The organism is Sphingomonas sp. TZW2008 (assembly GCF_002117915.1).
Lineage (GTDB): Bacteria > Pseudomonadota > Alphaproteobacteria > Sphingomonadales > Sphingomonadaceae > Sphingomonas.
In genome coordinates this window covers 1-56,955 of the sequence record NZ_BDJB01000015.1, presented here as the reverse complement: position 1 = coordinate 56,955, position 56,955 = coordinate 1, and the positions used below count along the sequence as shown (strand labels likewise).

Sequence of the window (56,955 nt, the reverse complement as noted above, 5' to 3'; positions counted from 1 at the left end):
GCGCACCCCGCTCGTCGTGCGGCACTTCGGCGCCAAGCCGCCGATGTTCAACAAGTATGTCTGGGGCATCGCCGGCGACACCGTCAACCGCATCGGCCGGACGTTCTACGTCAACGGGGTCAAGGTGGCGGTTGCGAAGCCTGTCTCTCGCCTTGGTGAGCCACTGGCGCTCGGGCCGGTCGGCAAGATCCCCTCGGGCTGCATGTTCGTCGGCACCCCCCACAAGGACGGTTTCGATAGCCGGTATGCGCAGATCGGGTGGGTCTGCCGTAACCGTGTCATCGGCACTGCGACCCCGGTCCTGTGACCCGCGCCGCTCGCCTCGCCCTGCTTGTGGCTGCCTGCTCAGCGGTGCCGGCGAGCGCGAAAGATTACGGCCAGCAGGGCGCCACCTTTCCCGTCATCGAAGTCGATCTGTTGCGCGTCATCGAGGCACGGCTCCGGGCTGCGCAGGCAAGTGGCCGCATCGCGGCGATGCAACAGGACATGCAGCGCAAGGCCGATCTCCGCGTCCGCCGGCCGCTGCCCGTCGCCGGGATCACGGTCGCTCGGCAGCGCCGTGCCTGGACGTTCGATCCTTCGATCACGGTGCAGCAGGACATCACCGACGGACGTGGTCGGCTCATCATCGCCAAGGGGACGCGGGTCAATCCGCTCAACACGGTGCCGATGCGAACGAGCCTCGTCTTCATCGACGGGGATGATCCAGCGCAGGTTCGCTGGGCGGTGGGCTCGACCACGGCTCTCAACGCCAAGGTCATCCTGGTGAACGGTGCGCCGCTGGCGCTGATGGATAGCACGCAGCGCCGCCTCTACTTCGACCAGGGCGGCAAACTTACGGGCAAGTTCGGGATCACACACGTGCCGGCGGTTGTCGAACCCGCTGGCAAGGTGCTGAAGGTCACGGAGCTGCCTGTACCCTCCAGTCGGGGAGCAGGGGCATGATCTCGATGTTGTCGCCCAGCGGCATCAAGGCCGCTTGGACCGCCTACCGTCCCGCACCGGAAACCGCGGAGCTGCGCAAGCTCCGCTTCCGCACGATGGCTTGGAACGGGGCGGCGGCGTTGGCCGTCGCCTGCGTCAATCTGATCGTGAGGCTCCATCCCCTGATGGTGCTGCTCGTCGCCGCGGTCGCCGTCCAGGCGATTGCGATCACCATCCGGTACTGGCGGACCAAGAACCGCATCGACATGGAGTTCCAGGCCGAAGCGGGTAGCGCTGCCGAAGCCCGGGCTTCGGCCGAAGGGGAGGGGGGTGTCGCGTGAAGCGGCTGCTCGGCTTCTTCGCAGCAATCGTGCTGGCGCTGGGGATCAGCGGCATCGCGTCAACGCCAGCGCGCGCTGCGGGAACCTGCAGCGGTCACTTCGTCAATCCGATCACTGACGTGTGCTGGAGCTGCCTGTTTCCACTGTCGGTTGGCGGGCTCCCCGTCTGGCCGGGAAGCCGTCCCGACACCAACAACCCGGATTTGCCCGTCTGCGCGTGCGGCACCCCCATCCCGCGCATCGGCATCTCGATCGGCTTTTGGGAGCCCATTCGCCTCGCCGACGTCACGATGAAGCCCTGGTGTTTCGTGAACCTCGGGGGGATCAACATCGCGCCTGCGTTGAAGATCGGGCAAAAGCAGTTCACCCATTCATCGCAGAAGGGCGGCAATAATCAGAACACCGGTGGGTGGAACATCCACTGGTACATGTACCCCCTGATCTCGTGGCTGCAGATGGTCGTCGACTTCGCGTGCCTCGAAGTCAGCAGCGGTATGGACATCGCGTACATTACTGAGCTGGATCCGCTCTGGCAGGACTCCGAGCTGACCACGATCATCAACCCGGAAGCGGCGATCTTCGCCAATCCGATTGCCGTTGCCGCCTGTGCGGCCGACTGTGCGGCGGCAACTGCGCGCCTGCCCACCGATCCGCTCTTCTGGTGCGCCGGCTGCCAGGGCACGATGTACCCGCTTAACGGCAACGTCGCGGCTCAATGGGGGCACGTCCAGGGGAGCCGTCTCGCCCTCAGCCGCTTCATGCTGAAGCTGCATCGCGAGGGCATCCTCTGGGGTAGCGTCGGCGGCAGCGGCCTCTGCGGCTACTACCCAATGCCGATCATGCGGAAGTCGCAATACCGGCTTCAGCTCACGAACCCGATCCCTGGAACCGCCGGGCTGGATGCCTGCCCGCCGATCGGCGCCGCCACGACCGTCTCACAGGTCGCGAAGGTGGTGCCCGCGATCGGCGAGGACATGGGCTATCTGGTCTGGCGCAAGCGGAATTGCTGCGCGCTATGAAACTCTCCCGCCGCTCCATCCTCGCAGCCAGCGGGCTCACTGTCGCCGCAGCGGCGGTTGCCGCGCTTGCCGCCCCGGGCTTCGGCCCCGACCAGACGATCGACGGCATGGACATTGCCAAGATCAGGGCACGCGCAGCCGAGCAGGAAAAGGAACAAGGCGCGTTTGCGCGCGAGATCGCGCGCCGTGGTGACGCGGTCCGCCAGGACGCCGCGCAGACACGGGATGCCGCGATGCAGAACGTGGCGCGGGTGAAACCCGACCCGCGCGGTCTGAAGGATGGCCGCAACGGGTTGAGCCTGGACCAGATGCTCGCCGACAACGACGCCGTCGCCAAGGCGAGCAAGGACGCTCAGCCGCGCTTCATAGCGTTCGCCTCGCTCTCGATGCCGCCGGCGTCGCTTCGTCAGCTCATGCGGGAGGTCGGCGGATCAGGCGGCATCGTGGTGTTCCGCGGCTTCCCGCAGAACAGCTCCAAAGCCTTTTTGGCTGGCCTCGGCAAGGCAGTGGACAAGGGGCAGCACCTCAACGGCGTCGGGATCGATCCTCGCCTATTCCGGGCCTTCAAGATCGATGCGGTGCCGACCTATGTCGTCGTTTCGACCGACTTCAAGCCGTGCGACGGCTTCAACTGCGAGACGCCGGTTCCCCCGCATGACAGGATGACGGGCAACGTGACCCCCGGCTACGCGCTGCGCACCTTCGCGCAGGGCGGTGGTCCCGGCGCAGCGATCGCGAAGGTGTATCTCGCCTCGCTCGAGAAGCTCCAGCGGCAGTGACGGTCGTGCTCGCCTTGGTCTCGCTCTGCGGGATGATCGGCAGCTCCAGCCTCGGGCTGGCCGGCGTCGCGAGCGGTTACGCTACGCGGGTGGTGGCGGCCGCCTCGGGGGCCGTGTGGCTGCCGACGTCGTTCATCGCGCTCCAACAGCACGTCGAGGTCTTCCAGCACTGGATCCGACCATGAGCGCGGCGCGGCGCTTCTTCGCCGGGGTGTGCAGCGGCCTGGCGCTATTCGGCTCCGTGGCGGTCCTGGCGCAGCAGACGCCAGAGCAGGTCAAGGCTGACGCGAAGGCGTTCGCGAAGACCCTCATCCCCGGGGTCAAGGCGACCGCCACGAACGGCCCCACCGCAGACAACCTGCCGAACTACCAGAACGGCACGCCCCCGGAGACGTCGCTCTACGACGATCCGAACAACCTTCACGCCAACGGCCAGGCCGCCGCTTCGACCAGCTCGAGCTACCAGCAGATGCAAACGAGCATGGATACGCGGGCGAAGTTCCAGAAGTCCGATCTGGATGCTGTCGTTGCGCGCTCGCTTGCGATCCAGGACGATCCCAAGTCGCTTGTCGGGAACTATACCGACGGATCGACCGGGAGCTGCAAGCCGCTGCCGCCGGGCAGTGGTGGCACGATCTACGATGAGGTGACGTGCAACACCGGCACCAAGGTCGATGAGAGCTCGCCTGTCTGCCGCGTGCCGCTGGTGGTGAACGTAACGCCGGGTACGAAGAAGTACGTCTACACGTGCGAGAACTGGTCCGTTCAGCCGCCACGCGGCGCCAACAACTCGACCCTTCGCTGTCAGCCCGCCTTCAACTCGGCGTTTGCGAGCGGTGTCTGCCGGGAGCGTTCCCGTCGTACCGTCCTCTACGACATCTGCCGCCAAGGCACGATCACGAAGTGCGTTGAGCCGGACGTCGAGGAGGGTGATGAGATCACCTACGAGTGCGACAGCGCCGCCGTGCCGAACCGCAGCTACTCGCTCGAGAGCGTCGGTGAGGTCGTCAGTGACCGAAAGGACGAAGCGAGCTGCACGGCCGCTACCGCTGACCAGACATGCTCCCTCACGTCCGAGGTCTGCGTCGACCCGGACCCGACGACCCGCACGATCAACGGCGTCGCTGTGACCCGGTCATGCTGGTCATGGCAGCGTCAGTATTCCTGCACGCGACTCTCCACCGGCAATAGCGACTGCGGCGCGCTGGATGCAAACGGCCAATGTTCGTTCGTCCGAGAAGATTGCCTCGACGATCCGCAGGACGGGCCATGCAAGGTCGCCGATCGCGTCTACAAGTGCCCGGTTCCGGACAAGCCTGGCGACGATAAGCAGTATATCTGCAACGGAGACGTGTACTGCATCAACGGCGAGTGCGAGACGATCACGCGCGAGCCGAACACAGAGTTCGGTCAGGCCGTCATGGCGCTCAACTCGGTTGCGGACGCCAGCCACTCGCTGGATCCGAATAACCTGACGATCTTCAAAGGCACCCGTAACACCTGCTCGAAGACAATCTTCGGCATCACCAACTGTTGTGCGCCTCGCGGCTTCCCCATCGTGGGCGGCGGGTGCAGCAGCGAGGACAAGGTCCTCAAGGACCAGCGCGAGAAGGGCCTGTGCCACTATGTCGGCACCTACTGCTCGTCGAGCGTGCTGGGCGTCTGCGTGAAGAAGAAGGAGTCGCACTGCTGCTACGGCAGCAAGCTGGCTCGCATCATTCAGGAGCAAGGGCGCCCGCAGCTCGGGCTCACCTTCGGCACCGCCAAAAAGTCGACCTGCGACGGATTCACGGTCGACCAGTTCGCGCACCTTGATCTCAGCCGCATCGATTTCTCGGAAGTAATGGCGGAGTTCGTCGAAGCAGCAAAGCTCCCGGACGAGCTGCAAACGGCGACCACCGTCCAACAGCGTATCAACGACTACTACAGCACACACCAATGACCGGGGGGTTCATCAACGTGGACTGCACCATCGACATGGCTAAACGCGCGTCCTTTCTGGACATGGCTGTCGCCTTTGGCCTTTTCCGCTCAGGCGGCGACTCCGTCGAGCGGACCGCCGCGGACATTTGCCGTTACTTCAGGATGACGGTCGAGGCGGCTGACATCCAGCCGACCTTCACCCGAATGCTCGAGCAGCAGCAGATCGCGCATGATCCCAAGAAGCCTGCTCATTACGTGATGACCAGCGCCGGCCAGGCCGCGTTCGAGTGCGTGTTCTTCGGCTTCATGCGCTTCGTGGACGGCGGGCAGAACCGTTTCTCGCTCGCGGCCCTCTGGCAGCTCGCCACCGCCAATCTCGATGCCATCGTCGATCCGGTCACGCGAGATCTGAAGATTGACCCTGAGCGGCTCTTCGGCCCGAAAAAGGAGACGCACTGATGCGCATGGCGGACCTTCTCGTACAGGCGCCGCTCTTTGCGGCGCTGCAGATGCTTTCTCCGGTCAACGCGACCGTCGGCTCGCCGGCAACCGGCGTCTGCCATGCCGACAGCACGGGGACGGTGTTCCGCTGTGCGCCGGCCCGAGCGAGGATCCGCCGAGGTGCCAGTCTGACGTGGTCTAACGCGACGGCCCAGATCCGTAGCGCCCGTATCGCCAGCGCTGGTGGCAAGCGGCTCGCGGCGGACAGCCCGGAAACCCTCGAAGCCATTCTCGCGGCCCGGATCGGGTCGCGAGCCACTCAGAAGAAGGAGACGAAGTGATGGTTCATCTGCGCACACGCGGCCGCGCCGCCTTCGCGATCCTGCTCACCCTGGCAACGCCGGTGGCTAGTCCAACGGCCGCGTTTGCGGCAGGCCAAAGCGACGGGCTCGCGCCTCAGGACGGCGACGATCGGTTCTACTGTCAGGAGCGGAAGCTCGGGACGTGGTTCTACTGCTCGAAGCCGAAGCCCAAGCCGAGGACGGAAGACCCGGCTGCAGCGCCGGTCCAGACGGCCGCGGAGCGGATGGACCGCATCACGGCCGAACTCCGGGAGCTGAAGGCCAAGGCGATCCTCGAACCGAGCCAGGAGAACATCACCGCTTACGTCCGCTTCCAGCGGGCGCAGCTCGACCGGTCGAGCATGTTCGCGGACATGTGGCAGCGTGCGGTGTGGCAGGATCCGAGCCTCGACTACACCCTCCAGCGGCCGGTCAACACGCTCGGAAAGCGCGAGTGGCTCGACGATCGCAAGATCGACAAGGATCGGGCGCTGGTGCGCCTCGGGCAGCGCTACGGGGTATTTTACTTCTTCGCGCAGTCGTGCGGCGCCTGCGAGATCTTCTCGCCGATCCTGAAGTCGGTCGCCGACAGCCACAACCTGAGCGTCATGGCCGTTTCCACGGACGGGGGTCCCTCGTCAGTGTTCCGGAACTACGTCGTCGACAGCGGCCAGCGCGAGCGGATGGGCCTAACCGACAAGGTGACGCCTGCTGTCGTGCTCTTCGACACGAAGACGCATCGCGTGATTCCGATCGGCTACGGCGTGATGGCCGCAGACGAGCTGATGGACCGCATCTTCACTCTCACCGAGACCCAGCCGGGTCGCGATTTCTAAAGGTCAACCGCCATGCGCCGCTTGCCCCTTCGCTCCCGCGCCCTCCAAGCTGGACGCGCGCTCGGCGCGCGTGTGGCCTCGATCCGCGGCCTTCTTCGCCGCCTGCCGGCGCTTCTGGCGCTCGTCGGCCTTCTGCTCGGCCCGACGTCACCGGCTGCGGCCGACGTGAACGGCGCCATGGAGAATTACTTCAACTCCATGGGCGCGGCGGCGAACGTCTCCGGGCCGTCTGCCTACAATGGTCAGCGTGCCGGGTACTACAGCCTCGGGAACATCTACACGCGCTTCCCGCAGAAAACGCTCAACCCCGCGAGCATTCAGCTCCCGGGTTATCGGGCAGGCTGCGGCGGCATCGATCTGTTCGCGGGCAGCTTCTCGTTCGTGAACTCGTCCGAGATCGTGGCGATGATGAAGGCGGTGGCGAACAACGCCGTCGGCTTCGCTTTTAAGCTCGCGATCGACACGCTCTGCCCCGAGTGCGGGGCAACCATGTCGGATCTGTCGCAGCGCGTTCAGCAGATGAACAATGCGGCGCTCAATAGCTGCCAGCTCGCACAGGGCCTCGTGAACACTGTCGCGGGAAAGAGCGATCTCGCCGATCGGAACTTCTGCGAGACCATCGCTCCGTTCAAGGGCGTCTTCTCCGACGCGGCAGCCTCGATGCACGGCTGCGGCAACAAGGGCGAGCGCGCGAGCGCGGCCGATGCCGCGGCGGGTGATCCGGCTCTGAAGGATGCGTCGCCGATGCTCCCGCGCAATTTCACCTGGGAGGCCCTGAAGAAGGCACCGTTGTTCAATCAGGGGGGCACGTTCGATCGACAGCTTGCCGAGTTCGCGATGACGCTCGTCGGGACGGCGATCTACATACCGGGGAAGACCAAGGACGAACCAGCCAGCTTCGACCTGGTCGCCGGCGATGCGAATGTCGGCCGGCTGCTGCTCGACGGCACCAGTGCGAGCGGCATCAAGGTCATGCGGTGTGACGACGATACCACCTGCCTGAAGTATACGATGGTGGACGCGCCCACGCTGTCCAAGCCTCTCAAGGCTCGTGTGTCGGAGCTGATCGACAAGATGATTACGTCGATCAACACCGATGCGCCGCTCACTGGCGGCGATCTTTCCGCGGCGCAGAACCTTCTGCAGGTCGCCTCGATACCGCTCTATAAGATCCTCACCGTGAACGCCGCCTACGGCAGGGGCATCTACACGGGGGACAAGGATAGCCTTGCCGAGATCACATCGGTCGATCTGCTCTTCGCCATGCTCAAGGAGTTCAGCGATGAGGTGCAGCGAGGCCGCAACAGCCTCGTTGGGGTCGAGGATACCAAGCTGACGATGTGGGCTTCCCAGCTCGATCGTTCGCGCAACATCCTCGCCGATCAGCAGCATGTGAATCAAGGGAAGGTGCAGGAGACGCTGGCGATCGTCCAGCGCACCTCCTTCATCGAGAGCATCCTTCAATCGCAGATGAGCCCGGCGCTGAATGCGTCGCTCGACTGGTCGCGGGGTGTCTCCGCGATGACGATGCGCTGAGCGCGGGGAAAGGAGAGGGACCGCGATGTTCGAGGTCATCACGATCGGAGGCGGCGACTACATCGTCAACGTCTTCAACGCCGTCGCCGCTTGGACCGGAGGCGGCGGCTACAAGAGCATGTTGCAATGTGTGCTCGTGATGGCTTTCGCCATGTCCCTCATGATCGTGGCGTTCAACCACGACTGGCGCGCCTGGATGAACTGGTTCCTCCAGGCGACGCTCATGTACATGTGCCTGATGGTGCCCCGCATGGATGTGCAGGTGGTCGATCGCATCAACCCCAGCCTGCCTGCGGCGCACGTCGCCAACGTGCCTTTGGGGCTCGCCGCGGTCGCCGGCTTCACCAGCCAGATCGGTGATTACCTTGTTCGTGCCTCCGAGGTCGTTTTCGGGATGCCGGATGACCTGAACTACAGCAAGAACGGCATGATCTATGGGTCTCGCCTCATGGAGGCGACGCAAGGCTTGTCGATCAGCGACCCCTATTTCGCGTCGAACGTCGACGAATATTACCGGCAATGTACCTTCTACGATCTCCAGCTTGGTCTCAAGAACTGGACGGATATCGCTGATGCGGACGACGTCTGGGCGGCCGTCGGGCCGGGCAGTCAAGCCCGATCGATGATGTTTGTGACCGCGACATCGGGCGGGGGCTCGACTTCCGAGATCAAGAGCTGCCGCGACGGCTACAACTCGCTGACCGCCGGCTGGGATGGCGTGATCGACGGCATGGGTACGCGCATCAGCCGGCGCTTCTATCCTGGGATGGCCGATGCAGCGGCAAAGGCGAAGCTCTTCGCTGATCTGCCGATCGCGTACAGCTATCTGACGGGGGTGTCGAAGGACGCCAGCCAGCTCATGAAGCAGACGCTCTCGATTAACGCGCTCCAGCAGTCGATCAGCACGCAGGTCGCGGCGGCTGGCGGCTCGTCGGCCGACGTTTATGCGCAGACCCGCGCGTCCATCCAGACGCGCAACACCTATCAGGCGGTTGCGCATAACGCGATGGAGTGGGTGCCGATCCTTTGCGTCGTGCTCACCGTCGTGTTCTACGCGCTGTTCCCCATCATCTTTCCGCTTTTCCTGATGCCGGGTACGGGCGTGGCCGCGCTGCGGGGCTACGTCACCGGCTTCTTCTACCTGGCGGCGTGGGGGCCACTCTACGTGATCCTCAACATGGTGGTGACGCTGCGCGAGCATACCCAGCTCGCCTCGACGGCGAAGCTGTCGATGCTTTCGTTCAATGATATGGCTGCGATCAACTCGAACACAGCGGTCCTGGCGGGCTATCTCGTCGCCTCGATCCCGTTCATCGCCGCAGGCATGGCGCGGGGTGCGATGGCGATTTCGGGCCACGCAACGAGCTTCCTGGCACCGAGCCAGAACGCGGCCGAAGAAGCTGGCCGGGAGGCGACGACGGGCAACATCGCCTTCGGGAACACGAGTCTCGACAACCTCTCGTTCAACAACCGGCAGAGCGGCGCCTGGTCGACCGCCGGCCACTACGGTGGTGGCTACGCCACCATGAGCGATACGACCCGGTTCGGCAGCACCGTCTCGAGCTATGCTGACGGGTCGTCGTCAGTTGACGTGCCCATGTCGAAGATGCCGTTTGGCGCACAGCTCACGCAGGCGGCCGACTATGCTGTCGCTGACGTGGCGTCGTCGTTCCAGACGCAGGGTCAGCGCGCATCGGAGAGCGCGCGTGAATCGACCGCAACGATGCTTCAGAACTTCCGGAACATGGAAAACCGTGTCTCGCATGGCACGAGCGATAGTCTCGGTATCGGCAGTTCTGAGATGGCGGCGCTGCGGACTGGCTTCTCCGCGCGGGATAGCCTCAGTCAGTCGCTGCAGGACAAGCACGGTCTCTCAAAGACCGAAGCCGATAACTACGCAAGCACGTCCCTTTTGGGTGTGGACGGCAGCCTTGGGCTTAGCGCGAAGTTCCTCGGCGTCGGTAAGGCTGGTCTCGGCGTAAAGGGATCTCAGAGCTGGCAGTGGCAGGATCAGACTGGGAGGACGCGCAGCACAGACGCTGCCAGCCTTCGGGACACCGCTAGTACTTGGGCGCGCGACAATCATTGGGATCGAAGCAGCGATGCGTTCCAGCGGGCGGCCACCGAAACAACGAGCAGCCAGCTTTCCTCCGCTGCTTCGGGTATCTCGGCGAGCCGCACCAAGTCGTCGGAGTTCAGTCGCGAAGCCGCGCGGTACATGGATGCGGGCAGCCGGCTGGAGCAAAGTCACTCGCTGCGCGATTCCGACGGGATCTCGACCAGCATCGCTCTTCAGGACAAGATGCGGACCTGGGCTCGGGCCGAGATGGATGCGCATCACGAGATTTACGGCCCGGCCGGTCAGCGTTTTGATCCCGACAAGCGCGACGATTGGACCACGAGTGATCCGAGGATCGCGGGTCAGCGCGAGCGCCTGATTGGTCGTTTCATCTCCTCCTATCGTGATGAACTTCGATCAGAAGGGGAGGCGTACCTCAAGGCGCCTGCGATGGACGTTCAAGGACCGTCGGTACGGTCCGCCGGTGGTGTGGAGCGGGCGGCTCGCGGGAACCTGGGCAGCGTCGGTGGTGGCTCCGGTGGACCGTCCCGTCAGACCGCGCGTGATCGCGCCGGTCACGTGTTCGAGCAGGTGGGGGCGATGCAGGCCGCCCAGGGGCCAGGCTTCGACACGGCTAACATGATTGCGGGCTCGCGTAGGCCCGGGATTGAGGGCCAGTCCGAAGATGTCGAGACGCAAGTCGATCGTGAGCTTGCGCCTCGACTGCCGCTTTCACCGCTGCGGCACCGGCCGCAGAACGAGCGCTAGAACGCCTTGGTTATGACTCCGCCTGCAATCGTTCCGAGAACGATCGCGGCGAAGCTGCCGGCGAACAGCTTCTGCGCGAGGGTCAGGCTGCCGAGAGAAGGCGCGTCGTCGGCATCGTCAAGCCAGCGGTTCCCGTCGCTCCCGGCGATGTTACCGCCAGTGTCGATGCCATTGACCATAGGCAGGCCCGTGGCGGGGTTCAAAAACCCATCGTTGAAATCGGCCATGGCACGCCTCCTCTTGGAACGTAAGTCGAACAATAACACGACTGGCGATTTCGTTCCAGAGGGGCGCGGCTGTGGCCGATTAGGTGGGCGGCGCAGGCGATGACGAAGCTGCTGTACGCCTTCCTCCTGTTCGTCACGGCTCTTTCGCCGGCAAGTTGTGCTCGAGATCGAGATGCGACACCGGCGGTCGCGCAGGCGAGCGGCTGTGTTGCCTTCTCGCCTGGCGGAGATCAGCCGAAGGTCGCGGCGCCGATGGCGGGGCGGCTGACCAGGATTTGCTACCGGAGCTACGCGGTGGGTTTCTCCGGCCTCTCGGGCACGCCGCTTTGGTCCGCTGAGCGCCTGAGGCGCGCAGGCGTTCTCGCGGCCCGACAGCTCGAGCGAACGGGCGAGTTTTTCGAGGACGGCAACGTCCCTGGGTCGGACCGTTCCCACCTTTCTGATTTCAGAGGGTCGGGTTTCGATCGCGGGCACATGGCTCCGTCGGGCGACATGCCGACGCAGGAAGCGCAGCAGGAAAGCTTTTCCCTCGCGAACATGGTTCCGCAGGATCGGGACCTGAATCGCTATCTCTGGGCGGACGTGGAAAGCGCTGTCCGGGATCTCGCGGTTCGTGAGGGTGCCATCTTCGTGGTGACGGGGCCGGTGTTCGATCAGGGCGATCGCCTCACCGCGCTCAGGGGCAGGGTGCTTGTACCCTCGGCAGTCTTCAAGGCGGTGTACGTGCCCGGAAAGGGGGCTGCGGCCTATCTGGCGGACAATGACGCGACGCCGCGCCTGCGTTTCGTGTCGATCGGTGACCTAGAAGATCGCACCGGCGTAAACGCTTTTCCGGCTTTGTCGAAAGCGGAGCGTGTAAACCGTCTGTGGTTGCCATCCGTCCGCTCGAACTCGCCGCAACCCGAGTTTGCGTCGTGAGTGGCTCGTTTCGTGCGTTCGCGGACGATCGCTCGCTCGGCGTCGGGCGGCTCACGATCGAGAACAGCTCGGACCGAGTTGCGCTCTATGGTGATATCGACTTCCAAATCGATGCTGTCGGCCTGGAGCGCGCGCGCGACCTGAAGACCGTCGTCGACTCGATCGTGCTGGCGCTCGAGCAAGCATCGACACTTCCGGAACGGGCCGCTGCGGCTCCCGTCACCGATGTTCCGAATCCGTTTCAAGGGGAGAGTTCAGGTGGGAAAGGCAACGGTTAGTCTATGCGCGGCCGCGCTCGTGGCCAGCTTGATGGCTCCTGCGACCGTGTGGGCGCAGAAGATGGGCAAGGGCGGCACCATGGTGAACGAGAACATGGAGCTGCCAAAATGCGCGGCGCCAATCGGGACTGTGGCGCTCGTGGAGTCCAAAAAGCAGGACAATGCCAGCGGGCAGTTGCCGCCCGGCATGGCGGCGTTGATGAACTTGGCTCGCGCACAGCAGGGCTACTCTACCGCAACGGCTGATCCGATCCCGCTGCTCAAGATGATTATGGCCCAGAGCGCCTGCTTCCAGGTCGTGGACAGGGGTGAGGGGTTCGACGCTCTCCAGCGGGAGCGGATGCTTGCGGCCGGTGGGCAGACCGCGGGCAGTACCGGTGGGCCGACAATTACCGCCGCAGATTATATGCTGACGGCGCAGATCGTTTATCAGGACGAAGATGCCGGCAGCCGGGGAGGGGCGTTGGGCGGGCTTGGCGGAGGCTTCGGCGGTCTAGGCGGTATCAAGCAGAAGAAGCTCGAAAGCCAGACGATGCTGACGCTGGTGTCGGTGAAGACCGGAATACAAGAAGCGGTTGCCACCGGCTCTGCGCGTAAGCGGGACCTCAAGATCTTGGCAGGCGGCCTTACGGGTCTCGGGCTCGGCTTGGTTGGAGGTGGGGACAGCACCGACATAGCCAAGGTGACATCCGCAGCTCTTCTGGACGCCTACGCCAAGCTTGTCCCTCAGGTTCGCGCTGTCCGGGACCGCCAGGTAGCTGTAACGACGGTGACCCCAGCCCAAGGCTCAAATTGATCGCATCGAACAGGTTCTGTTTTCTTTGGGGGAGGGGGGCAATGGGACTTGATGATCGGGATTACATGCGCGACCGCTACCGCGCTCGATCGGGCGCAGGGCCGACACGCTGGAATGACAAAAAGGCGCGAGTAGAGCGTGGATGGTTCGACGAGATTAATCGCGGCCATGATTATCAGCGGGGTCGCTTCCGTGGCGCCGTGCTGAAGCCCCATCCGGCGCAGGGCCTGATCCTATTGCTCTCGTTTGTGGCGATGGCGATTCCTGCCGGCTTGCAGCTTAAACGAGCGGGTTGGCTTCTTCCCGATCGAGAGCCGGAGGTTGCCTTTCCATCGAACGGCAGTGTCGCCGTTGCCGAAGACGTTGACCCGAGTTCCGCAACATCGACTCTGGGCGTTCAGGCCGGAGATGCAAACGCCGTAGTGCAGCTCCGCCGGCGATCCGATGATCGGCATGTAATTTCGATCTTTGTTCATCGGAATAGTGAGGCGTCCATTGCTGTTCCACCAGGTACATACCGCGTCGCGCTTATTGAAGGTCAGCGGTGGCATGGTCCCACCCGATATTTCGGCTCCTCAACGACTCATGAACTTGTCGCCGACGAAATGACCTTCGGCCCCCGGTCGGGTCACGTCATAACTTTAGTTCGTCGTCCCGACGGCAATTTGCCTACTCGACCGAGCCTGTCGACGCCCGAGCCGCTATAACGGTGCTCAAGCAAGTGCGGCGAAGAGATCCGGCGCTAGGTGAAGCTCGCGGACCGCACGGGATAGGGCGACGTAGAGAAGATTGACCTCCTGGTCCATCTCCTCGGTCTTGTTCGGATCTGTCTGGCGGCGCTTGACGAACTCGCTAGAGGCTGTTATGGACTTGTGAGCGAGGCAGATTCATCCGGGGTTGGATGAGCATTTGCCGTAAGCCGTACCCGTCTGACGTTGGCGACGAGGAGTGGTCGCTGGTAGTCCCGTATCTACTTTTGCAGCGTGAGGATGCCGGGCAGCGGGAGCATGACCTGCGCGAGGTGTTCAACGGCCTTCGCTACATCGTGAAGACAGGCGCGCCGTGGCGCTGGATGCCGAACGACCTGCCACCTTGGGCAGCGGTGTACCAGCAGACGCAGCGCTGGCTGGCGGCGGGCTGCTTCGAGGCGATGGTGGACGATCTGCGGAGCGTACTGCGGCTGGCGGCAGGGCGAAAGGCCGAACCCGGTGCCGCGATCATCGACAGTCGAACGCTGCGTTCCACGCCGGAGAGCGGCGAGCGTGCGGGCTATGACGGCGGCAAGCGCAAGAAGGGCTCGAAGATCCACATAGCCGTCGATACGCTGGGGCACCTGCTTGCGCTGCACGTTACGCCAGCCAGCGCTGACGATCGTGGCGAGGTTGAACGGCTTGCCCGCACCGTGCAGGCTGTCACCGAAAACCATGTCGAAGTCGCCTATGTCGATCAGGGTTATACCGGCGAACGGGCCGCCAACGCCGCGGCCGAACACGGCATCTCGCTCGAGGTCGTCAAACTGCCGGAAGCCAAGCGCGGCTTCGTCCTGCTGCCGCGGCGCTGGGTGGTGGAGCGTTCATTCGCTTGGGCCACCCGCTTCCGGCGCCTCGTCAAAGACTATGAACGTTATCCCGAAACACTCGCCGGACTTCACGTCGTCGCTTTCGCTTGTCTCATGATGAAGCAGGCTGCCACACTCGCTGCAGGTTCATAACAGCCTCTAGGGTTCTCGAAGTCGTCCAGTACATATACGACGTCCCACTCGCGCCCCTTCGAGCGGTGTGCGGTACTGACCACTAGTTCAGCTTCCGCCTCGTCGTCTTTGTGGTGTCCCTTCAAGCGCTCGAGCAGCGACGGTAGCCGATCGCCATGCTTCTGGATGATGTCGCGGAGGCGGCGAGCCTCACCGTCGCCGATCTCGGCAGCGTGATCGAGTGCCCGCCAGCTCGAGAAGCGCTGGACGCCGGGGTCGAGGACATCGCCCAATCGCCCTTTCCAGAGCGCGTATGCGGAAAGTAGCTGCCGGGTTAGGTCTGCGAGGCCGCCCACAAGGTGGAAGGCGCGATCGATGTTGACGAGGCTGTCGAACAACCGCGCGTTGGTTCGGGCGAGGATCGCGGTGCCCCGGCCAGGGCGGACCCTGCCAGTATAGCGGGAGACGGTGGTTTCGCGCGCGGGGTTGCCCTTGATCTTGGCTCTCGGCGGCCGCGAGCTGTGGCGCAGGACGTAATTAGCGATCCGGGCGATCTCTGGGCCAAAGCGCCAGCTTTGCGTAAGCGGAAGCTCAGGCGCATTGAAGGCGTCCATCGCGTCGACTGCGCCACGAAAGCGGTAGATTGATTGCCATGGGTCACCGACCACGACGGTTGGCAAGTTCGCTTTCTCGACGATCGAGATGAGCACCGGGGAAAGGTCCTGGCTCTCGTCCAGGAGGAGGTATTTGTAGGGACCTTCGATGCGATGGTAGAGCTCGAAGCGCTTCAGGTAGAGGTCGTGGGTGATAGCGTGTTGATGCTCCTCGAAGCGGAGCATTTCGCCCGTGACGGCCGCAGCCATGCGGCGGATTTCCAAACGCTGGCCTTCGGTCTTGGCCGTACAGTGCTCGGGCTTGAATACGGCGCCGGCATCCATGGCGAAGTTCTCGATCGTCCGGATCACGGCCGTCCGGACCTGACCGTCCGTCATGCCGGCGACGCCGTCCAAGTGCTGCTCATAGGGCCTGAGATGCTCCTGCCGAAGCTTCGGAACGACGTTACCGCGCCTGCGAATATCTAGCGCGCGATAGGCGAAACTGTGAGCCGTTCTCGTCTCGCAGCATGGCGGAAAGCGCCCGCGGGCCTCGTCGGCAATCGAGCGATTGAAGGCGAGATAGAGGCTCGGCATCGGCCAAGCCCGAGCATACCGCTCCAAGGTCGACGTCTTCGCGCAGCCGGCGAAGGCGCTGACTTTGATTGTCTGTGTCGGCCGTCGGGCGATGATCGCTTGCTGTTCTTCGGTGAGCTTCATTGTGCCGTCGGGCAGGTCAGTCGCCGCCTATGTCCTCGTCGATGGTGACCAGGGCGGCTTTCGCCAGAGCCACGGCATCGTGCGCTCCGTCAGCGATCTCCAGCAATACGGTCGTGCGAAGCTCGGCCGCGCCGGCTGCTGCGGCCTCGGTGTCGTGGGTGGCCAGGGTGCGAAGCCGGTCCACCTCCATTTCGACCTCTGCGACGGTCATGCTTTTCCTCTGATGTGAGCTGCTCGGAGAGTGCCACGTCGGGAGAAATCCGCATAGTCGGGAACGTGAGGTCAGACGGTCCCAACGCTGTCGAAACCGAGGGTCCTAGAACTCTGTCGATCAGGTCGGGATCGAGCATCTCTCCGGTGCGGAGCGGAAGAGCGCCTGTCGCGCAGTCGATCGCTGCCTGCAGGTGACAAGCCGTGAGGCTCTTGTCGTCGGGAAGCGCGTCCAGGATCGCCAAGGCGTCTTGCATGAGCGAAATCGCGCTCGCCTTATCGATATCGCCCATCCCGTCCCTCCGTTCTCGACCAAGGTAGTGTCGAGGGCGAGGGGCCAAAGAGCTGATGTGATCGAATTGGATCGGATCCGGTGCGATCTAGCTGGCAGAGCCGGACGCGACGGAACGATCTTAAACCGCCTTGACCGACTCCGACCTTTTACGGAACATAAAGGGAACGAGTCGAGTCTAGAGTCCCATGTTCCCCGTTTCCGATTCTCTGCCGTCCACCATAGCCCAGCTTCGCGCGGTCGCGAGCCCGCTTTCGGACTTCCGCGTCCTGCCGTTTGGCCTGGATCAGATCGATGGGCGGCTTGGGGCAGGGGGGCTGCGTGCGGGGGCGCTCCATGAAGCGGCCGCTCTGACGGCATCCCTCGTCGACGACGCGGCCACGAAGCTATTTCTCGCCGGAATTGCGGCACGGGAAGCGCAAGCGAGCGGGGGACCAGTGCTATGGGCGAGTTGCCGTACCGACCTCTATGCTCCCGGGTTGGCTCAGGCAGGTCTACCAGCGGATAGCGTCATCTATGCTCAGCCGCGGGATGACGCGGCGTTGCTCGCCGTTGTCGAGGACGCGGTCCGGGACGGCACGCCATCGGCAATCGTCGCTGAGGCATCGAAGGTCTCAATGGTTGCGACACGGCGGCTTCAGTTGGTCGCGGGCGAAGCTGACATTCCGGTGTTGCTCCTCCGGCGCCGGAAAGCGCGAGACCAAGACCCGCTGGCGGAGCCTTCGGCGGCGTGGACGCGCTGGCGGATCGGGAGCGCGCCGTCGGAGCGGCTTGCGGTGCAAGGCGTCGGCCGACCGCGCTGGAGTGTCGAGCTTGCTCGGCAGCGGGGCGGTGAATCCTTTTCTCTGATCGTGGAGGGCAGCGATGAGACGGGTCGTCTCGCTGTTCCTGCCGCACTTGGCCATCGAGCGGCTGAGACGGCTGGAACGGTCCGCCACGCGGCTGCCTGACCGGCTTCCGCTCCAGCTACCCGTCGACGACGATCCAGGTGCCTGCTCCGTTCCGCGTGGCGGCGGCTGGCGGCCAGGCGCGCGCTGGGCGCCGGATGAGCTACCATCACGGGGTGACGTCGAGGCGCAGATAGCGACCTTGCCGACGCACGCGCAGCCGCCCATGCGCGAGCTCGGCCGGCGCTCTGAGGCGGCTAGTCACCCCTACAAGGCAGCGACATCGACGCCGCGTATCAGCGCGCCCTTAGCGAAGCCGCTTGAGCACGCGCCCCTGGCGCTGATCGACAAAGTCGGCCGGCGCGAGGAGGTGGTCGCCGCGTGCGACGACGCGCGTGCGCTGGGCGTGCATCCCGGCATGGCAGCGACCCACGCACGCGCGCTTGTGTCGGATCTCGATTTCCGTCCGGCCGAACCGGAAGCCGACGCCGCGCTGCTCGACCGCCTTGCGCTCCTCGCGGTGCGCCGCTGGTCGCCGATCGCGGCCGTTTCTCCGAAGGATGGCCTCTGGATCGATCTTGCCGGTTGCGAGCACCTGCACGGCGGCGAGGAGAGGTTCTGCCGGCGTCTGATCGCCTTCTGCAGGCGGGCAGGCTTCACGGCACGCGTGGCGGTCGCGGACACGCCCGGCGCGGCGCACGCGCTCGCGCGCTACGGCCGCGGCGACCTGATCCGAGCGGCGCCGGGTGCAACCGCCAGCGCGCTTGCGCTGCTGCCGATCGCGGCACTGCGGCTCGCTCCGAGCGCGCTCAGCGCCGCACGGCGCTTCGGCTTCGAGACGATCGCGGATCTGTTGCCGGTCGCGCGCGGTCCGCTCGCGCGCCGCCTCGGCCTGCCGGCGATCACGCGGCTCGACCAGGCGCTGGGCGCGGTCGCGGAGCCGATTACGCCGCGTGAGGATGCCGAGGTGCCGCTCGTCGAGCGCCGGCTGCTCGAGCCGATCGGCACCGCCGAGGCGATCGAGCAGGTCATGGGCGACCTGCTGCGCGACCTCGCCAACGTGCTGCAGGAGCGCGGGATTGGCGCGCGCGCGCTGCGGCTTACCGGCCTGCGCGTCGATGGCACCGAGCAGGTGGTCGCCGTTGGCACGTCGCGGCCGACGCGGGAGGTGCCGCACCTGCTACGGCTGCTGAAGCTGAAGATCGAGCGAATCGACCCGGGCATGGGCCTCGAGCAGTTCTGGCTCGTCGCCCCGCATACCGAGCCGCTCGACGCGGTCGACCTCGGCGCGGTGCTCGCCGGCGAGGCGCTGGTGCGGGACCCCGCCCGGCTCGTCGACGTGATCGCCGGCAGGATTGGCCCGCGTGCCGTCTTCCGGGTGGCGCCGGTCGAGAGCCACGTGCCCGAGCGAGCCGTCACTCGCTCCGACCCGAACGAAATGCCTGGACCTTGGCCGAAGTGGCCACGACCCATCCGGCTTTTCGCGCGACCCGAGCCGCTCGCGCGCGTGATGGCGCTGATGCCCGACCAGCCACCGCGTCGCTTCGAGTGGCGCGGCAAGACGTACAAGATCGTCGCCGGCGATGGGCCCGAGCGTGTCCATGGCGAGTGGTGGCGCCGTGATGCCGAGGTGTGGGCGGTACGCGACTATTACCGCGTCGAGGACGATGCGGGCGGCCGCTTCTGGGTGTTCCGCCGTGGCGACGGCTTCGAGGACGACACCGGGGACCTTTCCTGGTGGATGCACGGGGTCTTCGGATGACCCACTATGTCGAGCTGCAGGTGCTCACCCACTTCTCGCTGCTGCGCGGCGCATCGTCGCCCGAGGAGCTGTTCGCGGCCGCGGCGCTGCTCGGCTATCCCGCGATCGGCGTCAGCGATATCGGCACGGTCGGAGGCGTCGTGCGCGCATGGGAGGCGCAGAAGGCCACCGGCGTGCGCTCGATCGCCGGCACACGCGTGGATCTCTCCTGCGGCCGGCGTCTGCTGCTCTACCCCACCGACCGCCCCGCCTGGTCGCGGATCACGCGGCTGCTCACTGTCGGCAAGAAGCGGGCAGGGAAGGGCGGATGCCTGCTCCACTGGCACGACCTCGAGCCATGGTCCGAGGGCGTCATCGCCATCCTGCTGCCGCACGAGGCAGACGATGAGAACCTGGCCGCGCTGAAGGACCTCAAGGCGGTCTACGGGCGCCGCGGCTACATGGCGCTCTACCAGCGGCGCCGGCCGGGCGACGCGGTCCGCATCGACGCACTCGCACGACAGGCGGGCGGCGCCGGCGTGCGCGCCGTCGTGACCGGCGCCGTGCTCTACCACGCGCCCGAGGCACGGCTGCTGCAGGACGTCGTCACCGCGGTGCGCGAGAAATGCACCGTCGACGAGCTCGGCTACCGCCGCGAGGTGAACGCCGATCGAGCGCTGAAATCGCCGGACGAGATGGTGCGCCGCTTCCGCGCCTATCCCGATGCGCTGCAGGCGAGCGTCGACATCGCCAAGCTCTGCGCTTTCGACCTCGGCGAGCTGGCCTACCAGTACCCACACGAGCGCCTGATCGAGGGGCTGACGGCGCAGGAGGCCTTGCAGAAGCTGGCGACCGAGGCGGTCGAGCGGATGTTCGACGGCAACGTGCCGGAGGCCTACACCACACAGATCGCGCATGAGATGCGGCTGATCGGCGAGCTGGGCTACGCGCCGTATTTCCTCACCGTCTATGCCATCGTTCGTGAGGCGCGCCGGCGCGGGATCCTGTGCCAGGGCCGTGGCTCGGCCGCGAACAGTTGCGTATGCTTCGTGCTCGGCGTGACCTCGATCGACCCGATCAAGCACGAGCTGCTGTTCGAGCGCTTCGTGTCGGGCGAGCGACGCGAGCCGCCCGACATCGACGTCGACTTCGAGCATGAGCGCCGCGAGGAGATCATTCAGTGGATCTACGAGACCTACGGGCGTGACCGCGCCGCGCTGACCGCGGTCGTGACCCGCTACCGCGCGCGCGGCGCGGTACGCGACGTCGGCAAGGCGTTGGGCTTGCCGGAGGATTTGACTTCCTCGCTGGCCGGGCTGGTCTGGGGCTGGTCGGCGGAGGGCGTCGGCGAGAAGCAGGTCGAGGAGCTGAACCTAGACATTGCCGATCGGCGGCTGCGGCTGACGCTGGACCTCGCGCGCAAGCTGATCGGCGTGCCTCGCCACATGTCACAGCACCCGGGCGGCTTCGTGCTGACCCATGATCGGCTCGACGATCTGGTGCCGATCGAGCCCGCGGCGATGGAAGACCGCCAGATCATCGAGTGGGACAAGGACGACATCGACTCCCTCAAGTTCATGAAGGTGGACGTTCTCGGCTTGGGGATGCTCGGCTGCATGAACCGGGCCTTCAACCTGCTCGAGCAGGACAAGGGCATCCGCGTCGGGCTGGCCGACCTGCAGGACGACGATCCTGACGTCTATGCCATGATCCAGAAGGCGGACACGCTCGGCACCTTCCAGATCGAGAGTCGCGCGCAGATGAGCATGCTGCCGCGGATGAAGCCGCGGCGCTTCTACGATCTCGTCATCCAGGTCGCGATCGTGCGGCCGGGTCCGATCCAGGGCGACATGGTCCACCCCTACCTGCGCCGACGCGAGGGTCTTGAGCGGCCGGAGTACCCGCGCCCCGAGCTGCGCGCGGTGCTCGAGAAGACGCTCGGCGTGCCGCTCTTCCAGGAGCAGGCCATGAAGGTGGCGATCGTCGGCGCCGGCTTCACACCTGCCGAGGCGGATCAGCTGCGCCGCGCCATGGCGACCTTCAAGTTCACCGGCGGGGTCAGCCACTTTAGCGAGAAGCTGATCGAGGGCATGGTCGCGCGCGGCTACCCGCGCGAGTTCGCCGAGCGCACCTTCCGCCAGCTCGAAGGCTTCGGCTCCTACGGCTTTCCCGAGAGCCACGCCGCCAGCTTCGCCAAGATCTCCTACGCGTCTTCGTGGATGAAGCACCACCATCCCGACGTCTTCTGCGCCGCGCTGATGAACGCGCAGCCCATGGGTTTTTACGCGCCGGCGCAGATCGTGCGCGACGCGCGCGAGCACGGCGTCGAGGTTCGTCCCCCCTGCGTCAACGCGAGCCGGTGGGATTGCACGCTCGAGCGGACAGGCGGCCGCTACCTGGCCGTGCGGCTCGGCCTCAGGCAGATCCGTGGGCTTTCGAACGCGGATGGCGCCAAGATCGTCGCGGCGCGCAGCACGACGGCCTACGAGAGCGTCGAGGACGTGTGGCGCCGCTCCGGCGCGCAGCGCGCCGCGATCGAGAAGCTGGCGGACGGCGACGCCTTCCACAGCTTCGGCGCCGATCGCCGGCAGGGGCTGTGGAAGGTGAGGGGGCTCGGCGAGGCGCCGCTGCCGCTTTTCGCCGCAGCCGATCGTGCAGCCGAGACGCAGAGCGCCGAGGGGATCGAGCCAGAGGTGCAGCTCCGCTCGCTCACCGACGGCCGAGAGGTGATCGAGGATTACCGCAACCTGCAGCTGTCGCTTCGCGCGCATCCGCTGTCGTTCGTGCGCGACGAGCTGACACGGCGCGGCGTGACGCGCTGCGCGGATCTCTCCAGCGTGCGCGACGGCCGCTACGTCGAGGTCGCCGGCATCATCCTCGTCCGCCAGAAGCCCGGCTCCGCCAAGGGCGTGCTGTTCATCACGATCGAGGATGAGACCGGGATCGCCAACGGCATCCTCTGGCCCGACCGTTTTGAGGCGCAGCGCCGCACCGTGATGTCCGCCTCCATGGTCGGCCTAAAGGGGCGGGTGCAGAAGGAAGGCGAGGTCATCCACGTCATCTGCGACCGCATCGTCGACCACGGCGACCTTCTCCACCGCGTCGGCGACATGTCGTTCCCGCACCGCACTGGCCGCGGCGATGCCGCCCAGCACCCCGGCTCGCCCGACCGTGGCGACAAGGAGTGGAGCCCGGAGCCGCGCAACTGCTACTGGCCGCCCCATGCGGAGGGCATGGATCCTGAGGACGTCGTGCGCTTCAAGTCGCACGACTTTCACTGATCCGTGTCGACGCTGCCGCGGCACCAGCGCGTCGTGATCGCGCTGTCAGTGCACATCCTGCGCGCCGGCGTGGCAAAATGCTCGGAGACAACGGTCGACGGGATCGAGGTGCGCCTGGCGCTGCGCTGCCTGCTGCCGCACTGCCCTGAGCGCTGGCCGCGCGAGCTCTACTGGGACGCCGCCTCGCAGACCAACGAGATCGGGCGCGCGCAGGGCGTGACCGCGGCCTTCAACGGCATCGTGCGGCAGCTGCGGAAAGCGGGGCGGTACGAGGACGTTTCGCCGTTGTGAGCGGATCGTTTGCCATGGGCGCCCGGCCGTCCATGTTAGTCGCCAAAACGTAGACAGGCAATGTCATCTCGAAGCTCTTCTAGGTCGTGACCTCATCACAAGCCGCTATTCATAGATTGCGTCCAGACGGAACTTTTGGCGGTCCGCTTTGAGTTGACGGCCGTTCCGTCTCATTCTGCCCTGCCGATCGCACGCGACCAAAGCTAGTCCTTGGGCCGGAGATCGCTACCATCGTGTCGGAGCCCGTCTTCATAGAGCCTGATGCCGTTTCCGTTGCGCTGCGAACCGCGATGTCGTAGATTCATGTTACGTTCCGATGGGCGGGCTTTGAATGGCAGATGGCAGTGCAATTGAATGGACCGATGCGACGTGGAACCCGGTAACGGGTTGCACGAAGACCACTGCTGGATGTGACAACTGTTATGCGGAGCGCTTCTCGGAGAGATGGCGCGGGATCCCCGGCCATCCGTTCGAGCACGGCTTCGATCTGACGCTCCGTCCGGAGCGGCTGGGTCAACCGCTTGCCTGGAAGCGGGCGCGTATGATCTTCGTGAATTCAATGAGCGATCTCTTCCACAAGGAGGTGCCGCGCGCGTTCATTGACAGAGTGTTCGACACGATGGAGCGAGCCGACTGGCACGTCTTCCAGGTTCTGACGAAGCGCAGCTCGCTGATGCGGGACTATCTGCGGCGCCGTTACCGCGACGCCGAGCCGCCCGCCCACATCTGGTTGGGCGTATCAGTTGAGGATGGACGATCGCGCGCGCGGATCGGGCACCTGCGGCAGGCGCCCGCTGGTGTCCGCTTCCTGTCGGTGGAGCCGCTGATCGGGCCAGTCGGCGAGGTCGATCTCACCGGCATCCATTGGGTCATCGCCGGCGGCGAGAGCGGTCCAGGCGCCCGCCCGATGGCGATCGAATGGGCACGCGAGATCCGCGACATGTGTGCGGCGCAAGGGGTAGCCTTCTTCTTCAAGCAATGGGGCGGCATCAGGCCCAAGACCGGCGGACGTGAGCTCGATGGTCGGGAGTGGAATGAGATGCCGAGCCAGGTGGCGGCATGATCGAAGTCGAAGTTCCCCCGCACTACGCCGGCCGCGAGCAGGCCTTCGTCAAGCACCACTTCCTGCGCAACTATCTTGAGCGTCTGGTCCACAAGATCGCCAGCGCCTATGACGAAGTCATCTACATCGATGGCTATTCAGGCCCATGGAAGAGCGGGGATGAGGCCTACGGAGACACGTCTTTCGGTATCGCCCTGCAAAGCATGACCGCGGCTCGCCAGTCGTGGCTGGAAATACCCCAGAAGCGCCGGTCGGTCAGGATGACTGCTCATCTGGTTGAGAAGCAGGCGGAGCCATTTGCGGAACTGGAGACGATCGGGACCAGTTTTCCAGACGTCACCGTCCACCCACATCACGGCGACTTCCTTGCGCTGGCTCCGAAGATTGCGACGCGCATCCCAAGCCGGGCATTTTCGTTCTCGCTGATCGATCCCAAAGGTTTCAAACTCGATCTCGAAGCGCTCCGTCCTCTGTTGGCGCGACCTCAAAGCGAGGTCGTCTTCAATTTCATGTATGACTTTGCCAACAGATTCACGTCGCTTGGCAGCCTAGGCGACACCTATGACCGCCTTCTCCCCGGTATCGACTGGCGGTCCCGTCTTGCCGCTGACGACGCTCTTGGTCCGACGGAGCGTAAGGCGGCCTTCCTTGCCTGCTTCAAGGAGGCGGTGATGTCGGTGGGTGGCTATAAGTATGTCGCCGACGTCGACATCCGCTACCCCGGCACGAACCGCACGTTCTATTTCCTGGTCTATGGCACGCGTGAGCCACCGGGCATCGCTGTGTTCCGCGACTGTCAGATCAAGGCATTGGAAACGCAGTCGTCGATTTCGGGACAGCGTTCCTTTCAGAAGCGTGAGACCGCTGGGCAGAGCTCGCTGTTCGACAGCACGTGGGAGACCGCGCCTGTATCCCATCGCCAATTTCTTGACGACCAAAGAGCGGCCGCCAGGTCATCGCTGCTCGACATCGCGGCATCTGAAACTGGAATACAGTGGGGCAAGGTCTGGCCTCGGCTGCTTGCCGATCACGCGATCCGCAAGACGGATGCCGGGACGATGGCTGCTGAGTTGAGGAAGTCTGGCGTGATCGCATTCAGAGGATGGGAACCGAATAAGCGCATTCCAGCGGACAATTACGAGCTTAGCGATGTGTGAACCGTCGCCCTGAAAGTCAGATTCCCGGAGAACAGGCTCGGTTTTCCTGAATCTTGGCTAACATCTGGAGAGCAACTTTCACTTGCTCGCCGCGCTCATTCAGGAAGAGGCGACACCCGTCGTAGGGTATGACGGATATGTGCGCCAAACGGGCACGCTGCATCTTCTGCCCTACAGCTTGGACTTCGGCGTAGGAAATTCCAAGTCGCTCTGCGATCGTGCCATACTGCCATGCTTTGCCTCTCGCGAAGAGAGCGATCACACCGCGCTCCGTTGGCGACATGGACAGAGCCAAGTCGGCAGCCTCTTCGTCCGATAGTGGCGGCGGAGCGCTCACGGCCGTTTAGACCTTTCCGCGAAAGCGGTTCTTCCTGTGCCAATCCATGCGCTCCTGGGCGGCCTCGACGAGAACCAATGGTCGGGCTTCCTCTACACGGAGTTCGGCGCGGGCGGTGCGGCTGAGCTCGCGCGCGGCGAGGATCTGGCCGGTACTGTCGAACGTGATGAGGCCGGTGTCGAACGCTGCATCCCAAAGCGAGGAGAGCAACAGGCCATTGTGGACATTTAGGCGCTCTTCGTCGTTTGGGCAGTCGGCCCAGCGAATGATATGTGAAGCCCTCAAAAGTTCGGGATCCGTGATCCCGGTCATCGGACAGGTGCCGCGCCAATAGGTCATCAAGGCGTCGCGGAAGATGTCCTGGCCCACACGCTGCCGGATTAGTGCGTCGCGTTCGGTGGCCCCGACCTTGGCCAGTTCGTCCTTGAACCGCTCGAGGGGAAGCGTGGGGAGCGACAAAGCCAACTCATAGGCCCGGCGCACACCTTCATAGAGTGCATCGCGCGTCGCGAACGCGAAACCTGCCACGTGGCCGCGGGCACAGGGCTCCGCCTTATCCGCTTCCAGCTCCCTGGCAACGCCGCTGTGCTGGACGGAAAGGAACCATGGCCCCTCGATTCCCATGCTGGCGAGCGCGATCTCGCCAGGGGCGCTGGCGGACTGCCAGAACTGCCAGCCGTTGGATTCCCCCATGGCCACGCGATAGCCCTGTCCGTTGGCAGCGCCTTGTAGCTCGCTGCTGACGGCGAACGGGACGGTGATTGCACGAAGGGCCGTCGACACGGTCACTTCTGGCGATACCCTTCCTTACGGACGCGCATGCCCTGCCGGATGAGCTCGTCATAGGCGGCAAGAACCAGGCGCCGGGTGCGGTATTCGCCATACTTGGCGGTCTCGTTCTTCTGCAGCACCCGGAAAGTCTCGCTCGGATAGTCGGTCCCCATCACTTCCTTCGGGTCGAGCACGTAACGAAGCTCGTCGCGGTCGAGACCATAGGCAAGCGAATACCAAGCATCGAGCTCGGCGCGCAGGTCGGCGCGGCGATTCTCGTCCCAGGCGAAGGGTCCGCCGTTATAGCCGAGGTCGCGAGCGAAGGGGGCCATGGCATGACTCGTGTAGGTTAGTTCCAGCACACGCGGGACGATGAAGGCCAGGTCGGCTTCGGTGTAGGCGGTGGGCGAAACGAAGGGGAGCTGTTTGGCAATGAATTGCGCCAAAGTCAGATAGGAAACCTTCGTTCGGCAGATGTAATCCAAGACAAGCGCATTTGCGTTAGCAAGTAGTGCGGCGCGATATTGCGGGTCAGTAGTCGAAAACAATAATATAGTTTTATGACCTACACCAGAGAAAGGGAAAGCTGTCATAACCATAGTTCGGGTGGTTGTGGCGGTCGTAGCCTCGCCATATCCAACTAAGTAGTTCTCACTCGCCTTTCGGGCGCGGGCTTCTTGCAGATCAACCCAATAGAATGGCTCAATCTCGTGAGAGGGATCAGCTGACTGCTCTAAAGTTAACTCGGGCAACACCCGGTTGCCCCGCTCGTCTCCTCGGCTCGAATAATCTGAATAGCGGTGGTTGAACTGATCGAACATCTTTGACTCATAGAGAGGCACGTAGCGTTCGATGCCGCGCTGCCCCGCTCCTCCACCGGTAAGTTCGAGATGATTGGCATCGCGGCCGCCGGCGAGGTCCAGCGAAGACTGACGCGGCTTACTGGTCGCCGCTGAGCCGGCCGCCTCGATCTCGCCCTTCACCCAGTCGGTCCCGTCACGGACGAATCCAGCAGCTGCCAATTGCGCGGCCGTGCGGAACAGCCCGCTGTCGCTGGTCATGTTGAAGAGACCCTGACGGAACTCGACGTTCCAGGGATTGCCGTCCTTCACTCCCTCTTCGATCAGGACGGGCACGCGGCCATAGATCGCAGCCGTCAGCTCGGCATCGCGCTGCGAGCGGAAGACGGGGGCCGTCTTGGTATTCGGGTTGATCCGCGCGATCTGCTCGGGCGACAGCTTGAAGCGGCGGCGCGCATCCTCCAGTTGCGACGGATCGGTGAGAAAGAAGGCGAAGTCGGCCTCGCGCACGCCGCTGCCGATGGTGAGCAGACAGAACTTGAAGCTCCGGTGGACGCCTGGGAACAACGGTGCGCTGTTCTCGAAGTCCGTCAGGCCGGCAAGGCGCTGCGTGCTGACCAGATGGCCGAAGAACGGCGCCGTGGTGGCATCGGTGGCGATGCCGGTGGGCACGATGACGCCAGCGCTTCCGCCCTCGCGAGTGAGATTGAGGAAGTGCTCGGCAAACAGGGCGTAGGTATTGACCTTGCCCCGTGCCGTCAGATCGAACCTGCCGCCGGCCCGCGCGAACTCGTTGGCGCTTTCGAACGCGCGCTTGTCTCGCTCATAAGCCGCAAACAGGGCAGGATCGGAGTCGGCGAGGTTCGCGATCGCCTTCTTGCGCTGCGCGCCCTTCATCGCCGCGATGTCGGGATCACGACTGGCGAAATACTCTTCCTCGCCGAGCTGCATGACCTCCCACGGCGGGTTGCCGAGAACGGCGTCGAAACCGCCGCGACCGATCATGACCTCGGGGAACGCCAGCGGCCAGTGAAGCACGGAGGCATCGTTCGCCGTCCTGACTGCGGCGTCGATCAGGTCGGCGTTCACCGGCTTGCCGGATAGGACCTGCCGCACGGTCGCGGTGGTCGGCACCAGCGGTCGTGCGAACACGCCGCCGTTATCGACCTTCGGCAGCAGGAACGCCGCCATCTGCAGATCGCACGCACGCTGTGTGGCGGCGCGCTTGGGGTCGACGACCCAGGCCGCAAACCTGGCACGCTTGGCCTCTACCTCCGCAACCGTGTCCTCGGGGAGATCGCGGAGGTGGCCGACGTCGGCGGCCATCTTCCTGGGCGGCATGACGGCTGCCCCGCCGCTCGCCCAGTCGAACGCGCCCTGTCCGTCGCGCTCGGCCTTGTTCTGCTTGCGCAGGTCGGCGGCGACCTTCTTGTCATCTCCGCTAAGCTGCTTGAACGCCTCGTCGGAAATGCCTTGCTCGATCGCCTTCAGGTCGAAGATGCCGAGAAGGCTGTCGCCACAGACGATGTTGGCGTCGAGGAACCCCAGAGGCTTGCCCGGGGTCACCGTCTCGATCCACAGCGCCACCTTGGCGAGTTCGAGCGCCATGGCGTTACGGTCGACGCCGTGGATGCAGCTGCGCACCACGTCGCGCATGGCGGCCTGATAGTCGGGTGCGTCGATGTTGCGCGCCTGCGCCACCCGGTTCGCCATGCGGCGCGCGGCGCCGAGCAGGAAGTGGCCCGAGCCGCAGGCCGGGTCGATCACCTTCAGCTTGAGGATCGCCTCCGCGCCACCATCGCGCTCGGCTCGGTCGAGCACCGGGTTGAGCGCGCTGTCGAGCAGCGTCTGCACCAGTGAGTCCGGGGTGTAGTAACTGCCGCTGGTCTTGCGCGCGTTGCCTTTGGTCTCGACGCCGCCAGCAAACACGAAGGTGCGTCCGCCATTCTCACGGAACGGCACGAGTTCGAGCAGGCTCTCGTAGACGCTGCCCAGTTCCTCGGTCGCCATGTCGCGCCAGTTGATCCGGGAGCGGCTCTTGTCGACGAACCAGGCGAGGCGGAACACGGCCTCGAGGAAGGCGCGGTTCGACAGCTTCGCCGCGTTGAGGTCCGGCGTCTGGTCGGCGCGGAATAAGCCACCGAGCGCCGGGAGACCGAGCGGCTTGGTGCCGTCCTCGAGCGCGGAGAAGACGATGTTGATCGTCTCCCAGTTGTCGAAATGGTGGTCGTAGGCGAGCTTCCGCGTCGCGCGGTCGCGCCAATGATTGAAACCGTAGTTGTCGGCATAGAGGCCGCGCACGTCCGCCTTCGTGTCGGGCGCATGGAGAAGGTTGCGGTCCTCGGCGACGGCGAGGAAGATCAGGCGATAGACGGTGCGCAGTATCTGGTTAAACCAGTCCTGCATCGAGAGGTCGCCGCTATCGAGCTTGGCGCGCAGGTTTTCGTCGGCATCGAGGAAACCCTGCGCGAGGATGCCGAGGGCCTCCTCGACGTTGCCGCGCAGGTGGGCGCGCACTTCGGTGCCAGCCTGTTCGCCGGCATCGCGCCAGCGTTCAAGCGCGCACTCCGACGGAGCGGCATCTTCGGCGCCAAAGCGTGAGGCGTGGATCAGGAGCCAGAGTGCCGTGAAGTCGGCATACATCTCGTCGCGGAATATCGCGCCGAGGTCCGCCTCGATGTAGGCCGGGCGGGTGAAGCTGGCGTTGTCGCGCATCAGGCGCACGCGGTCGCCGGCAAAGACGAGGCCCCAGTAGAAGTTGGGATTAGCGTTGAGCCAGTCCTGCAGCAGCACGGCGGGACTGCGCTTCGCGCGCGAGCCGACCGAACCGTCACCGAACTCAGGCAGCGCCTTGCCGAAGGCGTCTACCGTCTTGTCGGGCGCGGCGACCACGATCGGCACGCGGCCGCCCTTGGCCTCCCAGGCGATGCGGTAGCGATGACCGCCGTGTTCGTGATCGACGGGACCGGTCAGGCGATCGAAGCCGAAGACCTCTTCGAGCATCGAACGCGCGAACGCGGCGGTCTGCTGGACGGTCGGGCTTTCGAGCTGGTCGTATCCGCGCCAGGTTGCGCGACCGACGTTGAACAGCCCTGAGATCTTTTCGCGAAGGTCGGTGCCCTTGAGACTGCCATAGTCGATGGCGAGCTTGTCGTCGGGCGTCTGACGCGCGATGCGCAGGACTTCGGCCGGCGCGATCAGGCTGCCTTCGATATGGACGGCGGCGAGGCCGATGTCCGCAGCGCGCTTGTTGGCGACCATTACGCCATCTCCGGGATGAGGACGTAGAGCCCGATCACGTCGGCCGGGATCGCGGCCTTAACCTCGGTGGTCGCGCCGCCGCGCGCCGCGGACGTCAAGCGCTCGTGATCCTCGCTGAGAACCTCGGCGCGCTGCCGGGCGAACGTGGCGATCGCGTCGTCATAAGAGTCGAGCCGCGCCAGCGCCTGCTCGATGCGCCGCCGAATGGCGCCTTCTTCGATGTTGGAAGCGGCTTCGGCTTCGAGCAGCGCCAGTGCGTCGTGCCCGGTCAGAATCGGGGTGGTCCCGACCCCTTCAAAGACGAGGCCGGTTGCCTCCTCCGCCAGCAGCGTGCGGTTGGCGCGGCGGCTTGTGGTCATGGTGAAGCGCAGACGCAGCAGCAGGATCGTGGTCATCTGTGTGACGTCCCTGCTCTTCCAGGCGCCACACCGGCCGAGCGGTCGCCCGTCTTTCACCGACAGGGGGTCGAGAGCGCCCTCGGCGAGGCTTTCGGCGAGCGTCGCGACGAGCGGGTGCACGCGGCCGACGTGCATGACAGCGGGAGCCGGATCGTCGAGGAATCCGATCCGGCGCGATCCCGTGAGGTTTCGGGCATGCAGCTTCTCCGCCATCGCTTCGGGGAGCTGGTCGAAGACGACGGTCGGTGTCGCGGTGCGGGCAAGGTTCTGGCCAACGCGCTGCAGGGCGCGGCGGGTGAAGCGCTCGACTTCCTGTTCGCCGCCCTGAAGAGCACGCATGGCCTTCCATTCGGGAATGACGTCCGCCGGCCTGAGCGTGCCCTGCGCGTAACGGGCGCGGCTCTTGCGGGCGTTCTCCTCGGCGTCGCGCCACTGGCGGTCGACGGCGTCGGTCGAACCGAACAGGTCGAGCATGCCTTGCGCCCGGCCTCCTTTGGACCGCAGCATCATGGCGCGCATGAGCGCGGTCGAGACGCTGGTGGAATCCTCGGGGATCGGCACGGTAACGCCGGTCGCCTTGCGGATCGCTTCTGCCTTGCGGGTAATGACGTCGAGGACGGCACCGTCGATCATGCTGTTCTCGCCATACATCATGACCGTCCACACCGAGGCCGATGGCTGGCCGAAGCGGTTCACGCGGCCCTCGCGCTGCTGGTGGCGCGTCGGGTTCCAGCTAAGGTCGTAGTGAACCACGGCGTCGAACAGCGCCTGGAGGTTGATGCCTTCGGACAGACAGTCGGTGGCGACGAGGATGCGCTTCTCGTCGGGGTTCATCGCCTCGATGCGGGTGCGGCGGTCTTCCTGCGTGAGTTCGCCCGTGATGACCTCGACGCGGTGGCCCTTGAACTTGCCCGCGAGGGCGGCGCCCACCGCCTTGGCCGTGGCGATGTAGCGGCAGAAGACGATGGGCGATGCCGACTTGTCGTTGATCAGCTCGCTGAGCGTCGTCACCAGCGCCTTGTATTTCGGGTCCTGCGTGAACTTGTCCGCGAGCCGCGCCGCGGCGTCGATCAGCGCCTCAAGTTCGCGGCGTTCGTCCTCGGCAACGCCGGTGCCCGGTTCGATGTCGCTGTCGGTGAGCAGCCCGTCCTCCTCGTCGAAGACGGCAGCCTGAATCTCCTTTTCCTCACCGAGGCCGGCGAGGCGGTTGGTCAGTGCCTGGTGGGCCGCCGCCGGGGACGAGCCGATGCAGCGCATGAGCGCAAGCGTGCTCCAGAATGCCATCCGGCGCTTCTGCGCATTGTCGCCGGCGCTCTCGGTCAGGCCGACGCAATAGTCGAGAACGTCCTCCTGGAACGTCGCCCAGTCGCCGGTGAGCGTGAACGTGCGCTCGTCCTCGAAATGCTTCGGGAAGGCTTTGGCGGCCTGCCATTCGTCCTCCTCGACGTCGGCGCGGCGCCGCTGCACGAAATGCTGCTGAAGCCGATAGGCGTAGCGTTCGCGTGCGTTGCGATCACCGCCATCGGGGCCGAGCGCGAAGTCAGGGTGGATGAGGCCGAGCAGCCGGTCGTAGGCGTCCTCGTCGCCCGAGTGCGGCGTCGCCGTCAGGAACAGCATGTGCCGTTCCTCGTCGGCGGCGAGGCGCTGGAGCAGTTCGTAGCGCTGATGCTTGCTCTTGCCCTGGTCGCCGCCGACGCAGCTGTGCGCCTCGTCGACGATGACGAGAGCCGGACAGGCGCGGGCGAACTCGTCCCGCCGGTTGTCGGCCTTGATGTAGTCGAGGCTGACGATGGTATAGGGATAGGCTTCGAACAGGCTCTGCGATGCCGGCAGGCCGCGTTCGAGCGATCGCGAATTGGAGGCGGTCACCTCGACCGCATCGAGGTCGAACTTGGTCGCTAGCTCCTCGCGCCATTGCGAGACGAGGTGCGGCGGACAGATCACGGCGAAGCGGTCGATCTGCCCACGATCGAACATCTCGCGCATGATCATGCCGGCTTCGATCGTCTTGCCGATGCCGACATCGTCGGCGATCAGCAGGCGTTTGACGTCGAGCTTGAGCGCCATGAGGAGCGGCACGAGCTGATAGGCGCGGGGCTCGACGCCGAGCTGGGCCGCGCTTCGGAACGGACCGGCCCCGCGCCGCATCGCCAGGCGCACGGCGTCGGCGAGCAGTCGGGCGCCGTCCTGGTTGTCGATGGCGTCCGCGCGCGGCGGCGCAAAGGTCGACGCCCGGACCGGTGAGCGTTCCAGGGCCGGGATCAGCGAGATGACGTCCGCCTCGGCGCCGGACAGCGGGCGCAGGCGCATCGTCGAGGCCATCTGGGACGGCAGCACGACCCATTCCCGTCCCCGCGCGGTGACCAGCGTTCCCGGCCGGTAGTCTATCGCTTCCATAGTCACTTTCCGAAATATCGCGCGAGGTCGGCGGGAATGGTCGTCGGCGGATCCGTCGGCAGATCGAGCACGTCGATCCCGCGGGAGGTGCATGACGCGGTCAGGGTGGCGGGCGCGCCGCCCGGCACGGCGAGCAGCAGCTGGCCCGGCCAGTAGAGGTCGTGGCTCTGACCATCGACCATCGTCGTCGTCGGCACGGGCAACTCCCAGTCGCTCAGGCGGTTGATCCACGGTCCGTTGCTTGCAGCTGGCGCATTGGAGGAGTGAGCAGACTTTACCGTTTCGGCTCCCACCATCGACAAAAGGAACTCGATGACCTTCGGATTTGTCCTGTCCAGATCCTCGTGATCCGGCTGGTTGAAGTAGGACATCAGGCATCGGTAGCAGGCCTCGACGCACGGCTTGTCGCCTTCGACGAGCGCACCCTTGTCGTCGAACTTGTAATGCATGAGTTCGAGCGCGGTGCGTGCCAGCGACTGCCAGCGTCCGGGTGTGTTCATCAGACGGCTGAGGACGCCGGCACCGCCTTCGGTCGCTTCATAGAGCAACAGGGCACGGCGATCGTCCCTGTTGGGCATCGGCTCGCCGAGCATCTCACCCTCTTCCAGCGACTCGCTGATCTCGATCGCACGCACGAGGGCGTGCTGGAGCGTCGCCATATCGTGCAGCTCGAAACCGAGGGAACGGTCGGGGATGAGCAAAAGCGAGTTCTTGTGGTCCTCGACCACGGGCACGATGCGCTGCTGGCGAGACTTGCCCGGATCGGCACCCGTTCCGTCATCGTTGTTCTTGTCGGCAAGCCAGCGGCCCGAAAGGGGATCGATGACGAAGCCGCAGATCGCCTTTTCGGCGCGGCGCTTGAGCCCTTTGTTGAGGCGGGTGATCTTGGCGCGGCGTCCGAAGGAGAACATCGCGAGCGATGCGCCGTCATGCTCCAGCTGGATGGTCTGGACGCTGCCGGGACCGCCGGTCCAAGCGAATACGGTCTGGATCTCAAATCCACGACGCTGGCGATCCTCGTCATTGGCCGTGATGCGGGCCGTGGGATACGTCTCGACGTTCTCGATACGGAAAACGGAGTCGAGGCGCTCGGCTTCGCCCAGAGAACTTCCACAAGCCTGACAGCGCTCGGCGATCGCGGAGGTCTCGGCCGCACCGCACTGGCCGCACAGCAGAAGAGTGTCCGTGGCCAGGCTGCCGTCGTCGCTCCGGCGTCCCGCCGGCAGTTTTGCCTTGATGATGCGGAATGCGCGCCCCTCGTGATAGACGAGACTATTAGGACCGAATTCCGAGATGGCTAGAAAGCGCGGCCGCTGGAGCACCGCCGTGCCGCGCATGGCCGGAATGAAGGCGTAGAGCGGCAGCCTGGGGAAGTTGTATCCCGGAAGGAAGCCCTCGGTGGCGAGGTAGCGATAGGTGTAGAAATCGGAGCCGTTGGTTGCACGACCATGCACCAGCATCTCAAGCTCGTCGGCCGCCAGCTTGTAGCGGTTAGCGGCAGCCTTCCGCTCGCCGGGCGCGACATTGGTCTTGTTGCGGACCTGGTCGGCATCCGCCTGCTCACGCAGCGCACCGCGATACAAATCGCGCCACCGCTCGAACGTCGTGTCAAAGTCTTGGCTGGCGGTAGCGATGACCGTCTCGATCAGCGTGTCCAAATCCGCGAGATCCGGGAACGCGTCGAGTTCCACATATGGCGTGACGGTTTCAAGGATGGCCCTGAGATCACGGGGTAGCTGGGTGTCCTGCTTGACCTGCTCGAAGGCGTGCAGATGGGCTTCCGCAACCGGGAAGCCATCGGTGTTGTCCATGTCGAGGTTCTGCGGGATCGACGCGGAGAGCGGCGCCCGAGCGGTCGCCAGCCATTCCGCATGGATGTGGCTGGCGATGAGGTCGCGGTTCGCCAGATCGAGGGCGGGAGGCTTCACCTGACCCGCGACAAGCTGCTTGCGGTCGTTGAAGTAATATTGGTCGTGCGGCGACTGCGCGGCACAGTAGGTTACAACGAGCGCGGCCTGACCGCTTCTTCCCGCGCGACCCGCGCGCTGTGCGTAGTTGGCAGGCGTCGGGGGCGCGTTGCGCAGATACACGGTGCTCAGCGCGCTGATGTCGACACCCAGCTCCATCGTCGGCGAGCAGAACATCATCGGAAGGAAGCTGTCCGGCTCCTCCTTGTCCTTCATCAGCTCCTTGTTGCCGGCGATGCGTTTACGATCAGCCTCAGCGAAGCGGAAGCGGTCTTCGCGCCACTGCCTGACATCGTTCTCGACCTGGGCGGTGTGCTCGCGCGCCTCGAACGCGAACGCGAGCGCCCCTTGGTCGCCGAGGGACTTGGAGACCGACGTGTAGAGATCACGGAAGAAGGCATTGGCCTTCACATCCCCACCAGAAGGAGCCGCGATGTGTAGACGCAGCGCAGCGGGAGCGAGGCGCCAGGCGTCGCCGCCACCGATGGGGACCTTGCGCAGAATCTCATGAGCTTCGGCCGCTTTGACTAGCGTCTCGATGAAGCCGGCATAGTTCTTCCGTTTGGGGGCGCTCGCTCCCCAGAGTCGGGAATGACACAGTGCCTTGCCGATCGCCGACATGTAGCCGCCGCGGGTGATTGCATCGTTTTCGGCGTTCGAGATCGTCTCACGCTTCGGCGCATCGATCATCAGAACGCCGGCGGTCCGCAGGCGGTCTGCTTCCGAAGTTTCAATGTTCCAGGGGAAGCGAAGGCTTTGCTGCGCTTCCTGTGCGACCTGGCCGATCAGCTGCTTCTCGAGAGCCTCGGTCGATACTGCCAGCCCCTTGCGCATGGCGTCGAACAGGATTTTAAACAGCTCCTTGCGGGTCTCGACCGACGCTTTCGTGAGGAAGTCATCGCGAGCGAAAAGATCATGGTCCTTCGCAAGTTCATCGAGACCGGGGAAGCGAACCTCAATTAGCTTGAGATCTTCGAGGTTCGGATTGGTGAAGCGCCAGCCACGGCGGAGATCGCTCCACACGCGATGGGCCAGCACCTTGGTGACCGCATGCTCCGCCTGCTCGAACGCGATCAGGCCACGGGCATCCGGATTGGCCATCCATTCTGCCAGACGCTCCTTGTTGTCGCGTGAGAATCCGAGCGCCTGGCGGACGGCATCCCCGAACCGCTGATGCTCAAGTCCGCGATCGCCGGCGTCAGTGACGGCCTTTAGCAGGCCCGCGCGCAGCAGCGTGACGAAGATGAAATCGTTGAAGTGCCCAGCCTGCAGCGCCGCATCCTGACGATTGTCGGTGAAGCCGAGCAGCTTGCGCTGGTATTCGCCCAGTGAGCTATCTTCATGCATCGCCGACAGCAATGCGGCGGTGATGAGGGTCGTGGCCGAGCTACGCCCCTCGGCCGAAAGGCTGGCGAGCTTGTTTCGCTCACGCGCCTGCGACGACGGGATGTTCTTGCAGTTGGCGCAGAAGCGATGAGCGCCCGCGAAGAACCACGCCTCGATCCCCGCCTCGTCGGTCTGACCGTCGGGTCCGATCTTCAGAAGCGAGCCCTCCTGCTTGCCGCGGTAGGCGGACTTTAGGCGCGGCGACGGCGATGCAAGATCGAGCCAGTCCTCCGGATAGTCCTCTGGATCCCCCGAGAAATGAAGGCCAGCCCCTACGACAGGCACGATGTATCCATGCATAGTGCCGTCGTCCTCGATGGCGTCCTTGGGCAGGTCGTCGATGTCACGCGGCACGACCGCGCCATTTGGGAGCATGGTCACGGGATGATGCTCTTGCCCGCACTCACGGCAGAAATAGGTCGGGAACAGGCGCGCCTCGGAGTCGTCCGGATGGTATTTGTCGCCCGTGATGGACACGAGGCGCCCAGGCGCTGGACGCAGGGTTGCGTATGCCGTGCCCGCGCCTGAGATAAAGCGGTGCAGCTTAAAGGTCAGGAACGACCTATCTCCCGTGCCGCCACGCTCGTCTTCCGGCAGGCCGATGACGGCCAGCATCTTGACGAGCCTGTCCCTGCACAGTTTCTCATCCAGCTTGGTGTCCGAGGCCAGCAGCTTGGTTGCGTCCGTTACTGTGATGGGCGGACGACGGCGGCACTTCAGGCCTTCCTCCAGCCCAATGCGCGTCTCGATCCAGATCGCAAGCGGGTTATCGACCAAATTATGGTCGGTCAGATGATCCGGAACATCCTGCTGTAGAAAGCCGGCCAGCTCCGCACCGAGGCCGTCTGCGGTGCGAGCCGGATTGGTCGCACGCTCGAAGTCTTCGTTGATGATATCGTGCTCGCTGACTGGAACGCCAAACAGCCGGCTGCCGACATCGGCGACCGCGCGGTTGCGCTCGCCGTCATCATCGGCCGACGACATGGTCGCGGAAGTGCCGATGCAGATAAGGCTGCCCTCGGTGGTCAGGCGCTGGCGGACGCGGCGCACGAGCATCGCGACATCGGCACCCTGGCGACCACGATACGTATGGAGTTCGTCCAGAGCGAGGAAGCGAAGGCCCTTCGCGTTTGCCATCATGGCCTGATCGATATCGTCCTGCCTGGTCATGAGCAGTTCGAGCATCATGAAGTTGGTCAGGATGATGTCAGGATTCTCGCTGACGATCTGCTGGCGGCGAGCGTCCTTCTCCTGTCCGGTGAACCGCGCGAACGTCGGCTTCAAGTTATCGGGCAGATCGCAATCGCGGATGTAGCTCTGCAGCTCCTCGAGCTGGCTATTCGCGAGCGCGTTCATCGGGTAGATGATGATGGCCTTCGTCCCGCGCGCGGCACCCGCGCGACGACCCCGAACGATTTCGTCGATGATGGGGATGAAAAAGCACAGCGACTTCCCCGAACCCGTGCCGCTGGTCACGACATAGCTCTGGCCGGTCTTCGCTTTGGCGACGGCCTGCGCCTGGTGTCGATACAGGCGAATCGGCTCGCGCGGATCACCCTTGGCAAAAATAGTCGCGAGCGCGGGATCGAGATCGCCGCTCGCGACCAGATCGGTCACCTTCGGGCCCGAAAGATAGCGCGGATTAATGCCGAGCAGCGGCTCGGGCCAGAATACGCCATCTTCATAGATCTTTGACACCTGAGCAAGCAGATCAGGTGCACGAATATTCGCGAACGAACGAGAAAAGGATTCATAGGTTGCGATTACCTCTTTATCCAAATCGAAGACGTTCATTGCATTCCCCCAGTAATCACGCTGCAAAAGTGCGGACGATGTCGAAGCACTTCAATGGAAATGTTAAGGGTGACGGGACTCTCTGGCAGATGGACCAGTTTCGATTATGACACCGCGTCCCCTCAGGCGATCGCACGACAGGTCGCAATGCGCGAAGCAGAGAACCTGTCCCCAACGACCTACAGGAACCCGCTTCCAGCGTGATCCTTAAAGAGACTGGCGCTTCGCACGTAGTCGGATAGCACCTGGACCGACTTGTGGCGGCTGACCTCCTGCATCTTAAAGATGGTCGCGCCGCGAGCCGCGCTTTCCGTAAGAAAGCCAGCTCGAAGTGAATGCCCGGCAAACTTCCGCTCGTCCAAGCCGGTCTTGCGAGCTGCCGCCTGGACTAGTCGAGCGACCGCTCGATCGCTCATGGGATCCTCGGTAAGGGTGTCCTGTCGAGTCAATCGGCGGAACAGCGGCATCGCTGCCCATGCCTCATTGCTGCGATCGGTGCCCGCTTCCCTCACCTTCACCGCCTCAATCCAGCCAAGCAGCCGCTCCTTCGGCCGGATCCGTGAGCCCTCCGGCACAGCAATCGCCGCGCCCTCCTGAGCCTGATCGGTCTTTGACCTTCCGATCGTGATCCGCAGCCCTTCGGCAACGATCGCGATGTCGCCAAGGGTCAGCGCCACCAGCTCGGAGCGCCGCAGCGCCGCTGCCATGCCAATCGCCAATACGGCCCGATCGCGCCGCGCACGCAGCTCGTCTCCCGGGAAGGAGTCGATCATCGCCTCAAGGATTGCAGCATCGGCCGCATCCTTGCGCGCCTTGGGCTTTTTACAGGCGTTGCGGATCCCGGCCATGGTCTCGCGCAGCTTGCCAGCGCCGGATTGCTCGGTCGGACGAACGTAGTCGTGAAGCTTGTGGAAATAGCCGATCGCGGCGACGCGGCGGTTGATGGTCGCGGGGTTGCGACCGCGATCGGCGTCCCAACTCACGAACCGGCGCACGAGCTCGGCGGTCGCCGGCAGCGGACACTCTCCGCGCTCGGCGCACCAGCCGGTGAAGATCTCCCAATCGGTAACGTAGGCGCGGTGCGTGTTAGTCGAGCGTGCGGCGCGCGCGTAGCTGTCGGCGCGCTCGATCTCCTCGTCGACTATCCCGGGCAGCAGGACAGTCGCCGGGCGCAGCGCGATCTCGGCCGGCGCGATTACGCTCACTGCAAAGTCGGATGATGCCTCGTCGTCGGGTTTGAGGTTTTGCAAGATAGGTGCCGTTTGCTCTTCGGTGGTTCGCAGCACACTTTGGCGCCGAAAGTTGGCCGCGTAAAGTCTGCCCGAGAATAACAATTATCGGACAGACTAGCTGGTATGGCGCGGGTGAGGTGTCGGTTCTCCTGAAAAGGTGGACGCAGTCGGCAAATCTCGACTGAAGTCCGTCCACACCTGAAAGAGTGGACAATCTCCTCAAAAGAGCGGACGCTCGCCAAGCTGGATCAGCCGAGGCGTCGTACCATGCGAACCGCGGACCTGAAGACGGCGAGCGACGCTGACTGGGCAGAAGCGCACCGCCGCGAGAAGATCATCCGCCCACTTGCTGCGCTGGCCCGCATCCCGGGCAACGCAGCCGCCGAAGCGCTGGGTCAGCTCGGGCTGGGTCGCGCCCGTTTTCACGAGCTTCTCCAGCTTTACCGTGCGTCGCCCGTTGCCGCCTCGCTGTTGCCGCGCCCGCGGGGGCGGGAGAGGGGAGAGCGGCGGCTCTCATCGGCGGCTGAACAGTTGATCGCTCGAGGCATCGCGGATTGTTACCTCACCCTCGAGAAGCCGAGTGTGCAGGCGCTCCGCCGCTGGCTCCGACATGAGGAGCAGAAGATCGGGCTGAAAGTGCCCAGCACCAAAGCGATCCAAGCGCGATTAAGCAGATTGCCTCCCCAGACGGTCACGGCGCGCAGGCAAGGGTCCAAGGCCGCTGCTGACAAATGGGAGCCGACACGCGGTGTATTGGAGGCCAGCTATGCGCTGGAGCTCGTCCAATCGGATCACACCCTGGTCGACGTCATCGTAGTCGACGACCTGTATCGCAAGCCGATCGGGCGGCCGTGGCTCACGCTGATGGTTGATATCGCGAGCCGCACGGTGCCGGGGTTCCACCTCGATCTGCTCGCACCTTCGGCCGTGTCGGTTGGCATGTGCATGCGCCAAGCCGTCCTCCCCAAGGTCGACTGGTTGGCCGAGCGTGGCATGGAGGCACCTTGGGACAATCAGGGTCTCATGGATCGGCTACATGTAGGCGCTTGCAATCGTAGCGGCGTCTGCTCGCAAACAGCCGGTTTTTCTGCTCACGCTCTCTGCCACTGGCGGGTAGCATCCTGCTCAAATTAGCTGCCAGCGTGCTCGCCATCATCCGGGGCTGCTCGCAATCGGACATGGCTGCTCACATTATCCGCTCCGGGCGGATGTCAAAGGCGGGTTCATTTCACGGGCCGGATCGTCCCATTTCTCCGTCTCCAACCGGCCATTTCGGGAATGAGCAATCGGGAACATATTTTGGGAAAACGGCTATTTCCCTGCCGTCCGGCGCGCCTTGCGACCGTCAGCCGTCTCCCTGAACCTTCCCAATCGGGAAAGAAACTCAGATCATGTCCCGTTGAACAGCACGCTTGCGCAGTGGAAACAGCCTATTTGACCGGACCGAAGCGGTTCAAAGGCACCTTGAGGAACGCCGTTCCGCACGCATCAGCATCCGGCAACCGCCCGCCACGGATATTGACCTGAAGTGCAGCGAGCATGAGATCTGGCAACGGGAGCGAAGCGTCGCGCTTCTCGCGGGTTTCCACGAACTCCGCTTCGTCGATGCCATCGCGTACATGGATGTTGTCACGGCGCTGTTCGGCAACTGTCGAACGGCCGATCACCTCGCGACCGTCCTTGCCGTAGTCGTGTCCTACATAGGTCGCGGTTTCAGGTGAGAGGTCGAGGATTGCGCGGATCGAGCGCCAAAGTGCGTGCGCATCACCACCGGGGAAATCCGCCCGGCTCGTGCCGCTGTCGGGCACCATCAGCGTATCGTGAACGAACGCCGCGTCACCCACGACATAAGTAATCGAGGCGAGCGTGTGGCCAGGCGAGAGCATGACGCGCGCATCGAGCGAGCCGATCGTGAACTGCTCGCCATCGTTGAATAGGTGATCCCACTGGCTGCCATCGACGGGCAGGTCGGGCAGGCAGTAGATGTCCTGCCAAAGCTTCTGCACCTCCACGACCCTGGCGCCGATTGCGGTTTTGCCACCCGTCTCTTCCGCAAGGTACGGGGCGGCCGAGAAGTGATCGGCATGGGGATGGGTATCGAGCACCCATTCCACATTAAGCCCGTTCGCGCGGACATAATCGAGGATCAGATCGGCATTGTCGGTTGCGGTCGCACCGGCGCGCGGATCGAAGTCAAGGACCGGGTCGATGATCGCGGCGGTCTTTGTGGTTTCGTCGACCACGACATACTGGAAACTGCCGGTGCGCTCGTCGTGGAGCGACGCGACCGTCATGCCCTTGTGGTTATACTCGATCATGTTTCGTATCCTCTCGCATCGTCAGCTTTCTGCCCGCGCACGCGCGAACAGCCGTTCGAAGTCGGCGGTGTCGATCGCCCCCATCACCAGCAGGCGTCCGGCAAGATAACCCGGGGTGCCGGCTAGCCCGATCGAATAGGCTTCCCGTCCGTTCGCCCGCAGGCGGGCCGCGACAGCGTCAGCGTGGGCGGCAAGCCAGGTCGTCGCGCGCCGCCAGTCGCCCCCAGCGCGCTCGACGATGTCCCGCAGCATGTCGTCATCGATCGTGCGGCTGTCCGTCATCAACGCGCGATGTACGGCCGGATAAATCCCTTGTTCGGCGCAGGCGATCGCAACGCTTGCGGCACGTTCGGAGGGCGGACCGAAGATCGGCCAGTCCTTGTAGATGACCCGCACCTTGCCGTCGCGTTGCACAGCTTCTTCCAGGGCGGGAAACCCATGACGGCAGGCCGGGCAACGATAGTCGGTGAACACGGCAAGCCGGAGCGTAGCATCGGCAGGCCCGTCCTCCGGCGAGCCGTTACCGGCCAGGATCAGGTCAGCGGTCGGACCGACATCGCGACCAATCGGGGCAGTACGCCGAAGAATCTGCCCGACTGCCCAGCCACCCACGACCACCGCGCCCAGTCCGGCAAGCTGTCTCCGATTGAGCGGCCCGGGCATGGTCAGCGCGCCGCAGGCTTGTTGCGAGCTTCCGCGACGAGGCGACGCAACGTCGGCAGATCGACCGCCCCGGCGACAACCTGTGAGCCGACGATTAGCGCCGGCGTCCCGTTGAAACCGATCGCGCGGGCGATGCCATCGGTGCGCGCGAGTAGCGCGTCGATTTCGGCACCGTGCATTTTCAAATCCCGTTGCAGACGGGGCCAGTCGACCTTGGCTCTGGCAGCGGCTGCCTTGATGCCGGTGCTGTCGAGCCGCGCCGACGAGGTCAGCAGCGCCCCATGAAAGGCGGCATGCTTGCCCTGCCACTGGCTCGCAACGGCCGCGCGCGATGCCTCACGTGAGGCAGGACCGAAGATCGGCCAGTCCCGATACACGATCCGCACCTTCGGATCGGAACGAAGCAGGGCGTTCAGCACCGGCTCCATGCGACGGCAATAGGGGCAGTTGTAGTCGAAGAACTCGACCACCGTGACATCGTAGATCTTGCCTGCGCGCTTGGGAGCCACGGGATCGTCGACGACGGCCTTGCGCGAAAGATCGGGCTGCTGCGCGAAAACAGGCGTGATCGGCGCGGCGAAGACAAGCGCAGCCAACAGGCCACGCGACATCAGATTGCGACGGTTCATCGGTGTTTCCTTGCTAGATCGATTCCATCGGCGAGGGCTGCGCGTGACAGCTCGCCAAGCTGGAGCTGCACGATCGTGCCGTCTGCCGCGACGAAGGCAGTTGCGGGATAGCCGGCTACCTTCAGGGCTTGGGAAAGGCCGCGATCGGGGTCGAGCGCGACATGCCTCGCACCGATGCCTTCACGGTTGAGGAAGCCGCTGACGGTCGCTGGAGCCTCACCCTGATCGGCGAGAAGGATCGGGACCTCGCCGGTCCGCGATGCAACCGCATCGAGCATCGGCAGCTCACGCCGGCACGGACCGCACCAGGTCGCCCACAGGTTGACCACGAAAGGGCGGCCGCGGAAGCGATCGAGTGGAAGCGGAGCGCCGGACGCGGTCGTCAGATTAAGATGATAGGGAAACGGGCCGTAGGTCACGGGAGGGATCAGCGCCTGAAGCGCAAACCAGAGGCCGCCCGCTACAGCCAATGCTCCCCAGCCTGCCGCCAGCGCGCTTGAGCGGCCAAGCCGGATCGCCAGTATCGCCGCAGCGCCGAGAAGTCCTGCAACGGGGAAAAAGCCGCCCTGCCACACGGCGAGGATGGACAGCGGAGAGTCGGCGTAACTCGCCCAATGGGCAGCAACATAACCGATCCGCGCCGTGATAAGTCCTGCGACGATAGCACTGGTGGCAACTGCCGCCACGCGAGGGAAGCGGAACCGCCCAGCCAGTGTCGTCAACCCGAGAAAGACGACGATGCACAGCACGGCAAGCCCGCGATCGACGGCCAGCATCAGCGGCCCGATTGCGATTGCGCTATCCATCAGAGAAACGTGGCCGCGCTCTTCCAGAGCATGTAGGCCGCCACCACGAAGATAAGGACAGCGAAGACCGTGGTGAGCGTACCGCCTGTGCCGAGGCGCTTCGCGATGCGCGTTCCGGCCAGGCCGCCGACAACCCCACCGCCGATGAACGCGAACGCAAGCGGCCAGTCGACCAGACCAGAAAACGCGTAGTTGGCGGCCGTCGTCAGCCCGAAAGCGGTGACCGCGATCAACGACGTGCCGACAGCATTCAGGATCGGCATACCCGTCGACCCAATCAGGCCGGGGACGATCAGGAAGCCTCCGCCGATGCCGAAGAAGCCCGAGAACAGGCCGGTGCCAAGGCCGTAGCCCAGCACCTTCGGCGCCTTCTCCCGGTTGCATTCCGCGCCCGGATTGCCCGCGTCACCCCGCCCGCGCAGCATCAGTACGCCGACGACGACCATGACCAGCGCGAACAGGAAGAGGAGTTTGCCGCCATCCATGGCCTTGCCCGCTGTAGAGCCGAACAGGGCACCGACGACGCCGGCGGTCGCGTACATCCCGCCGCAGCGCCATTTGACGGTATGCGCCTTGGCATGGCCGATCAGTCCCGTGGCGGCGTTGGCCGCGACGGCGAACGCGCTCGTGCCGATGGCGAGGTGCGCATCCGGCACGCGCACCAGATAGACCATGAGCGGGACGGCGAGGATCGATCCGCCCCCGCCAACAAGCCCGAGGGTGAAGCCCACCAGGCTGCCGGACAGCGCGCCGAGCAGATACTGGATCGGTTCGAGGGTCATGCCGCCTTGCCGATCTCGTGCGGGGCCGCCATCCACTCATGGCCCTTCAGCATGCCCTGCCAATAGATCGGGGGCAGCATGCGCTCCTTCAGGAACCACGCAGTTCGCGTCGGGCGCGTTCCGTCCAGCAGCCAGGACGGGAAGCTGGGGAGCAATTTTCCGCCATAGCCGAACTCGGCAAGCACGATCTTGCCACGCTCGACGGTGAGCGGGCACGATCCATAGCCGTCATAGTCGGCGACAGGGGGCTTGCCATCGAGTGCGGCGAGCGCGTTGACCGCCACCACGGGTGCCTGCTTACGGGCTGCCGCAGCCGTCTTCGCATTGCTCGTCCCGGCGGCATCGCCCAAGGCGAAGACGTTGTCATACCGCTTGTGCCGCAGCGTCGCCTCATCGACCTCGACGAAGCCGTTTGCCGCCGCGAGCGGACTTTTGGCGACGACATCATGCGAAACCTGAGGCGGCACGACGTGGAGCATGTCGAACTCGCGCTCGATCCGCTCGCTTACGCCGTCCCGCTTGCGCTCGAATGTGGCGACACCCCGATCGGCGTCGACCGCGACAAGGTTGGACTCCAGCTTGAGGTCGATCGCGTACTTCTCGACATATTCCATCAGCGCCGGGACGTAGGTCGCGACGCCGAACAGCGCCGCGCCGGCGTTGTGAAACTCGACGTCGATCGCGGGAAGGACGCCGCTCTCGCGCCAGATGTCGCAGGAGAGATACATCGCCTTTTGCGGCGCGCCGGCGCACTTGATCGGCATCGGCGGTTGCGAGAACAGCGCACGCCCCCGCTCCAAATCCCGGACAAGCCGGTAGGTGTAGGGTGCCAGATCGTAGCGGTAGTTGGACGTGACGCCGTTGCGGCCCAACGCCTCGGGAAGTCCGGCGATCTTCTCCCACGCGAGGCGCAGACCCAAGGCGACGATCAGGACACGGTAGGCGATCGTATCCCCGTCCCCCAAGGTGATCGCCTGGCGAACGGGATCGATGTTGATTGCAGGTAGCCGTATCCATTCGACGCCCTTGGGCATCACGTCGGCTTCCGCCTTGCGGGTCTGTTCGGGGGTGAAAACGCCAGCCCCGACCAACGTCCAACCGGGCTGGTAATAGTGCTCCTGGGCGGGATCGACGACAGCGATCGATACCTTGGCGTTGCGCTTCAGGATGCTGGCGGCGGTTGAGATGCCAGCAGCCCCACCTCCGATGATGACGACGTCGTAGGTCATTTGCCGGTCCTCTCAGACCGGCGGGCAAGCGCCGGCTTCAGATCGGCGAGGTCGTATCCGGCTGCTTTCGCCTGACCGATGATCGTTGCGGGATCAGTTTGGTCCGCCTCCGCCAGCGCCCACAGGGTGGCTGCCCGCGTACCGCTTCGGCAGAAGCCGAGCGTCGGCCCCGGCAGCGTGGTCAGCGCTTCCTTCATCCGATCCGCATCGGCATCGGTCGCCTTGCCCGGCACGATCGGGACATGCGCGAAGGCAAGGCCGTGTTCTTCGGCCAAGCGGGCCATATCCTGTGCGCTTGGCTGACCCGGCTCCTCGCCGTCGGGTCGGCTCGAAACGATCGAGCGGTATCCCGCCCGTGCGGCAGCAGCGACGTCATTCCGGGTAAGCTGGGGAGCAGCCGAGAAGGACGGTGTGATCTTCTTGAAGGCCATGTGACGTCTCCTGTCCCGTTCAGGCCGAACGGCGTGGGGTGAGTGCGAAGCGGTGGATGGCAGCGCCCAGCGCCATCGCGGCGATGAAGAGCAGCGCCGGTGCAGGCTGGATCGCCAGTGCGGCGATGGCAGGGCCTGGGCAGAGCCCGACAAGGCCCCAGCCTATGCCGAACAAGGCGGCACCGCCGATGAGGCGCGTGTCGATCGGCGAGGTGGCCGGTGTATGGAATTGCTCGGCGACGATCGGCGCGGAGCGCCGACGCGCGATGAACCACGCTATCGCCATCGGCAGGATTGCCCCGCCCATGACGAAAGCGAGGGTCGGGTCCCAGGCACCGGCGACGTCGAGGAACGCCCGTACCCGCGCAGGATCGATCATGCCGGAAACGGCAAGGCCGGCGCCGAACAGCGTGCCGCTGACGAGCGAGAGGATGCCCTGGCGCATCACAGCGTCACCCCCGCCAGACGCATGAGGGTAACGGTCGCGATGCCCGTCGCCATGAAGGTGCCCGTCGCGACGATGGACCGCGGTGACAGACGCGACAGACCGCAGACGCCGTGACCGCTGGTGCATCCCGCGCCGAGCCGCGTCCCGATCCCGACGATCAGACCGGCGACGGCGATCAACCCAAGCGACGTCGGGAAGCGTGCTTCCACATCCAGATTCGCCGCAGCAAGGGCCGCGCCCAAGGGCAGCCCCGCTGTGAAAAGAAGTGCGATCGTCCACGGCGCGCCGCCTTCGGAAAGGCCGAGGACACGCGCGAACATGCCGCTGACCCCGGCTATACGACCGTTCCCCAGCAGCATGATCGCAGCAGCGATGCCGATCATCAGCCCACCGATGAAGCCGGCGAGCGGCATGGCATGAGGAAATCCGGGCATCACAGCACATCCAGTGGAATCTTGAGGTAGCGGGTGCCGTTAGCTTCCGGCTCCGGCAAATGGCCGCCGCGCATGTTCACCTGAACCGATGGCAGGATGAGCTTGGGCATCGACAGGGTGGCATCGCGACTGGTGCGCATCGCGACGAAGTCGTCTTCGTCTACCCCTTCGTGGACATGGACGTTGCCAACGCGCTGCGCGCCGACAGTCGTTTCCCAGACATACTGATCGCGACCCGCGGCCTTGTAGTCGTGGCACAGGAACAGCCGCGTCTCGTCCGGCAACTGCATCAGTCGGCGGATCGAGCGGTAGAGCTGGCGGGCGTCACCGCCGGGGAAATCTGCCCGCGCCGTGCCGTAATCCGGCATGAAGAGGGTATCGCCGGTGAAGACTGCGTCACCGATGACATAGGCCATGTCGGCCGGGGTATGCCCCGGCACATGCAGCGCGAGGGCCTCGATGTCGCCGATCGCAAAACGGTCGCCGTCGTCGAAGAGCCGATCGAACTCGGAGCCGTCGCGTTCGAAGTTGGTGCCGGCGTTGAAAATCTTGCCGAAGACGTTCTGCACGCGGATGATCTCACGGCCGATCGCGAGCTGGCCGCCAAGCGCCTTTTGCAAATAGGGTGCCGCAGACAGGTGATCGGCATGGGCGTGGGTTTCGAGCAGCCAGTCGACCGTCAGGCCGTTCTGTCGCACATAAGCGATGACCGCATCCGCCGAGGCCGTCTTGGTACGGCCTGCCGCAGCGTCGAAATCCAGGACGCTGTCGACGATCGCCGCTTTCCGCGTGGCAGGGTCCCAAACGACGTAGGTCGCGGTGTTGGTCGGCTCATCGAAGAAGGAATGAACGATCGGCGACCCCGCCGCCTTCGCTCGCTCGATTTGCGCAACTGCCTCGTTCAAAGCCGATTCCATGACCGCCTCCGTTTATCGATTTCAGACTTTATGTAGTCATGTAATTCACTTGCGTCAACGGGCTGTCCGTGCCATCTGAAAAGCATGGAAACGATGGATGCAGACGCGCCGCGCTCGTTGCGCATCGGGGACGCGGCCCCGAATTTTACCGCTCGCACGACGCAGGGCGAAATGACGCTCGATCAGTATCGTGGTCGCTGGGTCGTGTTCTTCTCGCATCCGGCCGACTTTACGCCGGTCTGCACCAGCGAGTTCGTGGCACTGGCCAAGGCTGCACCGCAGTTCGAGGAGCTGGATTGCGTCTTGCTCGGACTGTCGGTCGACAGCCTGTATTCGCATGTCGCTTGGTTGCGCGCGATCAAGGATGTCTTCGGCGTCGAGGTGCCGTTCCCGGTCGTAGAAGACCCATCGATGGCGGTGGGTTACGCCTACGGCATGCTTGACGAGCAGGCTGGCGACGCCTCGGCCGTCCGCGCGACCTATTTCATCGATCCCGAGGGCATTATCCGGGCGCTCAACTGGTATCCCATGAGCGTCGGGCGATCGGTCGACGAGATGCTGCGCACGGTCAGGGCATTGCAGCGCTCGGCCGATGGGCAAGTCTATACGCCGGCCGACTGGCAGCCGGGCGACGACGTCCTGCTGCCGCCTGCCCTGCCCGGCAGCGCTGGCGCAGACTGGTTTCATCAGTTGAAGGCAGATCGATGACGGCGATACATCAATCCCGCGCGATCGCCGATGCGGCGGTTGAGAAGCTGCGCGTGTTTGCTCAACCCCAGCGCCTTATGATCCTGTCCTATCTGCTCGGCGGTGAGCGCCAGGTCGCGGACATCGAGGCCGCTACTGGGGTGACCCAACCGGCGCTCAGCCAGCAGCTTGCTGAGCTGCGCCGCGCTGATCTGGTGAAGACGAGGCGAGAGGCCAAGCAGGTCCACTACCGTCTTGCCAATGATGCGGCTGCACTCTGCGTGCGCACGCTCGAAGCGATGTTCGGTGCCGACGATATAGCTGTGGAGCAAGCAGCGCCCGCTCCCCGGTCGGCGCGACCACGCGAAGCGATGGCTACCGCGCGGCCGCAAAACATCGGCGCGGCCGTGTTTGCGAGGATCGGGTAATCGTTTCGACCGTGGAAGGAAAAGTTAGATGCGGCTGCCTTTTATCGCGATTGCAGGATGCCTGGCCGTCATGAGCAGCGTCGTGTCAGCGGGCGTCACCACTCAACAGCCGGTGATCGCTGGATATGGTAAAATCACGCCGGTGGAAGGCGCGGCGGAGCGGCCGGACCGCTCCTTGCGATATCGCGTACTGTTCAACGTGACGAAGGCAGCGTCATCCCCCGATAAGGTCAATCCATCGCTCGAAAAGGTGGCACGCTTCCTGAATTTGCTTGGCGCCGATGGCGTGCGGCCGGCACGGGGAGATGTGGTCGTGATCGTCCACGGCCCGGCGACGCCGATCGTCGTCGAGGATGCGGCATATGCGACCAAGACCGGCGCTGCCGCGAACCCCAATCTTGCCCTGATAGCAGAGCTGAAGCGCGCAGGCGTGTCCGTTCGGGTGTGCAGCCAGGCTCTGATCGGAAACGGGATTGCCCGGACCACGGTCGATAAGACTGTCGAAGTTGACGTGTCGGCGCTTACGACGATGGCGACGTTGCAAATACGCGGTTGGGCACTGATCCCGGACTGACTGGCGCGGCACTGTCCCAAAATACCATCGTTTGCGAGACCCTTGATCGGCAGTTACGATCGCAGCGATGGTCAATGTCTGGCTGCTCTTCCCACTTAGTGCTCTCGCGATGGCCGGCTGCTCGCCCGACCCTGCTCCCCAACAAAGGGTCACGGGAAGTGACGCTGCGGTAGCTGGTTGGCCGCATCAACCGACCCATGGCCGGTTCCTTATCGAGAATTGCTGCACGCTTCGGCTCGCTGCCGATGCCCGGTTCACTCAGGGGCAGGGCATTGACTCCATCATCCACGATGTATCGGGGCCAGGTTACGTGCTGAGTATCGTCTTCGGCCCGTATGATAGCGGCAAACCCCTGCTCGGCTATCAGGTTGAGAGTAAGCGCATCATTGATGGCGTAGAACTGAGCGCCTTCCGATGGGCTGATCCAACGCGTGATCCCCCAGAGGGGAAGTTGCTTTGGCTTGCGCAGGTGGGCGGGGGAATCGTCGGCGGTGTGGAACACACGCCTTGGGGCTTAAGGATGAAGGCCGATTGCACAACTCCGACCGCTTGCGGTGACAGCGCGGCGCTGGTTGGGACGATCCGCTTCTAACCTTCCCGCTTCTTGATCCCAAACGGGACGATCGAGGCCAGCGCAGTTCGACTGGTTCGGTCATAAACGTATATCTGTGCGCGTTCTATGCGTCGTCCGCTGTTCGCGAAAACCTTCCTTTCTGACGACCTTGCCGGCGGCCCATGACCGCAACGCATTTCTGCGGCCCGCTGCTTGTCAAAACTGTTCTGAAAACCTGCTTCTCAAAAGCGGCTGCCGGCGACGGGTTTGGAGAACCCATTGGCAGGAAGCGTGAGCACGACGCCCCGTTTGCAAGCAGCGCCGGATGATGGCGAGCACATTGGCAGATAATTCGAGCAGGATGCCACCTGCCAGTGGCAGAGAGCGTGAGCAGAAAAACCGGCTGTTTGCGAGCAGACGCCGCTACGATTGCAAGCGCCTACAGCTACACCTCGACAATGCGCGCGAACACCGCTCCGACGCTCTGAAACGCGGCTGCCGTGCCCACTCGATCTCGCTAGAGTATCGTCCGGTTCGGCGCCCGCACTTCGGCGGTCATATAGAGCGCCTGATCGGGACGGTGATGGGCGCCGTCCATCTTCTGCCCGGCACGACGTTCTCAAACGTGGCGGAGCGTGGCGACTATGACTCCGAAGCCGAGGCGTGCATGACGCTGGGCGAGTTGGAGGTCTGGCTCGCCGCGCAGATCATCGGGCCGTACCATGCAGAGCGGCACCGCGGCATCGGCATCCCGCCGGCGCTCGCCTGGGCCGAAGCGATGGATCGGCGACCGGAGCTGGTGCGGCTGCCGGTCGATCGCGCCAGCTTTCTCTTCGACTTCCTGCCTTGCGAACTACGCGCGGTGACCCCGCATGGCATCAAACTGTTCCATACGCACTATTGGGATGACGCGCTGTCCTGCTGGTACACGCGACCCGGGCAGACGATGCCGATCCGATGGGATCCGCGTGACCTTTCTCGCATCTGGCTCGAGCTCCCGCATGGCGAGCACCTCGAGGTCCCCTATCGTGACCTCCGGCGGCCGGCGATCACCCGCTGGGAACAGAAGGAGGCGGTTCGCACCCTGCGCGAGCGTGGTCAGCACGCGGTTGATGAAACGCTGATCTTCCAAGCGGTGGAGACACAGCGCCTGATCGTGGCAGAAGCCGCTCACAAGACAAAGGCCGCACGGCTCGCGCTCCAGAGGACCAGGGCGGCCTTGGCCGATGCACGGCGCGCCAGAAGCAGCGGCAAGCCCACCATCGAGGACGACAGACCCACAGCTCCGCCGGGCGCCTCGAGTACGGATAAGAGCGGTGATCGGCAGGCGCTACCGTACCTCGTCGAGGAGATGCCCAGGTGAGCGATCTGTCGCATCTTGCCGAGGACTACCGCGAGCGCGCGACGTGGGCCGACGAGGAGCGGATCGCCTGGATCCGCATGGATCGTTGGCTTGGCTTCCCGAAGGCGGAGACCGTGCGCAAGACCTTGGATGCGATGCTACGCTACCCGCCGCGCACGCGCATGCCGTGCCTCCTGATCTAGGCCAGACCGGGATGGGGAAGTCCCGCATCGTCGAGCGCTTCGAGGCAGAGAACCCGCGCGGGTTCAACGACACAACGGGAACGGCGACGATCCCGGTCGTGGCCGTTCAGCTGCCGCCACAGCCGACCGATGGCGAGTTCTACGGGGAGGTTCTCGAGAAGCTCGGCGCCGGCTTTGCGGGGCGCGGCGACGTCCAGCGAGCCCGGCAGCTTACCCGCCGGATCATGGGGCAGGTGGGTGCTCGTATGCTTATCCTAGACGAGATCAACCACATGCTGGCCTGCACGCCACGGCAGCAGCGCGTCTTCCTTAACACGCTTCGGTATCTGGCCAACGACCTGCAGATCCCGCTCGTCTGCACCGGCAATCACGAGGCGCGCGCGGCGCTGCTCACGGACGCGGCGCTGGCCGAGCGGTTTGACGCGGTCGAGCTCGTCCGGTGGCAGAACGACGAGCCATTTCGGCTGCTGATGGTTACGCTCGCCGCGATCCTGCCCCTGCGCAAGCCATCTCAGCTGGAGGAGGAGCGGTGCCGGACCGCCATCCTCGACCTCTGCGATGGGAACACCGGCCGCATCTTCCGGCTCGTCGAAACGCTAGCCGTGAGAGCGATCGAGAACGGCACCGAGCGGATCGAGGTAGGAGATCTGGACGCCGATGACCTCGTGCTCCCGTCTGTCAGCATGAAGGCGTTGGCCCAGCGTCGTGGACGCGGGCGGGCGAAGGCGGCTGCTTGAGCCGTGGCTGGGGTGGCGCTGCCGATCGCGCCCCGTCCTCGTCCCGACGAGTTGCCGTCGTCCTGGCTCGGGCGGACCGCGGCCTGCTACGATGTATCGGTCGCCGAGCTCCGGCAGGTTCTATGGAAGGCTGGCCCGAGCATGAAGGGACGGCCCGATGTCCATTGGGATCTGCACGAGGCGAAAAGCGTCGTGGCCGGTCTACGGGTCGCGTCGGAGGTCGTGCTCAACCTCGGGCTTAAGTGCCGCTGGCCGGGGCTCGCGGTCGACTGGTTGCCAAGTACCGACGGCTTCGGCCGAGCGCGAGGTGAGCTCGATCTCGCCTGGTGCCGCCATTGCCTTGCCGAAGCGCACGAGGCCGGCGGGGCTTATCTCGACGCAGAGGCGGCGCTGCCGCTCGTCTTCTGTCATCGGCATGGCGCTTGGCGTCAGGACTATTGTCGGCGTTGCCGGCCGAGTCACTCGCCGCGGTTCACTTGGTCAGTCGGCATCGAGTTCGTGTGCGAAGATTGCGGCACGCCGCTCAGGACGAGCCGCTGGGCAAAGCCGACGCCAGCGGCCTATTTCGAGCCGGAGGAAACGGCCGCGGCGCTCTCAATCCTCTTCGCATTCGACGGCGAGGTCCGTAACGCGCTGCTCGGCCATCCGGCACGCTTGTTAGGGGTACAGCCGGTGCCGGCCCGTCAGTTCCTCATCGTGCTGCGCGATCTCACCCGGGCGCTGCTGGCGCCAAGCCTCTTCAGGACCAGTTACATCAATCTGTTCGACTGCCCCTTGCTGCCGATCATGCCGGAGCACAAACCGCAGACCTGGGACGAACAGCCCTACCACGAGCTGTCACCCTCCGCTCGAGCTCAGGTTCTCAGTGCGGTGGTGGCGCTCCTGGCCGACGAGCCCGTCGGCCGACTGATGTCGGGCGCGCATCTGCCGTTCCGCGAGCACCAGACACTTGAGAAGCTGCTCAATTACGTGCCTCGCTGGGTGCAAGCGATGCTGATCCGAAGCAGCGTGGCTTGGCCCGAGCCGCTGCGCGCGCGCGTCGATGCCCATCGCCGACAGACGGGTATGGACGTGGACGACGTTCTGGCGCAGTTTGATGCGTGGCGGACCGAGCGCGACCAGCGGCAGCGTGAGCGAACGTCGCTGATCGGGTGATCGCGACCGCGGCGAGGGCAGGTAAGTGCCCGCAGCGGAACAGAAATCCGCCAGTCTGATAATAATCATTATGTAAAGTCGAGGGAATTTTCCTGAGGCTTTCTTTGTTCCCGATCCCTCTGAATGAGGATGCGTTACCTCACACTCCGCTATATCCTGGCTCTGTCTGCATCGCGGACAAGAACGGATGCATCGGCGCGCGTTCACGCTTTAACTATGATTTGGTTCCGGCGCTTCCCTCAAGTTTTGGGTTCGCCTAAACTGGAAGCAGGCCGTGCAGTGGTTAGCCCGTTGAGATCACCGGACGAGCCATCCCGAATGAACGCCTCTCTCGCCATCAGCATGCCCGAGTTGAACATGGCCGAGCGCACCCGGGCGTTCGCATGGGACCGCACGCCCCTGGGTCCGCGCAGCACTTGGCCGGCGGCCCTTCGCATCTCGGTCGATGCCATGCTTGCCTCGCTCCATCCCATGTGCCTGATCTGGTCGGAGCGCATCCTGCTCTACAACGACGGTTATGCCCCCATCCTGGGCAGCCGGCACCCCGACGCGCTTGGTTACCCGACCGCGGAGGTATGGCCCGAACTATGGCCTGACCTGGAGCCGCTGATCGAGGGGGTGTTCCGGGGCGAAAGCGTCGCCTTCCGGGATCAGCCGCTCACCATGACCCGCAACGGGTTCACGGAGGAGACGTGGTACGACTTCGCCTACTCGCCCGTCTGGGACGACGAAGGCGAGGTCGCGGGCCTGATGAACATCACCTCCGACAGCACCGCGCGCGTGAAGGCGAAGCGCGAGCGCGACGCCGCGACCGCCGAGGCGCAGGAAGCGGCGGTGTTCATGCGCAGCGTGCTGGCCGCCTCGACCGACTGCATCAAGGTCGTGGAGCTGGACGGCACGCTCTCCTTCATGAGCGAAGGCGGCATGAAGACGATGGAGGTCAGCGACTTCAACGCCGTCGCCGGATGCCCCTGACCGAACTTCCTCAAGGAAGGCGGACCCGCCTACGCGAAGGAGGCGATCGAGGCAGCCAAGCGGGGCGAAACCACGCACTTCGAGGCGCCGGCCGATACCTACCTCGGCACCGCCAAGCATTGGTCCATCTCGGTATCGCCCATTCCCGGGCTGGATGGGGAGACCGCCCGCATCCTGTCGGTGTCGCGCGACCACACCGCCCTGGAGCAGGTGCGCCAGCAGCAGCAGCTCCTCAATGGCGAGCTGGCGCACCGCATCAAGAACATCCTGACAATGGTGCAGTCGATCGCCAGCCAGACGATGCGCGACGCGCCCTCGCCGGAGGAGGCATCGGCCGACTTCGCTCCCGCCTCGCCTCCTTGGGGCGTGCGACCGACGTGCTGACCGCATCGTCATGGCAGGAGGCTGGGCTGCACGAGGTGCTGGATGCCGGCCTGACGGCGGTCGCCGGGCAACGCGACCGGATAAAGATGGAAGGCCCGCGCATCCGGTTGAACTCCCAAGCCGCTCTGGCGTTGACCTTGGCCCTGCATGAATTGGCGACCAACGCCACCAAGTATGGAGCGTTGAGCAACGAGACGGGCACGGTGATGATCCAGTGGCAAGTGAGGGATGAGGAAGGTGGCCCCCACTTCTCCTTCCTCTGGCAGGAGCAGGGCGGTCCGCCGGTGTCGGCGCCGACCCGCCGGGGGTTCGGCTCCCGCATGATCGAACGCTCGCTACGTGGCTATTTCCGGGGCGATACCACGTTGAGCTACCCGGTATCTAGCGCCGAGTTCCGGATCGAAGCGCCGCTGGCAGGTGCCGGCGAGGCGATCGGCGCATGACCATCGAGCAAGCCGAGCGGGCGCGAGCCATCCTGATCATGGAGGACGAGGCGTTCATCCGCTACGACCTTGTGGACTTCTTCGAGGATCGCGGCTTCGAGGCCGAGAATGCCGACCAGGCGATTGCGCTGCTGGAAGCGAACGCCACGATCTGGATCGTGCTAACCGACGTTGCCATGCCCGGATCGATGGATGGCATGAAGCTCGGCCACTATGTCCGCGACCGCTATCCCCCGACATTGCTGGTGGTGGTGTCCGGCATCGTGAAGGTGCACCCGTCCGAGCTGCCGACGCGGGCGGCGTTCATTCCCAAGCCTTTCGATTTACGATCGATCCTACGCACGATCGACCGTTTAGCGGCGTAATGGAAAGTGAAGGGGCTTGCTGCTGCCTCCATGGCGACAGCGTCCGTGGATATTCCTGGCGCATCCATTCGGTTATGACACCAACCAAGCGGCGGTGGTTCTCCGAGAATGATGCGTTTCTGCGGCTCGTTTCCGGCGAGCAGCTTCACAGGCGTATTTTGGTAGTTTGGAGGAAATGGCGCTTGCACACCAAGCTGAACCCGCAGGTGCCTTCCTGCGCTATCGGGTCATCCCTGCTCGTTGAAAGATGCTCTCGATGCTGCGGGTCAAGGCGCCTGGCCACTGTTTGCTCGATATTGCCAACTCCACGACGATCTCCGGCCAATGTGCCAAGATTGGGGTACGCATTGGGATCGAGCGAGCCGACCGCTTCAGGCTGCCAGACAGCGATCGGCCGCGCGCTTCGTCCGCCAGCTTTGCAGCAGTTCGATCTGTCTCGTGTGCACCTCGTCGATAGATGGCGGCTCGGCCTGACAGATCGCATCGTCCGCAATGATCTGAGGTTCTGATCCGGAAGCCTCATCGCGGCTCGCGTGATCCATGAGTGCGCGCAGCATCTGCCGCCCCCTTACCACGCGGCTCTTGATTGTGCCGACAGGAACCTGCTCGATCGTGGCCGCTTCTTCGTAGCTCAAGCCCTCGATTCCAACGAATTGAATGCACCGCTGCTGCTCGGGCGTCAGGCGTGGCCACAGGCGGCGAACATCGCTCAACGTCACGACCGACTCCTGGTTTGACGCCACCGGAACGTCGTTGAGTTCGGCAGTCTCGCCCACTTGTACCGTGCGTCGACGACGTACATGCGACAGAAACGAATTGCGAAGAATACGGAAGGTCCACGCCTTCATGTTCGTACCGGCTTCAAATGATGCGCGGCTGCGCCACGCCTTCAGCACGGTTTCCTGAACAAGATCCTGTGCAGCATCAGGATTTCTGGCTAGGCTCAGGACTCGTTGATCACAGCCAGAAGATGACGGTTGCAGCGAGGGCGACGGCGG

The 56,955-nt window shown here is 64.5% G+C and carries 53 protein-coding genes and 1 pseudogene (1 of these 54 only partly in view); 35 read left to right on the top strand and 19 right to left on the bottom strand.

The genetic code is table 11. The features are described from left to right. The 12 genes from B7L05_RS15745 to B7L05_RS15690 all read left to right on the top strand — a co-directional run. A protein-coding gene (locus B7L05_RS15745) for a S26 family signal peptidase (RefSeq protein WP_085811251.1) crosses the window boundary here: on the top strand, positions 1-307 show its 3' portion. The gene continues 254 nt to the left of window position 1, outside the view; only the last 307 of its 561 coding nucleotides appear in the window; its start codon lies off the left edge, out of view; it ends in the stop codon at positions 305-307. Beyond that, on the top strand, positions 304-945 hold the full coding sequence (gene traW, locus B7L05_RS15740) for a type-F conjugative transfer system protein TraW (protein ID WP_256926801.1): 642 nt from the start codon (positions 304-306) through the stop codon (positions 943-945). The genes B7L05_RS15745 and traW overlap by 4 nt, the downstream gene beginning before the upstream one ends. Further along, positions 942-1,265, top strand: a complete 324-nt coding sequence (locus tag B7L05_RS15735; protein WP_085811250.1) for a hypothetical protein — start codon at positions 942-944, stop codon at positions 1,263-1,265. The genes traW and B7L05_RS15735 overlap by 4 nt, the downstream gene beginning before the upstream one ends. After that, positions 1,262-2,284, top strand: a complete 1,023-nt coding sequence (gene traU, locus B7L05_RS15730; RefSeq protein ID WP_375601268.1) for a conjugal transfer pilus assembly protein TraU — start codon at positions 1,262-1,264, stop codon at positions 2,282-2,284. Before B7L05_RS15735 ends, traU begins: the two co-directional genes overlap by 4 nt. Beyond that, positions 2,281-3,063: a type-F conjugative transfer system pilin assembly protein TrbC gene (trbC, locus tag B7L05_RS15725; RefSeq protein WP_085811249.1), complete on the top strand. Its 783-nt coding sequence runs from the start codon at positions 2,281-2,283 to the stop codon at positions 3,061-3,063. Before traU ends, trbC begins: the two co-directional genes overlap by 4 nt. Then, on the top strand, positions 3,060-3,248 hold the full coding sequence (locus B7L05_RS15720; protein WP_085811248.1) for a hypothetical protein: 189 nt from the start codon (positions 3,060-3,062) through the stop codon (positions 3,246-3,248). Before trbC ends, B7L05_RS15720 begins: the two co-directional genes overlap by 4 nt. Further along, positions 3,245-5,005: a conjugal transfer protein TraN gene (locus tag B7L05_RS15715; RefSeq protein WP_085811247.1), complete on the top strand. Its 1,761-nt coding sequence runs from the start codon at positions 3,245-3,247 to the stop codon at positions 5,003-5,005. Before B7L05_RS15720 ends, B7L05_RS15715 begins: the two co-directional genes overlap by 4 nt. Then, positions 5,002-5,445: a hypothetical protein gene (locus B7L05_RS15710; RefSeq protein ID WP_085811246.1), complete on the top strand. Its 444-nt coding sequence runs from the start codon at positions 5,002-5,004 to the stop codon at positions 5,443-5,445. The genes B7L05_RS15715 and B7L05_RS15710 overlap by 4 nt, the downstream gene beginning before the upstream one ends. Further along, positions 5,445-5,768 carry a hypothetical protein gene (locus tag B7L05_RS15705; protein WP_085811245.1) on the top strand — a complete coding sequence of 108 codons (324 nt, stop codon included), beginning with the start codon at positions 5,445-5,447 and terminating at the stop codon, positions 5,766-5,768. Before B7L05_RS15710 ends, B7L05_RS15705 begins: the two co-directional genes overlap by 1 nt. Continuing rightward, positions 5,768-6,604, top strand: a complete 837-nt coding sequence (traF, locus tag B7L05_RS15700; RefSeq protein ID WP_085811244.1) for a conjugal transfer protein TraF — start codon at positions 5,768-5,770, stop codon at positions 6,602-6,604. Before B7L05_RS15705 ends, traF begins: the two co-directional genes overlap by 1 nt. A 72-nt stretch (positions 6,605-6,676) precedes the next feature. Then, positions 6,677-8,140, top strand: coding sequence for a conjugal transfer protein TraH (locus B7L05_RS15695; RefSeq protein ID WP_256926800.1), 1,464 nt, complete (start codon positions 6,677-6,679; stop codon positions 8,138-8,140). A gap of 25 nt (positions 8,141-8,165) precedes the next feature. Beyond that, complete coding sequence (locus B7L05_RS15690; protein WP_085811243.1) at positions 8,166-10,967, top strand: conjugal transfer protein TraG N-terminal domain-containing protein; 2,802 nt, start codon at positions 8,166-8,168, stop codon at positions 10,965-10,967. Here the strand turns inward: B7L05_RS15690 and B7L05_RS15685 are convergent. After that, entirely contained in the window at positions 10,964-11,194 is a 231-nt protein-coding gene (locus B7L05_RS15685; RefSeq protein WP_085811242.1) for a hypothetical protein, read from the bottom strand. The two genes, B7L05_RS15690 and B7L05_RS15685, sit on opposite strands and share 4 nt — an antisense overlap. Before the next feature lie 99 nt (positions 11,195-11,293). On the opposite strand from B7L05_RS15685, the gene B7L05_RS15680 reads away from it, so the two are divergent. The 5 genes from B7L05_RS15680 (at position 11,294) to B7L05_RS15660 (ending at position 14,897) form a co-directional block, all read left to right on the top strand. Then, complete coding sequence (locus B7L05_RS15680; RefSeq protein WP_085811241.1) at positions 11,294-12,112, top strand: DNA/RNA non-specific endonuclease; 819 nt, start codon at positions 11,294-11,296, stop codon at positions 12,110-12,112. Further along, a complete protein-coding gene (locus tag B7L05_RS15675) occupies positions 12,109-12,390 on the top strand; it encodes a hypothetical protein (RefSeq protein WP_085811240.1) in 282 nt (93 codons plus the stop codon). The genes B7L05_RS15680 and B7L05_RS15675 overlap by 4 nt, the downstream gene beginning before the upstream one ends. Before the next feature lie 31 nt (positions 12,391-12,421). Continuing rightward, the gene (locus tag B7L05_RS15670; protein ID WP_179187245.1) at positions 12,422-13,186 is read left to right on the top strand and encodes a CsgG/HfaB family protein; all 765 of its coding nucleotides are present in this window, start codon (positions 12,422-12,424) and stop codon (positions 13,184-13,186) included. Between the two features lie 41 nt (positions 13,187-13,227). Next, positions 13,228-13,893, top strand: coding sequence for a hypothetical protein (locus B7L05_RS15665; protein WP_085811236.1), 666 nt, complete (start codon positions 13,228-13,230; stop codon positions 13,891-13,893). A 194-nt stretch (positions 13,894-14,087) separates the two neighbouring features. Next, on the top strand, positions 14,088-14,897 hold the full coding sequence (locus tag B7L05_RS15660; RefSeq protein WP_085811234.1) for an IS5 family transposase: 810 nt from the start codon (positions 14,088-14,090) through the stop codon (positions 14,895-14,897). On the opposite strand, the gene B7L05_RS15655 is transcribed toward B7L05_RS15660, so the two are convergent. Then, positions 14,834-16,189 carry a UvrD-helicase domain-containing protein gene (locus B7L05_RS15655; protein WP_085811232.1) on the bottom strand — a complete coding sequence of 452 codons (1,356 nt, stop codon included), beginning with the start codon at positions 16,187-16,189 and terminating at the stop codon, positions 14,834-14,836. The genes B7L05_RS15660 and B7L05_RS15655 overlap by 64 nt on opposite strands. Positions 16,190-16,205: 16 nt before the next feature. After that, positions 16,206-16,400, bottom strand: a complete 195-nt coding sequence (locus B7L05_RS15650; RefSeq protein WP_085811230.1) for a hypothetical protein — start codon at positions 16,398-16,400, stop codon at positions 16,206-16,208. Positions 16,401-16,879: 479 nt separating this feature from the next. Here B7L05_RS15650 and B7L05_RS17780 point away from each other — a divergent pair, with 479 nt between their 5' ends. The 6 genes from B7L05_RS17780 (at position 16,880) to tcmP (ending at position 25,111) form a co-directional block, all read left to right on the top strand. Next, complete coding sequence (locus tag B7L05_RS17780) at positions 16,880-17,641, top strand: ImuA family protein (RefSeq protein WP_256926799.1); 762 nt, start codon at positions 16,880-16,882, stop codon at positions 17,639-17,641. Further along, the gene (locus tag B7L05_RS15640) at positions 17,556-19,340 is read left to right on the top strand and encodes a DNA polymerase Y family protein (RefSeq protein WP_256926798.1); all 1,785 of its coding nucleotides are present in this window, start codon (positions 17,556-17,558) and stop codon (positions 19,338-19,340) included. The genes B7L05_RS17780 and B7L05_RS15640 overlap by 86 nt, the downstream gene beginning before the upstream one ends. After that, positions 19,337-22,600: an error-prone DNA polymerase gene (locus B7L05_RS15635; protein ID WP_085811228.1), complete on the top strand. Its 3,264-nt coding sequence runs from the start codon at positions 19,337-19,339 to the stop codon at positions 22,598-22,600. The genes B7L05_RS15640 and B7L05_RS15635 overlap by 4 nt, the downstream gene beginning before the upstream one ends. Before the next feature lie 3 nt (positions 22,601-22,603). Beyond that, a complete protein-coding gene (locus tag B7L05_RS15630; RefSeq protein ID WP_085811227.1) occupies positions 22,604-22,891 on the top strand; it encodes a hypothetical protein in 288 nt (95 codons plus the stop codon). 331 nt (positions 22,892-23,222) lie between these two features. Further along, on the top strand, positions 23,223-23,954 hold the full coding sequence (locus B7L05_RS15625; protein ID WP_085811225.1) for a DUF5131 family protein: 732 nt from the start codon (positions 23,223-23,225) through the stop codon (positions 23,952-23,954). Further along, on the top strand, positions 23,951-25,111 hold the full coding sequence (tcmP, locus tag B7L05_RS15620) for a three-Cys-motif partner protein TcmP (protein ID WP_085811224.1): 1,161 nt from the start codon (positions 23,951-23,953) through the stop codon (positions 25,109-25,111). Before B7L05_RS15625 ends, tcmP begins: the two co-directional genes overlap by 4 nt. Before the next feature lie 343 nt (positions 25,112-25,454). Here tcmP and B7L05_RS15610 read toward each other — a convergent pair whose 3' ends face one another. The 5 genes from B7L05_RS15610 to B7L05_RS15590 all read right to left on the bottom strand — a co-directional run bounded on the left by B7L05_RS15610 (position 25,455) and on the right by B7L05_RS15590 (position 39,556). Beyond that, positions 25,455-26,237, bottom strand: a complete 783-nt coding sequence (locus B7L05_RS15610; protein ID WP_085811221.1) for an HNH endonuclease — start codon at positions 26,235-26,237, stop codon at positions 25,455-25,457. Continuing rightward, complete coding sequence (locus B7L05_RS15605) at positions 26,234-30,280, bottom strand: N-6 DNA methylase (protein WP_085811220.1); 4,047 nt, start codon at positions 30,278-30,280, stop codon at positions 26,234-26,236. The genes B7L05_RS15610 and B7L05_RS15605 overlap by 4 nt, the downstream gene beginning before the upstream one ends. Further along, positions 30,280-33,168 (bottom strand): DEAD/DEAH box helicase, encoded by a 2,889-nt coding sequence (locus B7L05_RS15600; RefSeq protein ID WP_256926797.1) that lies wholly within the window; start codon positions 33,166-33,168, stop codon positions 30,280-30,282. Before B7L05_RS15600 ends, B7L05_RS15605 begins: the two co-directional genes overlap by 1 nt. Continuing rightward, entirely contained in the window at positions 33,078-38,222 is a 5,145-nt protein-coding gene (locus tag B7L05_RS15595) for a DEAD/DEAH box helicase (protein ID WP_085811218.1), read from the bottom strand. The genes B7L05_RS15600 and B7L05_RS15595 overlap by 91 nt, the downstream gene beginning before the upstream one ends. A 179-nt stretch (positions 38,223-38,401) precedes the next feature. After that, the gene (locus B7L05_RS15590; RefSeq protein ID WP_256926796.1) at positions 38,402-39,556 is read right to left on the bottom strand and encodes a site-specific integrase; all 1,155 of its coding nucleotides are present in this window, start codon (positions 39,554-39,556) and stop codon (positions 38,402-38,404) included. A gap of 165 nt (positions 39,557-39,721) precedes the next feature. On the opposite strand from B7L05_RS15590, the gene B7L05_RS15585 reads away from it, so the two are divergent. Then, complete coding sequence (locus B7L05_RS15585; protein WP_085811217.1) at positions 39,722-40,588, top strand: DNA-binding domain-containing protein; 867 nt, start codon at positions 39,722-39,724, stop codon at positions 40,586-40,588. A gap of 296 nt (positions 40,589-40,884) precedes the next feature. Here B7L05_RS15585 and B7L05_RS15580 read toward each other — a convergent pair whose 3' ends face one another. From B7L05_RS15580 to B7L05_RS15535, 10 genes are read right to left on the bottom strand one after another with little or no spacing between them, the layout of a single operon-like run. Continuing rightward, positions 40,885-41,772: an MBL fold metallo-hydrolase gene (locus B7L05_RS15580; RefSeq protein WP_085811215.1), complete on the bottom strand. Its 888-nt coding sequence runs from the start codon at positions 41,770-41,772 to the stop codon at positions 40,885-40,887. 21 nt (positions 41,773-41,793) lie between these two features. Continuing rightward, positions 41,794-42,435, bottom strand: a complete 642-nt coding sequence (locus B7L05_RS15575; RefSeq protein WP_085811214.1) for a DsbA family protein — start codon at positions 42,433-42,435, stop codon at positions 41,794-41,796. 2 nt (positions 42,436-42,437) lie between these two features. After that, positions 42,438-43,064 (bottom strand): DsbA family protein, encoded by a 627-nt coding sequence (locus B7L05_RS15570; protein ID WP_085811213.1) that lies wholly within the window; start codon positions 43,062-43,064, stop codon positions 42,438-42,440. Continuing rightward, the gene (locus B7L05_RS15565) at positions 43,061-43,840 is read right to left on the bottom strand and encodes a TlpA disulfide reductase family protein (protein ID WP_240456229.1); all 780 of its coding nucleotides are present in this window, start codon (positions 43,838-43,840) and stop codon (positions 43,061-43,063) included. Before B7L05_RS15565 ends, B7L05_RS15570 begins: the two co-directional genes overlap by 4 nt. A gap of 29 nt (positions 43,841-43,869) precedes the next feature. Further along, positions 43,870-44,652 (bottom strand): sulfite exporter TauE/SafE family protein, encoded by a 783-nt coding sequence (locus B7L05_RS15560; protein ID WP_085811210.1) that lies wholly within the window; start codon positions 44,650-44,652, stop codon positions 43,870-43,872. Then, positions 44,649-45,881, bottom strand: a complete 1,233-nt coding sequence (locus tag B7L05_RS15555; RefSeq protein ID WP_085811209.1) for an FAD/NAD(P)-binding oxidoreductase — start codon at positions 45,879-45,881, stop codon at positions 44,649-44,651. Before B7L05_RS15555 ends, B7L05_RS15560 begins: the two co-directional genes overlap by 4 nt. After that, a complete protein-coding gene (locus tag B7L05_RS15550) occupies positions 45,878-46,312 on the bottom strand; it encodes a TIGR01244 family sulfur transferase (RefSeq protein WP_085811208.1) in 435 nt (144 codons plus the stop codon). The genes B7L05_RS15555 and B7L05_RS15550 overlap by 4 nt, the downstream gene beginning before the upstream one ends. A 19-nt stretch (positions 46,313-46,331) precedes the next feature. Further along, entirely contained in the window at positions 46,332-46,757 is a 426-nt protein-coding gene (locus B7L05_RS15545; protein WP_085811207.1) for a DUF6691 family protein, read from the bottom strand. Next, the gene (locus tag B7L05_RS15540) at positions 46,757-47,173 is read right to left on the bottom strand and encodes a YeeE/YedE family protein (RefSeq protein WP_256926795.1); all 417 of its coding nucleotides are present in this window, start codon (positions 47,171-47,173) and stop codon (positions 46,757-46,759) included. The genes B7L05_RS15545 and B7L05_RS15540 overlap by 1 nt, the downstream gene beginning before the upstream one ends. 20 nt (positions 47,174-47,193) lie before the next feature. Continuing rightward, complete coding sequence (locus tag B7L05_RS15535) at positions 47,194-48,111, bottom strand: MBL fold metallo-hydrolase (RefSeq protein WP_085811205.1); 918 nt, start codon at positions 48,109-48,111, stop codon at positions 47,194-47,196. 84 nt (positions 48,112-48,195) lie between these two features. On the opposite strand from B7L05_RS15535, the gene B7L05_RS15530 reads away from it, so the two are divergent. From B7L05_RS15530 to B7L05_RS15490, 11 genes and pseudogenes are all read left to right on the top strand, one after another. Next, a complete protein-coding gene (locus B7L05_RS15530) occupies positions 48,196-48,819 on the top strand; it encodes a peroxiredoxin (RefSeq protein WP_085811204.1) in 624 nt (207 codons plus the stop codon). Continuing rightward, on the top strand, positions 48,816-49,226 hold the full coding sequence (locus B7L05_RS15525) for a metalloregulator ArsR/SmtB family transcription factor (protein ID WP_085811203.1): 411 nt from the start codon (positions 48,816-48,818) through the stop codon (positions 49,224-49,226). Before B7L05_RS15530 ends, B7L05_RS15525 begins: the two co-directional genes overlap by 4 nt. 70 nt (positions 49,227-49,296) lie before the next feature. After that, positions 49,297-49,800 carry a DsrE family protein gene (locus tag B7L05_RS15520; RefSeq protein ID WP_085811334.1) on the top strand — a complete coding sequence of 168 codons (504 nt, stop codon included), beginning with the start codon at positions 49,297-49,299 and terminating at the stop codon, positions 49,798-49,800. A gap of 67 nt (positions 49,801-49,867) precedes the next feature. Further along, positions 49,868-50,392: a hypothetical protein gene (locus tag B7L05_RS15515; protein ID WP_085811202.1), complete on the top strand. Its 525-nt coding sequence runs from the start codon at positions 49,868-49,870 to the stop codon at positions 50,390-50,392. 286 nt (positions 50,393-50,678) lie between these two features. Next, on the top strand, positions 50,679-51,716 hold the full coding sequence (locus B7L05_RS15510) for a Mu transposase C-terminal domain-containing protein (RefSeq protein ID WP_085811201.1): 1,038 nt from the start codon (positions 50,679-50,681) through the stop codon (positions 51,714-51,716). Continuing rightward, positions 51,713-51,898: a TniB family NTP-binding protein gene (locus B7L05_RS17775; protein ID WP_256926793.1), complete on the top strand. Its 186-nt coding sequence runs from the start codon at positions 51,713-51,715 to the stop codon at positions 51,896-51,898. The genes B7L05_RS15510 and B7L05_RS17775 overlap by 4 nt, the downstream gene beginning before the upstream one ends. A gap of 11 nt (positions 51,899-51,909) precedes the next feature. After that, positions 51,910-52,635 (top strand): TniB family NTP-binding protein, encoded by a 726-nt coding sequence (locus B7L05_RS15505; protein ID WP_256926792.1) that lies wholly within the window; start codon positions 51,910-51,912, stop codon positions 52,633-52,635. A gap of 12 nt (positions 52,636-52,647) precedes the next feature. Further along, positions 52,648-53,790, top strand: coding sequence for a hypothetical protein (locus tag B7L05_RS15500; RefSeq protein WP_144037329.1), 1,143 nt, complete (start codon positions 52,648-52,650; stop codon positions 53,788-53,790). 318 nt (positions 53,791-54,108) lie between these two features. Further along, a complete protein-coding gene (locus B7L05_RS17770) occupies positions 54,109-54,765 on the top strand; it encodes a PAS domain-containing protein (RefSeq protein ID WP_256926791.1) in 657 nt (218 codons plus the stop codon). 273 nt (positions 54,766-55,038) lie between these two features. After that, positions 55,039-55,592: pseudogene (locus B7L05_RS17760) on the top strand (HWE histidine kinase domain-containing protein). Next, positions 55,589-55,957: a response regulator gene (locus B7L05_RS15490; RefSeq protein ID WP_066780660.1), complete on the top strand. Its 369-nt coding sequence runs from the start codon at positions 55,589-55,591 to the stop codon at positions 55,955-55,957. The pseudogene B7L05_RS17760 and the gene B7L05_RS15490 overlap by 4 nt, the downstream one beginning before the upstream one ends. Positions 55,958-56,328: 371 nt before the next feature. Here the strand turns inward: B7L05_RS15490 and B7L05_RS15485 are convergent, their stop codons facing one another. Beyond that, the gene (locus B7L05_RS15485; RefSeq protein WP_256926807.1) at positions 56,329-56,904 is read right to left on the bottom strand and encodes a sigma-70 family RNA polymerase sigma factor; all 576 of its coding nucleotides are present in this window, start codon (positions 56,902-56,904) and stop codon (positions 56,329-56,331) included. Positions 56,905-56,955 lie beyond the last annotated feature (51 nt).

What these genes read in the sequence shown, in the direction of transcription:
- B7L05_RS15655 (WP_085811232.1), bottom strand. Translation starts at nt 16,189, where the DNA reads ATGAAGCTCACCGAAGAACAGCAAGCGATCATCGCCCGACGGCCGACA.
- B7L05_RS15710 (WP_085811246.1), top strand. Translation starts at nt 5,002, where the DNA reads ATGACCGGGGGGTTCATCAACGTGGACTGCACCATCGACATGGCTAAA.
- B7L05_RS15555 (WP_085811209.1), bottom strand. Translation starts at nt 45,881, where the DNA reads ATGACCTACGACGTCGTCATCATCGGAGGTGGGGCTGCTGGCATCTCA.
- B7L05_RS15680 (WP_085811241.1), top strand. Translation starts at nt 11,294, where the DNA reads ATGACGAAGCTGCTGTACGCCTTCCTCCTGTTCGTCACGGCTCTTTCG.
- B7L05_RS15575 (WP_085811214.1), bottom strand. Translation starts at nt 42,435, where the DNA reads ATGCCCGGGCCGCTCAATCGGAGACAGCTTGCCGGACTGGGCGCGGTG.
- B7L05_RS15520 (WP_085811334.1), top strand. Translation starts at nt 49,297, where the DNA reads ATGAGCAGCGTCGTGTCAGCGGGCGTCACCACTCAACAGCCGGTGATC.
- B7L05_RS15735 (WP_085811250.1), top strand. Translation starts at nt 942, where the DNA reads ATGATCTCGATGTTGTCGCCCAGCGGCATCAAGGCCGCTTGGACCGCC.
- traF (WP_085811244.1), top strand. Translation starts at nt 5,768, where the DNA reads ATGGTTCATCTGCGCACACGCGGCCGCGCCGCCTTCGCGATCCTGCTC.
- B7L05_RS15585 (WP_085811217.1), top strand. Translation starts at nt 39,722, where the DNA reads ATGCGAACCGCGGACCTGAAGACGGCGAGCGACGCTGACTGGGCAGAA.
- B7L05_RS15515 (WP_085811202.1), top strand. Translation starts at nt 49,868, where the DNA reads ATGGTCAATGTCTGGCTGCTCTTCCCACTTAGTGCTCTCGCGATGGCC.
- B7L05_RS15640 (WP_256926798.1), top strand. Translation starts at nt 17,556, where the DNA reads ATGAGACGGGTCGTCTCGCTGTTCCTGCCGCACTTGGCCATCGAGCGG.
- B7L05_RS15595 (WP_085811218.1), bottom strand. Translation starts at nt 38,222, where the DNA reads ATGAACGTCTTCGATTTGGATAAAGAGGTAATCGCAACCTATGAATCC.
- B7L05_RS15600 (WP_256926797.1), bottom strand. Translation starts at nt 33,168, where the DNA reads ATGCACCTCCCGCGGGATCGACGTGCTCGATCTGCCGACGGATCCGCC.
- B7L05_RS15570 (WP_085811213.1), bottom strand. Translation starts at nt 43,064, where the DNA reads ATGAACCGTCGCAATCTGATGTCGCGTGGCCTGTTGGCTGCGCTTGTC.
- B7L05_RS15545 (WP_085811207.1), bottom strand. Translation starts at nt 46,757, where the DNA reads ATGCGCCAGGGCATCCTCTCGCTCGTCAGCGGCACGCTGTTCGGCGCC.
- B7L05_RS15490 (WP_066780660.1), top strand. Translation starts at nt 55,589, where the DNA reads ATGACCATCGAGCAAGCCGAGCGGGCGCGAGCCATCCTGATCATGGAG.
- B7L05_RS15650 (WP_085811230.1), bottom strand. Translation starts at nt 16,400, where the DNA reads ATGACCGTCGCAGAGGTCGAAATGGAGGTGGACCGGCTTCGCACCCTG.
- B7L05_RS15660 (WP_085811234.1), top strand. Translation starts at nt 14,088, where the DNA reads ATGAGCATTTGCCGTAAGCCGTACCCGTCTGACGTTGGCGACGAGGAG.
- B7L05_RS15550 (WP_085811208.1), bottom strand. Translation starts at nt 46,312, where the DNA reads ATGGCCTTCAAGAAGATCACACCGTCCTTCTCGGCTGCTCCCCAGCTT.
- tcmP (WP_085811224.1), top strand. Translation starts at nt 23,951, where the DNA reads ATGATCGAAGTCGAAGTTCCCCCGCACTACGCCGGCCGCGAGCAGGCC.
- B7L05_RS15605 (WP_085811220.1), bottom strand. Translation starts at nt 30,280, where the DNA reads ATGGTCGCCAACAAGCGCGCTGCGGACATCGGCCTCGCCGCCGTCCAT.
- B7L05_RS15625 (WP_085811225.1), top strand. Translation starts at nt 23,223, where the DNA reads ATGGCAGATGGCAGTGCAATTGAATGGACCGATGCGACGTGGAACCCG.
- B7L05_RS15540 (WP_256926795.1), bottom strand. Translation starts at nt 47,173, where the DNA reads ATGCCGCTCGCCGGCTTCATCGGTGGGCTGATGATCGGCATCGCTGCT.
- B7L05_RS15670 (WP_179187245.1), top strand. Translation starts at nt 12,422, where the DNA reads ATGGCTCCTGCGACCGTGTGGGCGCAGAAGATGGGCAAGGGCGGCACC.
- B7L05_RS15535 (WP_085811205.1), bottom strand. Translation starts at nt 48,111, where the DNA reads ATGGAATCGGCTTTGAACGAGGCAGTTGCGCAAATCGAGCGAGCGAAG.
- B7L05_RS15635 (WP_085811228.1), top strand. Translation starts at nt 19,337, where the DNA reads ATGACCCACTATGTCGAGCTGCAGGTGCTCACCCACTTCTCGCTGCTG.
- B7L05_RS15530 (WP_085811204.1), top strand. Translation starts at nt 48,196, where the DNA reads ATGGAAACGATGGATGCAGACGCGCCGCGCTCGTTGCGCATCGGGGAC.
- B7L05_RS15685 (WP_085811242.1), bottom strand. Translation starts at nt 11,194, where the DNA reads ATGGCCGATTTCAACGATGGGTTTTTGAACCCCGCCACGGGCCTGCCT.
- B7L05_RS15715 (WP_085811247.1), top strand. Translation starts at nt 3,245, where the DNA reads ATGAGCGCGGCGCGGCGCTTCTTCGCCGGGGTGTGCAGCGGCCTGGCG.
- B7L05_RS15525 (WP_085811203.1), top strand. Translation starts at nt 48,816, where the DNA reads ATGACGGCGATACATCAATCCCGCGCGATCGCCGATGCGGCGGTTGAG.
- B7L05_RS15690 (WP_085811243.1), top strand. Translation starts at nt 8,166, where the DNA reads ATGTTCGAGGTCATCACGATCGGAGGCGGCGACTACATCGTCAACGTC.
- B7L05_RS15560 (WP_085811210.1), bottom strand. Translation starts at nt 44,652, where the DNA reads ATGACCCTCGAACCGATCCAGTATCTGCTCGGCGCGCTGTCCGGCAGC.
- B7L05_RS15705 (WP_085811245.1), top strand. Translation starts at nt 5,445, where the DNA reads ATGCGCATGGCGGACCTTCTCGTACAGGCGCCGCTCTTTGCGGCGCTG.
- B7L05_RS15510 (WP_085811201.1), top strand. Translation starts at nt 50,679, where the DNA reads ATGATGGCGAGCACATTGGCAGATAATTCGAGCAGGATGCCACCTGCC.
- B7L05_RS15565 (WP_240456229.1), bottom strand. Translation starts at nt 43,840, where the DNA reads ATGCTGGCCGTCGATCGCGGGCTTGCCGTGCTGTGCATCGTCGTCTTT.
- B7L05_RS15665 (WP_085811236.1), top strand. Translation starts at nt 13,228, where the DNA reads ATGGGACTTGATGATCGGGATTACATGCGCGACCGCTACCGCGCTCGA.
- B7L05_RS15580 (WP_085811215.1), bottom strand. Translation starts at nt 41,772, where the DNA reads ATGATCGAGTATAACCACAAGGGCATGACGGTCGCGTCGCTCCACGAC.
- B7L05_RS15505 (WP_256926792.1), top strand. Translation starts at nt 51,910, where the DNA reads ATGGGGAAGTCCCGCATCGTCGAGCGCTTCGAGGCAGAGAACCCGCGC.
- B7L05_RS17770 (WP_256926791.1), top strand. Translation starts at nt 54,109, where the DNA reads ATGAACGCCTCTCTCGCCATCAGCATGCCCGAGTTGAACATGGCCGAG.
- B7L05_RS17780 (WP_256926799.1), top strand. Translation starts at nt 16,880, where the DNA reads ATGTTCCCCGTTTCCGATTCTCTGCCGTCCACCATAGCCCAGCTTCGC.
- trbC (WP_085811249.1), top strand. Translation starts at nt 2,281, where the DNA reads ATGAAACTCTCCCGCCGCTCCATCCTCGCAGCCAGCGGGCTCACTGTC.